Source organism: Kitasatospora sp. NPDC057500 (assembly GCF_042802195.1).
GTDB lineage: Bacteria > Actinomycetota > Actinomycetes > Streptomycetales > Streptomycetaceae > Kitasatospora.
Genome location: NZ_JBHVER010000001.1, coordinates 1 through 57,671, shown reverse-complemented (window position 1 = coordinate 57,671; position 57,671 = coordinate 1). Strand labels below are relative to the sequence as shown.

The following is a 57,671-nucleotide window of genomic DNA, read 5'->3' as shown; positions in this document are numbered from 1 at the left end:
CGGTGGCGAAGGGACGGGCTTCCCCGCCGCGGCGGTGGCACCGTCGGTGGTGGGAGGCCTGCTGGCAACGGGGGAGCCCCAGGCGCTCTGGCGGGACGGCGGCGTAACGGTGCCGCGTCTGGCCCGGGCCGTTGTCGCCGCTGAGGGTGGTGGTGTGCTGGATGCGGTGGGGACGGTGTTGGTGACGGGTGGTACGGGGACGCTGGGTGGTCTGGTGGCCCGGCGTCTGGTGGAGTCGCACGGGGTGCGGCACCTGTTGCTGGTGAGCCGCCGGGGCCCGCAGGCCCCTGGTGCGGCGGAGCTGGTCGAGGAGTTGACGGCGCTGGGTGCGTCGGTGGAGGTTGTGGCGGCCGATGTGTCGGACCGCTCGGTGGTGGACGGCCTGGTGCGTGGGGTTCCGGTGGAGCGTCCGTTGACGGCGGTGGTGCACACCGCCGGGGCGTTGGCCGACGGTGTGTTCGAGGCGCAGTCCGCGGAGCGGCTGGGCGAGGTGTTCGCGCCGAAGGCGGACGCGGCGTGGCACCTGCACGAGGCGACGAAGGACCTCGGCCTGGCCGCGTTCGTCCTCTTCTCCTCCGGCGCGGGCGTGTTCGGCAGCGCCGGGCAGAGCCTGTACGGGGCGGCGAACGGATTCCTGGACGGGCTGGCCGGGTGGCGCCGTGAACGCGGTCTGCCGGCGGTGTCGCTGGCCTGGGGCCTGTGGGCGCAGGCCAGCGGCCTGACCGGGCAGCTGGGCGAGGCCGACCGGGCCCGACTGGCGCGCGGCGGACTCAAGGCCCTGGCGACCGAGGAGGCGCTGGCGCTGTTCGACGCCGCCCTGGGCTCCCCGGAGGCGCTGCTGGTCCCGACCCGGCTGGACCGCGACGCGCTGCGCGCGCAGGCGGCGGTCGGCGAGCTGAACCCCCTGCTGCGCGGCCTGGTCCGCGCCCCCCGCCGCACCGCCGCCACCGGCGCGCCCGCCGACGACGCGGCGGGCTTCGCCGCCCGGCTGGCCGGGCTGCCGGAGCGCGAGCAGCACCGTGAACTCCTCGACCTGGTGCGCTCGGCCGCCGCGGCCGTCCTCGGGCATCCTTCGAAGAACGCCGTCGCCGCCGCCCAGGCCTTCAAGGAGACCGGGTTCGACTCGCTCGGCGCGGTGCAACTGCGCAACCGGCTGGCCCGGGCGACGGGCGTCCGGCTCCCGGCGACCCTGGTCTTCGACCACCCGACCCCGCTCGCGCTCGCCCGCCACCTGCGGTCCGAGCTGCTGCCGGAGCCGGCCGCCGGAAGCGCCGCCCCTGACGCCGGGCCCTCGCCGGTGGACGGGCCCGCCATCGCGGACCTTGACATCGACGGCCTGGTCGCCCGCGCCCTGCGCGGCCGGGGCTGACCGTCCGACCCGGCCCGACCCGGCCTGAACGACCGACCGACCGACTCCGTCCCCCGACCGCGCCCGGCGCACCTTCCGAAAGGCAGACATGACCACCACCACCGACGGCGCAGCCGCCTTCGACCAGACGGCGAGGCTGGTCGAGGCACTGCGGGCCGCGCTCCAGGACAACGAACAACTCGCCGCCGAGAAGGCCGCGTTGGAGGCGGCGGCCGGTGAGCCGATCGCCATCGTCGGGATGGCCTGCCGGCTGCCGGGCGGCGTCGCCTCCCCGGCCGAGCTGTGGCAGCTGGTCGCCGACGGGCGCGACGGCGTGGCGGAGTTCCCCGAGGACCGCGGCTGGGACCTCGACGGCCTCTTCGACCCCGACCCGGACCGGGCCGGCCGCTCCTACGTCCGCGAGGGCGGATTCCTGCACGGCGCCGCCGACTTCGACGCCGCCTTCTTCGGGATCTCGCCGCGCGAGGCGCTCGCCATGGACCCGCAGCAGCGGCTGCTGCTGGAGACCTCCTGGGAGGCCCTGGAGCGGGCCGGCCTGGACCCGGCGGGCCTGCGAGGCACGGCCGTCGGCGTGTTCTCCGGCGTCATGTACCACGACTACGCCACCGGTCTTCGAAGCGTGCCCGCCGGGCTCGAAGGCTTCCTCGCCACCGGCACCTCCGGATCCGTGGCCTCGGGCCGGGTCGCCTACACGCTCGGATTGGAGGGGCCCGCGATCACCGTCGACACCGCCTGCTCCTCCTCCCTGGTCGCCGTCCACCTGGCCGCCCAGTCGCTGCGCAGCGGCGAGTCGACGCTGGCGCTGGCCGGCGGTGTCGCGGTGATGTCCCAGCCCTCGCCGTTCGTGGAGTTCTCCCGGCAGCGGGGTCTGGCGGCCGACGGACGCTGCAAGGCCTTCGCGGATGCCGCCGACGGCACGGGCTGGGCGGAGGGCGTGGCGGTCCTCGTCCTGGAGCGGCTCTCGGACGCCCGGCGCCTGGGGCACGAGGTGCTGGCCGTGGTCCGGGGTTCGGCCGTCAACCAGGACGGCGCGTCCAACGGCCTCACCGCGCCCAACGGGCCCGCCCAGCAGCGGGTGATCCGGGCCGCGCTCGCCAATGCCCGGCTGACGGCCGCCGACGTCGACGCCGTCGAGGGCCACGGCACCGGCACCCCGCTGGGCGACCCGATCGAGGCGCAGGCGGTGCTGGCCACCTACGGGCAGGGCCGTCCGGCCGAACAGCCGCTCTGGCTGGGGTCGTTGAAGTCCAATATCGGGCACACCCAGGCGGCGGCCGGGGTCGCCGGGGTGATCAAGATGGTCCAGGCGCTGCGGCACGGCGTACTGCCGCGCACCCTCCATGTGGACGCGCCGACCTCCCAGGTCGACTGGTCGGTGGGGGAGGTGCGGCTGCTGACCGAGGCCCGCCCGTGGCCGGCGGCCGACCGCCCGCGCCGGGCCGCCGTGTCGGCCTTCGGGGTGAGCGGCACCAACGCCCACGTCGTCCTGGAGGAGGCGCCCGCGGCGGAGGCGCGGACACCCGCCGCCGAGCCGACCGCCCCCGAGGCCGTCGCCGTCCCCTGGCTGCTGTCCGCCGCCTCGACCGGCGCCCTGCGCGCCCAGGCGGAGCGGCTGCTCGACTACGCCGACGCGCAGGGCCCGGAGCCGGCCGGCGCCGCCCGTACCCTGGCCGAAGCCCGGACGCTGCTGGCGCACCGCGCCGTCGTGGTGGCCGGCGCGCTCGACGGTCACCGCACCGGCCTGGCCGCGCTCGCGGGCGACGCCGCCTCGCCCGCCCTGGTCAGCGGCACGGCGGACGTCGCCGGTCGGACCGTCTTCGTGTTCCCGGGGCAGGGGTCGCAGTGGGTGGGGATGGGGCGGCGGCTGCTCGCCGAGTCGGTGGTGTTCGCGGAGGTGCTCGACGAGGTCGACAGGGCGTTGAAGCCCTATGTCGACTGGTCGTTGCTGGACGTGGTGAACCAGGCTCCGGGTGCGGCCTCGCTGGAGCGGGTGGACGTGGTACAGCCGGTGTCGTTCGCGGTGAACGTCGCGCTGGCGCGCCTCTGGGCGTCGCTGGGTGTGGTTCCGGACGCGGTCGTCGGCCATTCCCAGGGGGAGATCGCGGCGGCGCACGTCGCGGGCGTCCTCTCGCTGGACGACGCCGCCGCCGTGGTGGCGCTACGCTCGCAGGCCATCGCCCGCGGCCTGGCCGGACGCGGCGGCATGGTCTCGGTCGGCCTTCCCCGGGAACGGGTGGCGACCGCGCTGCCGGACGGGGTCGGGATCGCGGCCGTCAACGGTCCGTCCTCGGTGGTCGTGGCCGGTGACCCGGCCGGGCTGGACAGCCTGGTGACGGCCTACGAGGAGCAGGGCGTTCGGGTCCGCCGGATCCCGGTGGACTACGCGTCGCATACCTCGCACGTGGAGTCCATCGAGGCCGAACTCGCCGAGCTGCTCGGCTCCGTGAAGCCCCGGCCGGCGACCGTCCCGTTCCTGTCCACCGTCGAGAACCGCTGGCTGGAGGGCCCGGAACTGGACGCCGGCTACTGGTACCGCAACCTGCGGCAGACCGTCCGCTTCGCGGAGGCCGTCGACACCCTCGCCGCCGCGGAGTACCGGGCCTTCGTCGAGGTCAGCGCCCACCCCGTGCTCGCCCACGGCATCGTCGAGGCCCTGGAGGCGGCCTCCGTGCGCGACGCGGTCGTCACCGGCACCCTGCGGCGCGACGAGGGCGGCTGGGACCGCGTCCTGCTCTCGGCCGCCGCCCTGCACGTCCGCGGCGTGGAGGTCGACTGGTCGGCCTCCTACGCGGGCGCCGAGGCCCTTCCCGCCTCCGAACTCCCGACCTATCCCTTCCAGCACCGGCACTACTGGCTTGAGTCGGTGCCCGCAACCACCACCCCCGCAGGAGACTCCCCGATGGCCACCGAGACCGAACCCGACACCACCACCGAGGAGGCGCCCGGCGCGGCCCTCGCCCGCCGGCTGGCGGAGGCCGGCCCGCAGGAGCGCGAAACCGTGCTGGTCGACGTGGTCCGCGCGGAGGTGGCGGCCGTCCTCGGGCACGAGGGCACCGGGGAGGTCGGGCCGGACGCCGTCTTCTTCGACATCGGCTTCGTCTCGCTGACCGCCGTCGAGCTCCGCAACCGCCTGCAGAACGTCACCGGGCTGGAGCTGCCCGCCCTGCTCGCCTTCGACCAGCCCACCCCGGAGCGCCTCGCCCGCCACCTCGTCGCCCTGCTCGACGAGAGCGTGCTGGGCGGGGGCGTGTCCGGCGGGGGCGTGTCCGCGGAGCGCGTGTCCGACGAGCAGCAGACCGAAGGGAAGTGACCGCCGTGTTCGACACCACCGCCTACCTCAAGGCCCTCGACTACGACGGCCCGCTCGACCCCACCGCCGACACCCTGCGCGAGCTGCACCGGCGCCACCTCATCGCGATCCCCTACGACTCCTCGCTCAACACCGCGCGCGGCGAGGCCCTGTGGGCGGGCGTCGACATCGACGTCGACGCCGTGTTCGACGCCGTCGTGCTCGGCGGCCGGGGCGGCGTCTGCTACGAACTGAACGGGCTCTTCCTCGCGCTGCTGCGCGAACTCGGCTACGAGACCGGGCTGTTCTCGGCCGGGATCCGCCAGGTGGACGACACCTTCGGGCCGGACCTGGAGCACGTCCTCGGCTTCGTGCGGCTGGACGGCGACCTCTGGCTGGTCGACGTCGGCTTCGTCGGCCCGTCCTACCTGGAGCCGCTGCGGGTGGTGCCCGACGAGGTGCAGCCGCAGTTCGGCACCGACTTCCGCGTCGTGCGCGCGGACACCGGCCACCACGTGGTGCAGCGCCGGGGCCGGGTCGGCGACTGGCGCGCCGTCTACCGCTTCCACCCGCGGCCGCGCGCGTTCGCGGACTGGCTGGTTCCCTCGCCGGAGCTGGACCGGTTCGCCCGGGCGCTGGCCGGCTCCGGCATCGTGGTGCGCGGCCGGGCCTTCGAGGGCGGCCAGCGGATCCTGATCGGCACCCGCCTGGTCGTCGTGGAGGACGGCACCGAGCGGCTGCGCGGCCTCGCCGACCCGGAGGAGCACGCCCGGGTGCTCGCCGAGATCCTGCGGAAGGACGCGGCCACCGCATGAGCGCCCCCGTCCCCGCCGGCACCGCGCCCGTGACCACGACCGACACCGACGTCGCGATCGTCGGCTACGGGCCGGTCGGCCAGACCGCCGCCCTGCTGCTGGCCGCCCGCGGCCACCGGGTCACCGTCCTGGAGCGCTTCCCCCGGCCCTACCCGATGCCGCGGGCGGTCTCCTTCGACGGCGAGTCCGCCCGCATCCTCGCCGCCACCGGCGTCGGGGCGGCCCTGCACGAGCACGTCGAGTCCTCCCGGGACTACGTCTGGCACAACGCCGACGGGCAGACCCTCTTCCGGGTGGACGTCGAGGACACCGGCCGCTCCGGCTGGCCCGACTCCAGCGCCGTCTACCAGCCGGGCCTGGAGGCCGCGCTGGCCGCCCACGGCGAGTGGTACCCCGCGCTGCGCGTCCTGCGCGGCCACCGGGTGACGGCGCTCGCCGACCGCGGCGACTCCGTCGCCCTCACGGTCGAGGGCTCCGAGGGCGGCACCCTCACCGCCCGCTGGGTGATCGGCTGCGACGGCGCCAACAGCGTGGTGCGCGAGGAGGCCGGGCTGACCGCCACCGACTTCGCGTTCTTCAACGACTGGCTGACCTGCGACGTCGTCCCGCACGACGGCCGGGAGTTCGTCCCCAACAACCTCCAGGTCTGCGACCCGGCCCGGCCGCGCACCGCCGTCTCCGCCGGGCCGGGCCACCGGCGCTGGGAGTTCATGCGGCTCGACCACGAGTCGCCCGAGGAGTTCGGCGGCGAGGCCAACGTCTGGAAGCTGCTCTCGCTGTTCGACATCGACCCCGGCAACGCCACCCTGCTGCGGCACGCCGTCTACACCTTCCAGGCGCGCTACGCGGACCAGTGGCGGCGCGGCCGGGTGCTGATCGCCGGGGACGCCGCCCACCTGATGCCGCCGTTCGCGGGGCAGGGCATGTGCTCGGGCTTCCGGGACGCCGCCAACCTCGCCTGGAAGCTGGACCTGGTGCTCACCGGCCGGGCCGCCGAAGGGCTGCTCGACAGCTACACGGCCGAGCGGCGCGAGCACGTGCGGCACGCGCTCACCATGTCGATGGACCTGGGCCGGGTCATCTGCCAGACCGACCCGGCCGCGGCCCGCGACCGCGACACCGTCATGCTGGCCGCCCAGGAGCGCGCCCGGCGCGGCGCGGCGGTCGGCGCAGCCCGGCCGCGCACCCCGGTCCAGCCGCTCACGGCGGGCCTGCGGCACGGCGGCGGGCCGGCCGGCGACCTGGTCGTCCAGGGGCGCGTGACGGCGGCGGGCGGGGCCGTCGGGCTGTTCGACGACGTGGTGGGACGCGGCTTCGTGCTGCTCACCACCGAGCCGCCGGAGAGCCTGCTCACCGCCGGGGACCGCGCCTGGCTGGCCGGCCTCGGCGGCCACGCGGTGCGGGTGGTCGCGGCCTCCACCGAGGAGCCCCCGGCGGGCGCGGTGGGTGACACCGACGGGGTGTACCTGCCGTACCTGGCCGGGAGCGGGGCGGTCGCGGTGCTGGTCCGGCCCGACTTCTACGTCTACGGCGCGGCGGGGGACCGGACGGAGCTGGCCGCGCTCCTCGAAGCTCTCCGCACCGACCTGGCCGCCTGACGGCCCGACCGCCGCCCGCCGGAAGAAGCCGCGGGGATTCGCCCGCCGGCCCCTCCCGCACACACGTTGACGGCCCGCTCCCCCTCCGCGTGGAGGAGCGGGCCGTCGGTCCGGGGGCGGTCCTCACACCGCCACGGGCGCCCGCCGGGCGGAGTGCTCAAGCAGGATCTCGGCCACGAAGCGCGCCAGGTCGAGCGTCTGGCGCCCGTTCAGCCGCGGGTCGCAGCCGGTCAGGTAGCGCTCGGGGAGCTGCTCCTCGCGCAGGTCCTCGCGACCGCCGAGGCACTCGGTCACGTCGTCGCCGGTCAGTTCCAGGTGCAGGCCGCCGGGGTGGCTGCCGAGCGCCCGGTGCACGGCGAAGTAGCCGCTCACCTCGGCGGCGATCCGGTCGAAGCGGCGGGTCTTCAGCCCGCCGGCCGCCGTCTCGGTGTTGCCGTGCATCGGGTCGCAGAGCCAGACCACCGGGTGCCCCGCGTCCGCCACCGCCTCCACCAGCGGCGGCAGCACGTCGGACACCCGGTCCGCGCCCATCCGGCTGATCAGCGTCAGCCGGCCGGGGACGCGGTCCGGGTCCAGTGCCTCGGCGTAGGCGACGGCCTGGTCCGGGGTGGTGGACGGGCCCAGCTTGAGGCCCAGCGGGTTGGCGATCCGGCGGGCCAGGGCGACGTGCGCGCCGTCGAGCCGGCGGGTCCGCTCGCCGATCCACAGGAAGTGGCCGGACAGCGCGTACCCGTCGCGCACCAGCGGCAGCTCGTAGTCGAGCAGCAGGGCCTCGTGGCCGGCGAACAGTTCGCTGCGGGTCGCGTCGGCCACCGAGTCCAGCACGCCGAGCGCGGCGCCGGCGCCGTCGTACGCGGTGAGCATCCGCCGCGGGTCCGGCGTGCGGGCCTCGGCCGTCGCCGCGAGGCCGTTGACGATGTCGCCCCGGTAGGAGGGCAGCCCGTCCGGGCCCGTCGGGCTGGAGCGGGGCTTGGCGTACTGCCCGGCGACGCGTCCGACCGGCACCACCGGCAGGCCGGACGCGACCTCGAACAGGGTCGCGCAGTGCAGCAGGGCGTGCAGGTTGGCGCGCACGTGCTCGGGGGTGTTGCCGGCGAAGGTCTCGGCGCAGTCCCCGCCCTGGACGACCAGGGCCCGGCCGAGCGCGGCCTCGGCCAGGCGCTCCCGGAGCCGGTCCACGGCGGCGGGCTCCACCAGGGGCGCCAGGGCGCCGAGCGCGGTGCGCACCTCGCGCACCCGTTCCTGATCGGGCCACTGCGGCTGCTGGTCGGCGGTCAGGCCCGCCAGGGCCCGGGCGAGACCGGGCCCGGTGCCGTCGTGCACCGTCGGGGTCGTGGCGGTCGGCGTGGTCATCGGAGTCGTCATCCCGTCTTCCTCAGGTTGGCCCGCAGATCGGCCGGCAGGTCCTTGCGTCGGCGTACCCCGAGCTTGCGGTAGACCCGGGTGAGGTGCTGTTCCACGGTGCTCGCCGTCACGTACAGGCGTCCGGCGATCTCGCGGTTGGTGTAACCGAGCACGGCGAGCGAGGCGACCCGCCGCTCGGACTCGGTGAGCGTGCCGGCCCCGCCCGGCTCCGGTGCCTCGTCGGCGGCCGGGCCGCTCTCGCCGAGGTCGGCCGAGACCGACAGCAGCTCCCGGGTGAGCGGCTTCAGGCCGCACATGCCCGCCACGTGCAGGGCCTGGCGCAGCAGCAGCCGGGCCCGGCGCCTGTTGCCGGCGCCCTGGTGCACCCGGCTCAGGTCGGTGAGCACCCGCACCTGCTCGTAGCGGTCGCCGGAGGCCTCGGTGAGGTCGACGGCCTCGGTGAGCAGGGGGCCGCGCCGCCCGGCCGGCCCGGCTGCGGCGAGCAGCCGCAGGGCCGGGCCGCGGTTGTGCGGCAGGTCGGCGTCGGCCCGGCTGAGCTGTTCGTGGATCAGCCGCCAGGCGCGGTCCCGGTTGTCCAGCCGCAGCCAGGCGTCGGCGGCCTGGGTGCGCCAGGGCACCACCCCCGCGCCGTCCAGGCCCCAGGTGCGCAGCAGTTCGCCGCAGGACAGGAAGTCGGCGAGTGCCGCGTGGCCGTGCCGGGTCGCCAGGTAGTGCTCGCCGCGGGCGAACAGGTAGTGCAGCCCGTACAGGCTCTGGAACATCGCCTCGCCGACGGCGTGGGTGAGGTGCTTGGCCGCCGAGCGGTGCTCGCCCGTGCGGCTCTCGGCGACGACCAGCGTGCCCAGCGGCAGCCCCACCGCGATGCCCCAGGCGGTGGGGCTGAGGTGGGTCAGCGCGGCCCGGCTGTGCTCGGCCGCCGTGGTCGGGTCGCCGAGCCGCAGGGCCGCCTCGGCGTGCGCCGCCGAGTACAGGGCCGTCGCGGTCGGGGCTTCGCGGCGCGCGGCGGTGCCGAGCAGCCGTTGGCTCCAGAGCGCCGCGGTGTCGGCGCGCCCGGCTTGCAGCAGCACCCGCAGTGCGAGCAGCGCGGCCTCCTCGGCCCATGCGGTGCGGCCGTGCAGGTGGGCGTCGTGCAGCACCTGCTGGGCGTGGTCGAGGGCTTCCGCGGCCCGTCCCCGGGTGAGCGCCCCGGCGAGCGCGGCGGCGGCCCGCAGCTGCGGATCGACGTCCGGGGCGACCGTGTGCCGCAGGTCGGCGGGCAGCGCCGGGACGCGGCGGCCCCGGGCCAGGCCCGGGTGGGTGTAGGCGAGCCAGGTCTCGATGTCGCGCAGCGCGCCCGTCTCGGCGGGGGAGGCCGGTCCGGCCGGTCCGTTCCGGGCGCGCAGCAGGTCCAGGACGGCCAGCGCCTCCTCGCCGCGGCCGTGCCACAGCAGGTACCGGACGAGGACGAGCGCCTCGGCGAGCCCGAGGTGCCCGGCCCGGACCGCGGCGGTGAGCGGCACCAGGTGCCGGGCCGCCTCCGAGGGGTTGAGCTGCCACTCGGCCTGCGCCAGCCGGTGCCGGAGCACCGCCCGGTCGTTCTCCTCGACGGCCTCCCTGTGGGCCAGCCGCAGGCAGGCGACGGCGGTGCGGTGGCGGTGGTCGAGCAGGGCGTGCCCGGCCGCCTCGGTCAGCGCGGCGACCGCCCACGGTGCGGGCGCCCGCCCGGCCTCGACCAGGTGCCGGGCCACCTCGGCGGCGGGGCTGCCCGTCTCGTGGGCCAGCTGGGCGGCCCGCAGCCGCAGTTCGGTGCGCTCGTGCGGGGCGAGATCCTCCAGGACGGCGGCGCGGGCGGCCGCGGTGCGCAGCCGTCCCTCGCCGTCCAGCAGTCCGGCGGCGGTGAGCGTGGCGCGGATCCGGGCGACCGCGTCGGCGCTCTCCCGCTCGCCGAGCAGCCTGGCCACGTCCTCGGCCGGGGCCTCCTCGCCGAGCACGGCCTGGGCCTGGACGACCCGCAGCACGCCGGGGCCGGCCCGGTGGAGGCAGCTCAGCAGGGCCGGGCCGTAGCGCGGTTCGGGCTCGTCGGCGCGGTCGAGGTGCTCCTCGACGAGGGCGTGCAGCAGCAACGGGTTGCCGCCGGCCACGTCCACCAGGCCGGGGCCGCGGTGACGGGCGTCCTCCTCGCCCAGGCCCTCGGTGACCAGGCGCAGGGCGCCGGCCCGGGACAGCGGGGCCAGCGCGAGGCGGTGCGCGTGCGGGTGGCGCAGCAGTTCGGCGTGCAGCCGCCGCCGCGCGGGCCACGGGGTGCCGCCGTCGGTGAGGAGCAGCAGCACCCGGCTCTGCGGCAGGTGGCGGACGAGGTGGCGCAGGAAGTGCAGGGACGCCTCGTCGGCGTGGCCGATGTCCTCGACGCAGAGCAGCACCGGGGTGTCGGCGGCGGCCGCGAGCAGGGCGGTGGTCAGGTCGCGGCAGGCGCGGAGCAGTGCGGGCGACGGCGCGCCTGCCGGGTCGCCGGTGCCGGCGAGGGCGGTGCCGGCGACGGCGGTGCCGCCGGCACTCCCGGCCGGTCCGGCGAGGACGGCCGGGTCGGCCAGCGCGGCCAGCCGCTCGGCGTGCCCGGCGGGCCAGCCGGGGGAGCGGGCGATCCGGTCGGCGATGCCGAAGGGCAGGTCCCGCTCCTGGGCGGAACAGCCCGCGCCCACGACCAGGACTCCGCGCTCGGCGGCCCGGGCGGCGAACACCCGCAGCAGCTCGCTCTTGCCGCTGCCGAGGGGGCCGTCGACCAGTGCCACCCGGCCCGCGCGGCCGAGACACTCGGCGAGCAGGTGGTCGAGTCTGTCGATGTGCGCATCACGTTCCAGCAGGAAAGGCACCGGGTACCCCCGACCTCGTCTCTTGTAGGCGTCCGGCCGCCGGTCCCCGGCGGCTCCTCCGGGGCGGTGGCGACGGCCGCCCGCTCCCGGTCGGACCCATCATGGGGAAACCCCGCCCATTGCCCGGGAACTGACCGCCCACGGGCGGGCCACTGCCGCCGGGTCGCCGGGCGGGGGCGGCGAATTGCCGCGGAGATCACTGCGGGGGGTTTCCGGTGGTATCGCGGATCAGAATTGACGTGCAGTCAATGGAAGGTCCGGGTCGACCTGATGTACCATCGGGAACATTCGGAATGGCATCGTCCGGAATCGCCGGGAATCGAAGGGGGCAGGGGTGCGATTCAATGTTCTGGGGCCGCTTGAGGTGCTCTCCGACGGCACTGACGTGCCCATTCGCGGCCTGCAACAGAGGGCCCTGCTCGGTGTTCTCCTGCTCCGCGCGAATAGCGTGGTGAGCATCAACGAGATAATTGCCGCCCTCTGGGGCGATGATCGTCCGTCCACGGCCCGGAAAATGGTGCAGAACTCGGTGGCCGGGCTGCGCCGCGCATTCCAGGCGGTCGGGGAGCCGGTGGACGGGAAGGCCGCACTGAATACCACTGTGCCCGGATACGTGCTCAGAATCGAGCCGGAACAGCTCGATCTCACGGAATTTCATGAGCTTGTCACAATGGGCCGGGCCCGACTGGCGGCCGGCGACTGGACGCAGGCCTCGGAACTGCTGCGCCGCGCCCTCGGCCTGTGGCGCGGCCCGGTGCTCGCCGACGTGAGCGACGCCGGGCTCACCTGGCCCGAACTGGCCGCTCTCCAGGGAACCCGGCTCGCCGTCCACGAGGACTGCGTCCAAGCCGAGTTGGCGATGGGGCGGGACCGCGAGCTGATCGGCGAGCTGGAGTCCCTGCTGGAGGCCGAGCCGACCCGGGAACGCCTGGTCGCCCAGCTGATGGTCGTCCTCTACAACTGCGGGCGCCAGCCCGAGGCGCTGGACCGCTACCGGCGCACCCGGGACCTGCTCGCCGACCGCTTCGGCCTGGAGCCCGGCCGCGACCTGCGACGCCTCCAGCGCGCGATCCTGAGCCACGACCCGGCCCTGGCGCTGCGGCTCACCGCCGCCCCGGGCGGCGGGGCGGACTTCCCGCCCCCGGCCGGACCCCGGACCCCGGCCGCTGCCCCGCAGCCGCCCCGCCCCCGGCCGGCACCCGCCGCGCCGTCGCCCGCCCTGCCCGTTCGCACCGACGACCGCACCGACGACCGCACCGAAGACCGCGGCGCCGGCCGCGCCGGGACCACCGACGCCCCGGCCGACGAGCACGCCGTCCGCGCGTCCTGGGAACGGGTCGAGCGGCGCCCGGCCAGCGTCGTCATGGTCCGCGCCCGGTGGACGGCCGACGGCGGCGCCCCCGCCCCCGAGCACGTCGACCACGCCGTCAAGGAGCTGACCGCCGACATCCGGCGCGAGATGGCGCCCTTCGGCGGACACGTGCGCCGCGCCTTCGGCTCGGTGTGGCTGGTCGTCTTCGGCGTTCCCCGGGCCCACGAGGACGACGCCGAGCGGGCCCTGCACGCCGCCCTCGCCCTGCGCCGCCGCTTCGAGGGGCCCGGACCGGCCGCCCCCGGGGCCGCCGTGCCCGGACCGGCGCCCGGCACCGCGGCCACCGCCGCCCGGCCGGTCGCCCACCTCGTGGTCGGCACCGGCGAGGTGGTGGTCACCTACGACGACAGCGGGCCCGAGCCCGTGGAGGTCACCGGCCAGGTCCTGGACGCCTGCCACCACCTGCTGCTCCAGGTCCCCCGCGGGGAGCTGTGGGCCGCCGACGCCACCGTCGAGGCAGGCGGCGCCGGCCTGGGCTTCGCCCCGGTCCCCGGCGTCCCCGGCGTCCACCGCCCCGGGCCCTCCCGCCCCGACGGCGGCGGGCCGTCCGGGCGCCCCGCCGAACCGCCGTTCCTGGAGCGCACCCATGAACTGAACCTGCTGCGCGGCGCCTACCAGGACACCGTCCGACGCCAACTGCCGCACCTGGTCACGGTGCTCGGCGAGCCCGGCATCGGCAAGACCCGGCTGATCGGGGAGTTCGCCGCCGCGCTGCGCGACGGCGCCGGGCCGCCGGCACCCCGGGTGCTCCACGCGGGCACCCCCGCCTTCGACGCCCACACCCCCTACGAGCCACTGGCCGGCGTGGTCCGCGCCTACACGGGCATCCGCGCCGGCGCGCCGGCGGCCGTCGTCCTGCCCGCGCTGACCGGCGTCGTGCGCGGGCTCTTCCCGCACGCCGCCACCGGACCGATCGTCACCGCGCTCGCCGCCTGCCTCGGCCTGCCCGCCCCGGCTGCCTCCGCCCAGAACGGCGGCGCCGTCCCACGGGAGGAGGTCCTCGGCGCGCTGCGGCAGTTCCTGGAGGAGGCGGCCGCCGACCGCCCGCTGGTGGTCGTCCTGGACGACCTCCACCGCGCCGCCGACTTCGTCCGCTCCTTCGTCGAGGACCTCACCGTCCGGCTCGGTCCGGTCGCCCTGCTGCTGATCGCCGGCGCCCGCTCCGAACTGCTCCACACCAGGCCCTCCTGGGGGTGCGCCAAGCGCCGCTCGGTCCTGCTGCACGTGGCGCCGCTGTCGACCGCGGCCACCGCCACCGTGATCGGCGCCGCCTCCGGCCGCCGCCACCCGACGCCCGCCGACGACCGCCGCGCGGCCCTCGCCGACGGCAACCCGCTGTTCGCCCAGGCCTACGCGCGGGCGGCGGACGTCGGCGCGGACCCGGCCGCGGCCCACCCGCCGGCCGTCCTCGCCGTCGCCGCCGCCCAGCTCGACGGCCTCGACCGCACCTCCCGCTCGGTGCTGCGCGACGCCGCGGTCGTCGGCGGCACGCTGTGGCGCGGCGCGGTCGCCGCCGTCAGCCGGCGCGACCCCGAGGAGGTCGGCCGCAGCCTGGAGCTCCTGGAGTCGCGCGAACTGCTGCGCCGGGTGCGGCGCAGCAGCGTCCCCGGAGACGTCGAGTACGCCTTCCGGTACGCCGTCAGCCGCGATGTCGCGCTCGCCCAGCTGCCCGGCCGCGTCCTGGTCGAACGCCACCTGCGGGCGGCCGACTGGGCCGCCCTGCTGGACGTGCCCCGCCCCGGGCTGCTGGCCTTCCACTACGACCGCGCCGTCGCGCTCGCCGAGGCGGACGGCACCCCGGTGGAGACGATGGAGCGCCGTGCCTGGGAGGCCCTGGTCGGGGCGTCCGCCCGGGCCGCCGCCGCGGGCGACGACGCGCTCGCGGTCAGCTGCCTCGACCACGCCCTGGACCGCTGCCCGCCCGGGGAGCCCGAGCGGGTCTGGCTGGTCACCCACCACCGCCGCATCCGCGACAGCCTCGGCACCCGCGCCCGTCGCCGCCACCCGGCCGTTACGGGCTGACCCCGGCGGGGACGGGCAGCGCCGGGGCGAGTTCCCGCACGCGTTCCAGCGAGCGGATCTTCTCCCCGACGTCGGTGACGTTGTTGGTCACCATCAGCTCGTCCGCGCCGGTGCGCTCCAGCAGGTCCGCCAGCGCCCGGCGGACCTCCTCGGCGTCACCGACCGCCTGGGTGCTGAGCAGCGCGTCGGCGGCGGCCCGCTCGGCCTCGGTCCACGGGTACGCCGCCGCCTCCTCGACGGTGGGCAGCGGCGCGATCGGCGAGGCGCCGTTCAACCGCAGCACCGGGAACAGCGCCGGCGCCGCCAGTCGGCGGGCCTGCTCCGAGGTCTCCCCGCACACCGTGTAGGCGGTGACGATCGTGTGCGGCCGCTCCGCCCGGGCCGAGGGCCGGAAGCTCTCCCGGTACGCCCGCAGCGCCTCCTCGGTGCCGCGCGAGTTGAAGAAGTGGTGGGCGAACGCGTACGGCAGCCCGCGCCGGCCCGCGTCCACGGCGCTGCGCACACTGGCGCCCAGCAGCCACGGCCGCGGCGGCAGCGGCGGCTCCGGAAGGGCCTCCAGCCGCCGGTACACGTGCCCGTCCGGGAAGCCGCCGTCGACGAAGGCGAGCAGTTCCTCCAGCGCCGCCGGGAAGTCCTCGTCGGGCGCCCGGCGCAGCGCGTGGGAGAGCACCGGGTCCGCGCCCGAGCGCCCGATGCCCAGGTCCACCCGGCCGGGGAACAGCGCGGCCAGCGTCCGGAAGGACTCCGCGACGGCGTACGGCGGGTGGTTGGGCAGGATCACTCCGCCCGCGCCGATCCGGATCCGGCTGGTCCGCTCGCCGAGCGCGGCCAGCAGGACGGCCGGGACGGAGCCGGCGATCCCGCGCGAGTTGTGGTGCTCGGCCACCCAGAACCGGGTGTAGCCCAGCTCGTCGGCGGCCGCCACCAGTCGGCGGGTGCCGGCCAGGGTGTCGGCGGGGCGGCCGGCGGAGTCGATGGACGATATGTCGAGGACGGACAGCGGGACGGTCGGGGAACTGCCGGTCATGCGGGGGTGCTCCTTACTCGGGGTGTCACGCGTACCAGGTGGGGCGGGGGACTTCGCCGTGCAGGAGGTGGCGGCCCACGATCCGGGCGCGCCCGGGGTCGTCCTCGTGCACCCGCCGCGCCCTGGTGTCCCGCCAGTAGCGGTCCAGCCCGGCCGCGGCCTCGGCGCCGCCGGGGCCGCCCGCCCCGAGCGCGCCGGCGGTGACCGCGTCGGCGGCCGCGCCGGCCTGCGCGGCCAGCGCCGCGACCCGGACGGCGTGCCGGCCGCGCTCCTCCTCGGTCACCGTGCGGCGCCGGGCGTGCAGGGCGTCCGCCTCGGCGCCGACGGTGTCGGCGAACGCCTCCACCGCCCACAGCGCGGAGGCCAGGGCGCCGTAGTGCCGGGCCGCGTCCGCGGCGGCGGCCTCGGTCAGCGGCGCCTCCGACCACTGCTCGCGGGCGTGCCGGGCGGCGGCGTCCAGCGCGCCCCGGGCCGCGCCGATCAGCGCGTTGGCCTGGGCGAGCTGGAAGGCCGGGGTGAGGAAGGTGTTGTAGACCCGGGGCACGAAGGCCTTGTCGACGTGGCCGAGCGCCCCGGTCCACGGAATGTTCGCGCCGTCGGCGACCACGGTCCCGGCAGCCAGCGACCGCAGCCCGAACTCCTCGGCACCGGGCTCGAAGGACAGCCCCACGTGGTCGCTCATCGCGAGGGCGCTGATCGGGGTGTCGCCGTCCTCCAGGAAGCCCTCCAGGATGGTGATGTCCGACACCGGGTGGCCCAGGGCGCGCTCCAGCCGCCCGTGGAACAGCATCTCGCGGCCCGTGTCCCGGATCACCAGGGGTGCTGAGCGGGGCTTCGAGGACCCGCTGAAGAACCACCGGGCCCGGGCCGACACCTCGCCGATGTGCTGGATCTTCTCGTCGGTGCCGATGAACTCGGCGATCGACACCCACACGTAGTGGTGGGCCAGCAGTTCGCCGAGCGAGGCGTCGGCCGCCGCGACGGTGCGCACCACCCGGAACGCGGTGGACCAGCTCTGCCCCGCCCCGCCGTACTCGACCGGCCCCAGCAGGGTCACCAGGCCGGTCTCCTTCAGCAGCCGGATCTCCCGCACCGGCGGGGTGCCCTCGCGGTCGCGCCGGGCGGCGCCGGGCGCCAGCCGCGCCCCGACCTCCTCGGCCCGCCGCAGCCACACCTCGGCGGCCTCGGGGACGGCGTCCGTCGTCGTGTCAGTCATGTCTCCCACTTCGTGACGTGCTCGCCGTCCTGCCCGGCGACGTGTTCGGTGTCCTGCTGCGGGCCGTCGCGGCCGGTGAGGTCCGCGCCGCGCGTACCACCAGCGCCGTGCGTCCCGTCCGTGCTGCCCGCACCGTCCGCACCGTCCGTGCCGGGCAGCCGCAGGACGGCGTCCAGCAGGGCCCGGGTGTACGGGTGGGCGGGGGCCTCGAAGATCCGCTCGGTCTCGCCCTCCTCGACGACCGACCCGCCGCGCATGATCAGCAGCCGGTCGGTGACCTGCCGCACCACGGCCAGGTCGTGGGTGATGAACAGCAGGGCGATGCCCCGCTCGCGCCGCAGCCGGTCCAGCAGCTCCAGCACCTGCGCCTGGACCGAGACGTCCAGCGCCGAGACCGGCTCGTCGCAGACCAGCACCTGCGGACGGCCCGCCAGCGCCCGGGCGATGGCCACCCGCTGGCGCTGACCGCCGGACAGCTGGTGCGGCCGGCGGGAGAGCAGGTCGGCCGACAGGCCGACCTGGTCGAGGAGTTCCGCGCACCGCCGGGCCCGCTCGGCGCGCCGCAGTCCCGGCAGCGCCTCGCCGATGATCCGTGCCACGGTGAACCGGGGGTCCGCCGAGGCGTACGGGTCCTGCTGGACGAACTGGATCGCCGAGCGCTCGGCCCGGCGCCGCCGCTCCGGCAGCGCCGACCAGGGCCGCCCGTGCAGCAGCACCTCCCCGGCGTCGGGACGGGACAGACCCATCGCGACCCGCGCCAGCGTGGTCTTGCCCGAGCCGGACTCGCCGACCACGCCCAGCGCCTCGCCCGCCCGCAGGGTGAACCCGACCTCGTCGAGGGCCCTCGGCCCGCCCGGGGCGAAGGCCTTGACCAGCCCGCGCCCGGTCAGCACCGGGACCGCTTCCTCGGCGTCCGCTGCCTCGGCGTCCGCTGCCCTGGGCGGGGCCTGGGTGGGACGGGCCGGCGGGCGGCCCGAGGGCACCGCGTCCAGCAGCATCCGGGTGTACGGGTGCTCCGGGGCGGACAGCACCCGGTCGGCCGGCCCGCTCTCCAGCACCTCGCCCCGCCGCAGCACCAGCACCTGGTCCGCCAACTGCGCCACCACCGCCAGGTCGTGGCTGACCAGCAGCAGTCCCCGGCCCTCGTCCTTGAGCCGGCCGAGCAGCGCGAGGATCTGCGCCTGGACGATCGCGTCCAGCGCGGTGGTCGGCTCGTCGACGATCAGCAGCGGGGCGTCGGCGGCCAGCGCCGAGGCGATCAGCGCGCGCTGGCGCAGCCCGCCGGAGAGCTGGTGCGGGTACTGGGTGCGCCGGGCCTCCGGCTCCGGCACGCCCACCGCCGTGAGCAGTTCCACCACCCGGGCGTCGCCGTCCGGGCCGGCGGTGCCGCCGAGGCGGGCCGCCTCGGCGATCTCGGCGCCGACGGTGCGCAGCGGGTCCAGCGCGGTCAGCGCGTCCTGGAAGACCATGGCGACCCGTCGGCCGCGCACCGCGCGCCACTGCCGTTCGCCGAAGCCGGAGGCGTCCGCCCCGGCCACCTCCAGGGTCCGGGCGGACACCCGGGCCCTGGCACCCGCCAGCCCGATGAGGGAGCGCGAGGTGACGGACTTCCCCGAGCCGGAGTCGCCGACCAGCGCCACGCACTCCCCGGGGCCGACGGCCAGTGACACCCCGTCCACGGCGGGCCGCGGCGCGCCGGGGAACGACACCCGCAACCCCTCCACCCGCACGAGCGGGCCCGGCACCGGCGCACCGGCGTCCCCGGCCGTCGCCCTCGTCGCGGTCGTCTTCGTTGTCGTCGTCATCGCACCGCCCTCAGCTGCAGCGAACGGCCGATCAGCGTGGTGCAGACCACCACGGCCGAGACGGCCAGGCCGGGCGCGATCGAGATCCACCACGCCGTCTGGAGGAAGTCCTTGCCGTCGGCGACCATCGAGCCCCAGTCCGCCTCCGGCGGGACCGGGCCCAGGCCGAGCACGCTGAGCCCGGAGCCCGAGATGATGGCCGAGCCCAGCCCGATGGAGGCCAGCACCACCAGCGGGCCGCCGACGTTCGGCAGCACGTGCCGCAGCACCGACCGCCAGGCCGGCACCCCCAGCACCCGCGCCGCTTCCACGTACTCCGAGCGCAGCACCAGCCGCGCCTGGCCGCGCACCAGCCGGGCGTAGTTGGGCACTCCGGCGATGCCGATGGCGATCGCCACGTTGACCGTGCCGCCGCCCAGCAGCGCCACCACCATCAGCGCGAGCAGCAGTTCGGGGAAGCCCAGCAGCACGTCCACCACCCGCATCAGGGCGAAGTCGACGCGTCGTCCGCCGCAGCCGGCGACCAGGCCGAGCAGCGCGCCGCCGCCCACCCCGATCAGCGTCGCGCCGACCGCGATCAGCAGCGACAGCCTGGTCCCGTGCACCAGCCGCGACCAGACGTCCCGGCCGAGCTGGTCGGTGCCCAGCCAGTGCTCGGCACCGGGCGGGCGCAGCGCCGCCGCGACGTCCGTCGCCTCGGGGGCGTGGGTGGCGAACACCCCGGGGAAGGCCAGCACGAGCGCCACCGCGGCCAGCAGGAGCAGCGGCGCCAGGCGGGCCGGCGAGCGCAGCAGCGCGCCCCGGCGGGCGGCGGCCGCGGCCGGCCGGTCGAGGAGGGCGGTCACGGTGCTCATGCCGTTCCTCCCTCGCGCAGCCGGGGGTCGATCAGCGGGTGGAGCACGTCCACCAGGGTGTTGACGACCACGAACGCCGCGCTGGAGATGACCACCAGGGCGCTGACCACCGGCAGGTCGCGCGAGCCGACCGCGTTGGCCAGCACCCGGCCCAGGCCCGGCCGGGTGAAGATGTTCTCCACCAGCACCGCGCCGCCGAACAGGCTGCCCAGGACGAAGCCGGCCAGTGTGGTCAGCGGCAGCAGCGAGTGCCGCAGGGTGTGCCGCAGCAGCACCGCCGTCGCGCCCAGGCCGCGCGAGCGCGCGGTCAGCACGAACGGGCGGCCTTCGGCGCTCTCCAGCTCCTGGCGGATCACCTGGGCGAGCACTCCGGCCAGTGGCAGCGCCAGCGCGAGCGTCGGCAGCACCAGCGCCGCCGGCCCGTCCGCCCCGATCGAGGGCAGCACGTGCAGCCGGTAGGAGAACACCGTCAGCAGGATGATGCCCAGCCAGAACGACGGCATCGACACCATCAGCAGCTCGGCCAGAGCGGCGGCGCCGCGCACCGCCCGGCCCCGGCCGGCCGTCAGGACGGCCGCCAGCACCGCCAGCACCAGCGCGGTGACCAGCGCCGACACCGCCAGCTCGACGGTCGGACCGAGCTGGCTGCCGAGCAGCCGCTCGATCGGCTCGTTGAGCTGGTACGACCAGCCGAGGCCGCCGCTCGCCAACTGGGCGAGCTGGCGGCCGTACTGGACGAGCAGCGGGTCGTCCAGGCCGTTCTCGGCGATCACCTGGTCCCGCAGGGCCGGGGTGGCGGCGGCGCCCGGCCCGATCAGTCCGTCCACGATGTCGCCGGGGGCGAGGTGGAGGGCGAAGAACGTCACCGTGAGCGTCCCCCACACCACCACCAGCCCCGCCGCGAGCCGCCGGGCGACGAACCTGGCCCAGGGCGGCACGTGCCCTCGCGGTACGAGCCGGGCGCGGTCGGACACCTCAGGCCACCCCGATGCCGTAGAAGTCGGTGTTGGCGTCGACGTCCAGGACCAGCCCGTCCACCTTGCCGTGCCGGGCGACGTCCATGGTGGCGATGTAGGCCGGGAACGAGTACGCCTGCTCGACGATCTTCCGCTGGACCTTGCGGTACAGCTCGGCGCGCTGCGCGGCGTCCACGGTCGCATCGGCCTGGTCCAGCCAGCCGTCGATCTCGGCGTCCTTGACCCGGCTGCCGTTCGCCCCGCCGCCCCCGAACTGGGACTTGGAGTGGTAGAGGCTGCGCAGCAGGCTCGGGTCGGAGCCCTGCCAGGCGAAGGCGAACACGTCGTAGTCGCCCTTGCCGGTGCGCCCGATGGAGCCCGCGGAGTCCAGCGGCACCAGCTTCAGCTCGATGCCGACCTGCTTCAGCGCGTCCTGCACGCCCACGTCGAAGGTGTGGTTCTGGGCCGAGACGAAGGTCTGCACGTACGGCTGCTCGGCGGTGAGGCGCTTGCCGTCCTTGGTGCGGTAGCCCTCGGCGTCCCGCCCGGTCCAGCCGGCCTCGTCCAGCAGCTTCTCCGCCTTCTCCTTGCCGTACTCCCAGGCCGGCTTGGCGAACGACGGCTCGGCGCCGGGGGTGGAGGGCGCCAGCGGCCCCCAGGCCTGCTCGTACTCGCCCTGGAAGATGCCCTTGACGATCCCGGCGAAGTCGATGGCGTGCCGGACGGCCTGCCGGGTGCGCGGGTCGTCGAACGGCGCGCGGGCGGTGTTGAGGTAGTAGGTGTAGGGGACGCCGGGGATCGCCTTGCGGACCACCTCGACGCCGTTCTGGCCGCGCAGGCCGGCCAGCCGGTTGGCGGGGATCAGCTCGGCGGCGTCGACCTGGCCTGAGGTCAGGGCGCCGACCCGGGAGGCGTCCTCCTTCAGCAGCAGCACGACGATGCTCTCCAGCTTCGCCTTCCCCTGGTGGGCGGCGGTCGGCGGGGCCCAGTTGTAGTCGGCCCGGCGCTTGAACACCGCCTGCTGACCCGGCGTCACCGACTCGAAGGTGAACGGGCCGGTGCCGACGACGAACGCGCCGCCGGAGGAGAGGTCGCCTCCGTGGTCGCGCAGTGCGGCGGGGGAGTGGAAGCCGAGGAAGGTGCTCCCCACCGAGCTGAGGAAGGAGGAGTGAGGGGCCGTCAGGTGCACGGCCACCGTGCGCGGGTCGACCACCTCGGTCTCCTTGTAGGGGCCGAGCAGTCCGGCCGCCCGCTTGGACGCCGTCTTCGCCGCCGTGACGTGGTCGAAGTTCGCCTTCACGGCCGCCGCGTCGAACGGGGTGCCGTCGCTGAAGGTCACGCCGCTGCGCAGGGTGAAGGTGTAGGTGAGGCCGTCGGGCGAGACCGTCCACGAATCGGCCAGCCACGGCTTGACGGTCCCGTCCGGAGCGATCGCGACCAGCGACTCCAGCACCGGGCGCAGCAGCCGCCCGGTGACGGCGGTGGACGCGGCGTGCGGGTCCCAGCTGTCGGGTTCGACGGCGGCGCCGTAGCGCAGGGTGCCGCCGTCGCTCCTCGCGGAGGGCGGGGCGGAGGAGTCGGAGCAGGCCGTGAGGACGGCGGAGCCGATGACGGCGGCGGCGGTCAGGGCGACCGGGAGACGGAGGAAACGGCGTCTGGTGTACATGGGTTCTTTCTCGATCCTGCGCGAGGCGGGGGGACGGTGGGCGGCCTGGGGCCCGCCCATCCCGAGGGGGGCGCTGATGGCCCCGGCCGCGGACGATGCGACGAGTCTGCTGGCTCCGTCCGGATCCGACCCCCCTGACCGTCCCCCTACCCGGGCCCTTTTCCGGGGCCCGCGGGTTTGGGGGCGGGACGCTCGCGGGTGTGCTCGGCCGGCGGGCTCCGACGTGGTGCGGAATGCGGTGCGGCCCGGCGGCGGTGCGCGCCGTCGGGGTGGTGCGGCCGTTCCGGGGAGCCCTCCGGAACGGCCGCACGGGGACCGTCAAATGTGCGACACGGGGGAGTCCGCAGACTTGAGGTCCGGTCCGGGGGCACTCTCGGGGCCGACCGCAGGGCTGCGCAGGACGAAGGCGGCCACCAGGACGCCGACCGCCACGAACACGGCGCTCAGCCCGTAGGAGAGGTGGAATCCGCCGGTGAGCGCCACCACCTTGCTGTCGCCCTCGCCGAGCAGCGTCGCGGTGCGGGAGGCGGCCACCGTGGCGAGTACGGCGGTGCCGATCGAGGCGCCGACCTGCTGGGTGGTGTTCACCAGGCCGGAGGCGATGCCGGCGTCATGGGGAGAGGTGACCGACATGGCCTGGCCGATCAGCGCCGGCATGGCCGCACCGAAGCCGAGGCCCAGCAGCACGAACGGCGGCACGATGTCGGCGAGGAAGCTTCCGTCGCTCGGCACCCGGGCCAGCAGTGCGAGCGCCGCGGCCACCAGCAGCAGGCCGACGACCAGCACCCGGCGGGGCCCGAACTTCTCGTTCAGTTTGACCGCGAAGCCCAGCGAGACGATCGCAATGGTGACCGGGGCGGGCAGGAAGGCGAGCCCGGTCTTCAGCGCGTCGTAGCCCAGGACGTTCTGGAAGTAGAGCGCGGTGCAGAACTGGTAGCCGAACAGGCCGGCGACCATCAGGACCATGATGCCGTTGGCGCCGGAGACCGCCCGGGAGCGGAAGATGTGCAGCGGCAGCAGGGGCTTGGCCGCGAACGCCTGGCGGACCACGAAACCGGCCAGCAGCACCAGCGAGCCGACCAGCAGGCCCAGCGTGCGGCCGTCGCCCCAGGTGTACTCCTCGGCCTTGATGATCGTGTAGACCAGCAGCATCAGACCGCCGGTGGCGAGCACCGAACCGACCAGGTCGGCGCCCTCGCGCAGCCCCGGCCCCTTCCCGCCGGGCACCACGCTCTGCGTCAGCACGAGCGCCACCAGGCCGATCGGCACGTTGACGTAGAACACCCACGGCCAGCTGAGGCTCTGCGTCAGCACGCCGCCCAGGATCAGGCCCAGCGAGGCGCCGGCCGCGGAGACGAACGCGTACGCCGCCAGCGCCTTGGCGCGCTCGCCGGCGTCGGGGAACAGGGTGATGATCATGCCCAGGACGACGGCCGAGGCGAGCGCCCCGCCGACCCCCTGGACGAACCGGAACACCACCAGCGCCGTCGAGGAGGAGGACAGGCCGCAGGCCAGCGAGGCCACCGTGAACAGGCCCAGGCCCGCGCTGAAGACGCGCCGGCCGCCCAGCAGGTCGCCCAGTCGGCCGGAGAGCAGCAGCAGCCCGGCGAACGCGATGAGGTAGGCGTTGACCACCCAGGCCAGGCCGGACTGGGTGAAGCCGAGGTCGGTCTGGATGGTCGGGAGGGCGACGGTCACGATCGAACCGTCGAGGATGATCATCAGGTTGCCGGTGCAGAGGACCCCCAGTGCCAACCAGCGTGACCTGGAAGGCTGGAGGGACGGCGGGGCTTGCGTGGTCATCGGAGGAGTCCTTCGGGGAATGGCCGGGGAGGGGCGCCCGGTGGCGCCCGCGCTCCCTGAGGGCACTTCTTGTTACAGCGACCATCCTGTGTGACCATCAAGTCCACCGTAAGGAGGCACTTTCATGTTCCTGGGGAACAACGATGTGATCGAGGACATCGAGGAGGCCGACGGCGTCGACGGCCCGGCCCCCGTCCGCGAGGCGTGCACCGTCCTGGAGGCGCTCAACCGGATCAGCGGAAAGTGGGCGATCGGGATCCTGCTCAACCTCAGCCACGGTCCGGTCCGTTTCACCGAACTCGAACGGTCCGTACCCGGAATCAGCCGCCGCATGCTCACCCTGACGTTGCGGAACCTCGAACGCGACGGACTGATCGAGCGCACCGTCTACGCGACCGTGCCGCCCAAGGTGGAGTATCGCGGCACCGAGATGGCCGACGACCTCTATGCCTCGCTCAAGGGCCTCACCGACTGGGCGGAGCGCCACCGGGACGCCATCGCCCGCTCGCGCGACTCCTACGACCGGCAGCAGGCGGCGGGCGCCGGGGACCTCTGAGGCCCGGCCCTCCACCGGTCCGCTCGCGAGCGCCGTGGGGCTGCCTCCGTTGCCGCGTCCCGTTCCGCCGGGACAGGGCTGTGCGTGACCCCCTCCGCTTCGGCGGACCCGGCCCCGGCCGAAGCGGTGTCCTGGGCTGCACACCGGACCCGGGCCGAGGCCGCGGGCGGCTGCCGGAGTGTGCGTGCCGGTGCGTGCCAGGGGTGCGCACCGGTACTCGGTGTCTATACAGGGGCGGCCTTCGACTTGCGCGCCCTGGTCGGCGGTACTGAGCTTGGTGGGGGCCGCGCCTCCGAAGAACCGCGAAGGCCGCCCGGGCGGGCCGCCCGGCATGTGGCGCGGCAGACACTTGCAATAACCAGCGCGTGCAATTATTGTTTTGACACGCAAGGCGCTTCTGCATCCAGTCGATGCGGGGTGTTTCACCCCCGGCCCTACGGAACGCAGCCGCGCACCCTCGCGTGACCCGCCCGCAGCGCCGCCGCCCCTCCGAGGCGCCCGTCCACGCGTGCCTCGCCCCCCGCCCGGGTGTCGTCCGGCCCCGGCAGCACTGATCGAAAAGGCATCATCATGTCCCTGAAGAACATCCTCCCCGGCCGGCTCGGCTTCGGTACCGCCCCGCTCGGCAACATGTTCCGCGCGATCCCCGACGCGGAGGCCGCCGCCACCGTCGAGGCCGCCTGGGACCAGGGCGTGCGCTACTACGACACCGCCCCCTTCTACGGCGCGGGCCTGTCCGAGCAGCGCCTCGGCGAGGTGCTGTCCACCAAGCCGCGCGACGAGTACGTCCTGTCCACCAAGGTCGGCCGCGTCGTCCTCGACGAGATCGAGACGGACGTTCCCGACTTCGGCGAGAAGGGCGGCCTGTTCGAGCACGGCAACCCCAACAAGGTCCTCCACGTCTGGACCGCGGAGGCCACCGAGCGCTCCATCGAGGACAGCCTCAAGCGCCTGGGCACCGACCGCCTGGACATCGTCTGGGTCCACGACATCGCCCAGGACTTCCACGGCGACCTGTGGCTGAGCAAGTTCGAGGAGGCCCGCACCGGCGCCTTCCGCGTCCTGTCCCGCCTGCGCGAGGAGGGCGTCATCAAGGCCTGGGGCCTGGGCGTCAACAAGACCGAGCCCATCGAGCTCACCCTCGCCCTCGACGAGCCGCAGCCCGACGGCTTCCTCCTCGCCGGCCGCTACACCCTCCTCGACCACGACCACGCCCTCCAGCGCCTGCTCCCCCTCGCCCAGGAGCAGAACGTCGACATGGTCGTCGGCGGCCCCTACAGCTCCGGCGTCCTCGCCGGCGGCACCCACTTCGAGTACCAGCCCGCCCCGCCCGCGATCCTGGAGAAGGTCGCCCGCCTGAAGGACCTCACCGCCCGCCACGGCGTGAGCATCAAGGCCGCCGCCCTCCAGTTCTCCCTCGCCCACCCGGCCTCCGCCGCCGTCATCCCCGGCGCCACCAAGCCCAGCCGCATCGCCGAGGACATCGCCGCCCTCAACGAGGACGTCCCCACCGCGTTCTGGACCGACCTGCGCGCCTCCGGCCTCGTCAGCCCCGCCGCCCCCCTGCCCCACAACGCCTGACCCCCACACCCCCACCCCCCACACCCCCCACACCCCCACCGCAGTACACAGGAGAAACGACCATGGCCTCCACGTCCGTCAGCCGCACCGTCCCCGGCACCCCCGAGCAGGTCTGGGCCCTCATCGGCGGCTTCGACGCCCTGCCCGACTGGCTCCCCTACATCCCCGAGAGCACCGCCGTCGAGGGCGGCCGCGTCCGGCAGCTGAAGAACCCCGACGGCGAGGTGATCGTCGAGCGCCTCGTCGACTTCAACGAGACCGAGCGCCAGTACAGCTACGCCATCCTCCAGGCCCCCTTCCCCGTCGACGGCTACGTCTCCACCATCCGCGTCCACGCCGTCCCCGGCCGCGACGACCTCGCCGAGGTCCAGTGGTCCGGCCGCTTCAACCCCAAGGGCGCCACCGAGCAGGAGGCCGTCGACCTCTTCCACGGCATCTACGCCGACGGCCTCGAAGCCCTCCACAAGACCCTCACCGCCTGAACCGCACCGCCGCCCCGGCATCCGGCTCCTTGGCCCGGACGCGCATACCGCGCGCCTGGGCCACGGGCGTCCCCGTTCCGCGACCCGGACCGCGCGGGAGCGGCGATCAGGCCCGGCGCCCGTCGGCCGGGGCCTCGTCGAGGATGCGCCGGTGCACCTGCTTCAGTGCGAGGACGAGCCCGACGAGCACGGCGTCGAGCAGCAGCACGGACGCCAGCGGGGGCAGCCACCTCGCGGCCAGGCCCGCGACGGCACAGGCCAGGCAGGCGAGCAGCCGCGCTACCCAGGCCCGGCCGGTGGAGGTGTAGTACCACCAGGCCTGGGTGATCACGTAGAGGACCGGGCCGCCGAACAGCAGGAGGCTGAGCGTGGTGCTGCCGTGGCCGGTGGGGTGGGCGACGGCGAGTTCGGCGCCGACGGCCAGGGCGACCAGGCCGGCGAGGGTGGGGTACTGGCCGCTGACGGCGCGCCGCACGGGCAGCAGCCGGTCGGCCGTGGTGGCGACGTGCCGCGCGAGGATCTCCTCGCCGCCGCGGAAGTAGCTCGCGCACAGGCACACCAGGGCGACGAACACGCCGAGGCCCGTGGCCACGGTCGGGGCGTCGACCGGGGCGGCGGAGACCGCCGTACCGAGGGTCAGGACGGTCTCGCCGAGCTGCACGATGATGAACAGCCGGATCCGCTCCACCATGTGCTCGGCGTCGAACGCGAGGTCCCGGGAGACCAGGACGTTGCCGGGCAGCGGGTGCGCCAGCCACACGCCGGTCATGTCGACGGCCGCGGCGGCGGCCCACCAGGCCAGCCGCGGCCCGGATCCGGCGGCCGCCCCCACCAGCCACAGCGGTACGGAGAAGGCCGCCCACGCCGTCACCCGGCGGTAGTGCCGGCGCAGGACGGCCGTCGGGGCGGTCACGGCCGCCGTGACGGCGGTCAGGGACAGGACGGCGGCCAGCGGGAGGGCGAAGGCCCACGGCCGGCCCGCGAACGCGTGCGGGATCTGGGCGTTGGCGTACAGCCCCAGACCCATCACCGTCAGCACCAGCCACCGCGTCCGCGGCAGCTCCACGTCCAGGAAGGTGGCGTCGAAACTCGTGAGGGCCCAGCAGCTGAGCACCGCCACCAGCATCACCACGGTCTCGCCCGCCCCGCGCCAGGACAGCTCCTCGTGCAGGTGCTCCGCGAGCTGGCCGACGGCGAAGACGAAGACCAGGTCGAAGAAGAGCTCCAGCGGGGAGACGCTGCGGCGCAGGCCGGCGAACGGCTCGCGGGTCACGTCGTCCCGTCCCTGCGCGCGGGGGCGGCTCGGCATGCGTTCACGATCCGACGGCACCGGGTGGGACGCAATTCGGGATCTTCGCCGCGCGGTCCCCCGGGGAGCAGTTCCGCCCGCTCCGGTACCGGAGGGCACCGCCCGTGCTCCGTCCGGAATCACCCGGGCGGGCCAGCTCCCCGCGCGTGCCCGTCCTCCGGGGGCCAGGCTGGTTGCGGCCGCGCGGAGCGCTCTCCGGTGCCCGGGGACGCGCCGGCGGGACCCCCCGAGAGAGGAAGCAGCCGTCATGGAGGCATCCGCACAGATCGGCGTGACGGGGCTGGCGGTGATGGGCCGCAATCTGGCCCGGAACTTCGCCCGCAACGGCTACACGGTCGCGGTCCACAACCGCACCCCGGCGCGGACGAAGGCCCTGGTCGAGGAGTTCGGCCACGAGGGCACCTTCGTCCCGGCGGAGTCACCGCAGGACTTCGTGGCCGCGCTGGAGCGCCCCCGCCGGCTGCTGGTCATGGTGAAGGCCGGCCGGCCCACCGACGAGGTCATCGAGGAGTTCGCCCCGCTGCTGGAGCCGGGCGACATGATCATCGACGGCGGCAACGCGCACTTCGCCGACACCCGCCGCCGCGAGCGGGCCCTGCGCGAACGCGGCCTCCACTTCGTCGGCAGCGGCGTCTCCGGCGGGGAGGAGGGCGCGCTGAACGGGCCGTCGGTCATGCCCGGCGGCTCCGCCGAGTCCTACCGCGTCCTCGGCCCGATGCTGGAGAGGATCAGCGCCCACGTCGACGGTGACCCCTGCTGCACCCACATCGGCACCGACGGGGCCGGCCACTTCGTGAAGATGGTGCACAACGGCATCGAGTACGCCGACATGCAGCTCATCGCCGAGGCCTACCACCTCCTGCGGGAGGTCGGCGGGTACGGTCCGGCCGAGATCGCCGGGATCTTCCGCCGATGGAACGAGGGCCGCCTCGACTCCTACCTGATCGGGATCACCGCCGAGGTCCTCGCCCACACGGACGCGGCCACCGACCGGCCCTTCGTCGACGTCGTCCGGGACGCCGCCGAGCAGAAGGGCACCGGGCGCTGGACGGTGCAGACCGCCCTCGACCTCGGCTCCCCGGTCACCGCCATCGCCCAGGCCACCTTCGCGCGGGTCGCCTCCGCCCGGACCGAACTGCGCGAGGCCTACCGGCCGCTGGCGGCGGAGAGCCCGGAGGTGGTCCCGCACGAGCCCGGACACAGCGTCCTGGACATCGAGAAGGCCCTCTACGCCTCGAAGATCATCGCCTACGACCAGGGCTGGACCATGATCCGCGACGCCGCCGCCGAGTACGGCTGGGACATCGACCTCGGGGCGGTGGCGAAGATCTGGCGCGGCGGCTGCATCATCCGCGCCGCGTTCCTCGACCGGATCCGCGCCGCTCACGCCGCCGACCCCGGCCTGGTCAGCCTCCTGGCCGAGGAGCGGTTCGCCGCCGAGATCACCGACGCCCTGCCCTCCTGGCGCTCGGTCGTCGCCACCGCGGCCCTGCGGGGCATCCCGGTGCCGGCGTTCTCCGCCGCACTCGCCTACTTCGACACCCTGCGCAGCGAGCACCTGCCCGCCGCGCTGATCCAGGGCCAGCGCGACTTCTTCGGCGCCCACACCTACCACCGCACCGACCGCGAGGGCGTCTTCCACACGCTCTGGGCCGAGCCCGGCCGCCCCGAGGTCCGCACGGACACCGGGACGGCGTAGCCGAACACCGCGGCCGGCCGGCGGAACACCGACCGGAAGCGGCCGGTCGCCGACCGGCCGCCACCCATCGAGGAGAGGTGCCCCTCCGATGCAGATCGACCTCACCGGACGGACCGCGCTGGTCACCGGATCAACGGCCGGAATCGGCGCGGCGGCGGCTCAGACCCAGGCCGCCGCCGGAGCCGACGTCGTGGTCAACGGCCGCAACCCCGACCGCGTCACCGAGACCGCGAAGCGGATCGGCGGACGCGGCATCGCCGCCGACGTCGGCACGGCCGAAGGAACCGCGGAGCTGATCCGGCAACTGCCCGACGTCGACATCCTGGTCAACAACACCGGCATCTTCGAGACCAAGCCCGTCTTCGACATCACCGACGCGGACTGGCTGCGCTTCTACGAGGTCAACGTCCTGTCCGGGGTACGCCTGGCCCGCCACTACACGCCCCGGATGGTCGCGCGCGGCTGGGGCCGGGTGGTCTTCGTCAGCAGCGAGGCGGGCGTCCAGACCCCGCCCGACATGGTCCAGTACGGCATGACCAAGACCGCCCAGCTGGCCGTCTCCCGGGGCATGGCCCAGGAGGTCGCCGGCACCGGCGTCACGGTGAACTGCGTCCTGCCCGGGCCCACCATGAGCGACGGCGTGCTCGCCATGTTCGAGGAGCTCTACCCCGGCCTCGACCCCGCCGAGCAGGAACGCCGCTACCTCGCCGAGAACCGCGCCGCCGCCTCCCTGCTCCGGCGCCTGATCCGACCCCACGAGGTCGCCAACATGATCACGTACGTGGCCTCCGAGCACTCCTCGGCCACCACCGGCCGCGCTCTCGGCGTCGACGGCGGCCTCCTGCCCACGATCATCCCCTGAGCCGGTTCCCGGCAGCCTCCGGGAGGGGACGCCGCCCGGGCGGGCGGCGCCGACCATCCGCGGGCAACGCCGTGCGGTCGATAGCATCGGCCGCATGGCTGAGCGGACGGAACGGACGGAGCAGGCGGCGCAGGCGGCGCAGGCCGGGGCGGGGTGGCTGGACGCGCACGAGGACGAGGTCTGGAGCGGGTTCTTCGAGACCCAGGTGCTGTTCTGGCGCCGCCTCGCCCAGCAGCTCCAGCACGAGACCGGCCTGTCCGAGCCGGACCTCGCCATCCTCCAGGCCCTGCTGGCGGCTCCCGACGGGCGGCTGCGGCCCTACCGGTTGAGCGGCGTCACCCAGTTCGAGAAGAGCCGGCTGCACCACCACCTGACCCGGATGGCCGGGCGCGGCCTGGTCACCCGGGAGCCCTGTCCGGACGCCGGGCGCGGCGCCGTGGTGGCGCTCACGGACCAGGGGCGGGCCGCGGTCGCCGCCGCACTGCCCCGGCGCGCCGCGCACATCCGCCGCTGGCTCACCGATCCCCTGACGGATGATCAGCGACGGGCGCTCGTCGGCATCTCCGCCGCCCTGACGGAACGGTTGAAGGACGACCGGCCCGCCCCCTGAAACCCGCCGAAGCCGGTTGACGTGTCAACCCGGCACGCCCATGCTTGGGTTGACACGTCAACTCGACGCAGCCCCGGGGGGACCGCCGTGCGCTTCCTGCTCCTGCCCCACCTGCCCGACCAGTCCAAGCCGCACCACGACCAGCTCCGCGAACTCGTCGACTACGCCGTGTTCGCCGAGGAACTGGGCTTCGACGCCTACGGAATCGGCGAGCGCCACGACCGCCCCGCCGTCTCCAGCGCACCGCCCGTCCTGCTCGCCCACATCGCCGCCGTCACCTCGCGGATCCGGCTGTTCACCGCCGTCACCACCCTCGGCATGCTCGACCCGCTGCGCGCCTACGAGGACTACGCCACCCTGGACCACCTCGCCGGGGGCCGGCTGGACCTGATCGTGGCCAAGGGCGCCTACCCGCGCTCCGCCCGCCTGTTCGGCGTCACCCGGGAGAACCAGTGGGAGCTGCTCCAGGAGAACTACCTGCTGTTCCGCCGGCTGTGGCGGGAGGAGAAGGTCACCTGGCAGGGCCGGCTCGGCCGCTCGCTGGAGGACGCCGAACCGCTGCCGCGCCCCTACCGGCCCGAGATCCGGATCTGGCACGGCGCCGGGAGCAACCCGGACTCCGCCGACTTCGCCGCCCGCCACGGCGACCCCCTGTTCACCCCCAACGGCGCCGGCACCATCGGCCCGTACGCCGCGATCGTCCGCCACTACCGGGAACGCTGGGCGGCGTACGGCCGCGACCCGGCCCGGGCCCTGGTCGGCGCGGGCACCGCGGGCTACTTCGGCGCCCGCACCTCCCAGGAGGCGGTGGCGCGCTACCGCCCGGTCTTCGAGGCCCGGCTGAAGGTCAACCGGGCCCTGGACGGCGGCACGATCCGCTTCGACACCGTCGAGGACTGGATCGAGCACGGCTCGGTGCTCGTCGGCAGCCCGCAGCAGATCATCGACAAGGTGCTGCGCCAGCACGCGCACTTCGGCCACGAGCTGCTCCACCTGCACGTGGACGGCGAGGTCCTGGACCGCGCGGACTACCTCGGCACGCTGGAGCTGTTCTTCACCGAGATCGCCCCGGTGCTCCGCCGCGAGCTGCCCGGCCGCCCGCTGGACGACGCGTAGCGGCCCGGCGGGACCGGGGCGCGGACCGGGGTGTCACGCGGCCGGCAGGGAGGCCACGGATCACCAGGTGACCGGCAACGCCTGCAGGCCGCGGAAGACCAGTTCCGGCACGTAGGTGAGCTCGGACTCGTCAACGGCGAGGCGCAGTCCCGGATACCGCTTCACCACGGACCCGATCGCCACCCGCATCTCCCGGCGGGCCAGTACCGCGCCGAGGCAGAAGTGCGGGCCGTGCCCGAGGGCGAGGTGCGCGGCCGGTCCTTCGCGCGTGATGTCGAAGCGGCCGGGATCCGGGTACACGCCGGGGTCGCGGTTGGCCGCGACGATGACCGGCAGCACCGGTTCGCCCGCCCCCAGTTCGACGCCCTCCAGGTCGACCGGCTCGGTCGTGACCCGCACCTCGGCCGAGGTGAAGAGCCTGCTGTAGCGCAGTAGTTCGTCGACCGCCGGTCCGATCAGGTCCGGTGACGAGCGCAGCAGCGCGAGTTGGTCCGGGTGGCGCAGCAGGGTCAGGAACGAGTTGCCCAGCTGGTTGACGGTCGTCTCGTGGCCGGCGATCAGCAGGCCTTCGAGGTTGGCCAGCAGTTCGGGCTCGGTGAGGTGGTCGCCCTCGTCGTTGGCGGCGACCATCGCCGAGATCAGTCCGTCGTCCGGCTGCGCCCGCTTCTGACGCACCAGATCGGCGAGCCATTCCTGCATCTCGCCCTGCGCGGAGCGCAGTTCGTCCGGGGTGATGTTCGTGACGAACAGCCGCCTGGTCCACCTGCGGATGGCCTCCGCCTCGGAGTAGGGCACGCCGAGCAGTTCGCAGATGACCATCAACGGCAGTGGGGCGCAGAGGCCTGCCACCAGATCCGCGGTCGGATCGAGCGAGTCGAGCAGGGAGTCCACGATGGACTGCACGCGCGGTTCGAGCTGATCGACCATGCGCGGGCTGAACGCCTGCGACATCAGCTTGCGCACGCGGGCGTGGCGCTCGCCGTCCTGGCTGGAGACCAGTAGCGGGTCGCCGGCGACGGACAGTTGCAGCGGGCTGCCCGGACGTGTGGCCGCTTCCCGGCTGAAGCGGCTGTCGCTCAGGACCTGGCGCACCGCCTTGTAGGAGAGGGCGAGCCAGACGTCTGCCGGTCCCATCGTCGCGAGGACCACCGGAGCCTGCGCGAGCAGGGCCTCGGCTTCGGGCTCGTTGTCGAGGTGGTGCGGTGTGGTGAGGGGGAACGTGGCTTTCATTGCTGCCTCCTGACTGGATGTCACCGTGCACGGGCGGCGCCGGGATCCGGGCGCGAACGGCCGGGACCGGTGCACGGATCGGTGGCGGCCGGGTCGGGTGCCGCGGGGGGCGGTGGCGCTTCGCGATCGTCTCGAAGTCGGTGGGGGCAAACGGTTCAGCCGGAGCTGTCGGCGGCGCGGTGGTCCGTTCGCCCGATCCGGGTGGCCATCGCGGTGCGGAGGATTTCCCGGGTGGCCGGACGGCGGTGGCGGGCGTTCTTCTGCGCGAGTGCGAATGGGATCCTAGGGCGTTGTCACCGGCGGCGTCGACGGTGCCCCTGGACCCGGTCCGGTCCTGGTGGGGCAGGATGTGGGCGAACTTTCGCACCTCGCCGGTGGGTTCACCTGCGGATTCGCCGAAAGGTCGGCCGGCGGGCACCGCGGGGGGTCGGTGGGAAACGGCGCGTTTCACGGGGCACGGAACGGATCTCGCCACGGTGCCTTTTTCATACAGGCATATGACGTTGTGATGTGCCTCGTTTGAGCCAGCCTTCGCCTGCCCTATGGCGACGACGTGATGTTGCTGCCATGCTCATCTGCGCGGCGGGACGATCATCACCTCGACCCCTGCGCTCAGCTCACCAGTGCACCCTCCCCGAAGAGCGTGGCCGACGCCGTCGCGCTCGGGGACCGCTCCACTGATCCAGGCACCTGAAGCGCGGTCGAGTCCCGGGTTCGGACACCACCGGGTCGCCGGGCTGCCCGTGCGCTCGATGCTCCGGCGCCTCGCGCGGCCGGAGCCGCACCGTCGGGACTGCTACGGAAACACCCCGCCTTCCTTCATTCGCCGGCCCATGAGGTGTCGATGTGATGCGCTTCCCCCTGGAATCGGACGCTGATCGTGTCGCCGTCGTCGGAATGGCGGGCAGGCTGCCGAAGGCCCCGGATCCGGCGGCGTTCTGGCGCCTGCTGTGCGAGGGGGCCGACGCGATCACCGCGCCGCCCGCGGGCCGGCAGGGCGTACGGCACGGCGGCTACCTGGACCGGGTGGACGGCTTCGACGCGGCGTTCTTCGGCGTGTCCCCCCGTGAGGCCGCCGGCATGGACCCGCAGCAGCGGCTCATGCTCGAACTCGCCTGGGAGGCCCTGGAGGACGCCCGGATCGTGCCGGGCACGCTGACGGGCGGCCCGACCGGGGTGTTCGTCGGCTCGATGTGGGAGGACTACACGTCCCTGGCCTACCCCGGTCACATCACGCCGCACACGCTGACCGGCACCAGCCGGGGCGTCATCGCCAACCGCGTCTCGCACTTCCTCGGTGTGCGCGGACCGAGCATGACGGTCGACACGGCCCAGTCGTCGGCGCTGGTCGCGGTCCATCTGGCGGTCGAGAGCCTGCGCCGCGGCGAGTCGGCGCTCGCCCTGGCCGGCGGGGTGAACCTCAACCTGAGCGCCGCCCGCGAGGAGGGGGCGGCGGAGTTCGGCGGCCTGTCCCCGGACGACCGCTGCTTCACCTTCGACGCCCGGGCCAACGGATTCGTCCGCGGCGAGGGCGGCGCCTTCCTCGTCCTCAAACCGCTCGACCGGGCCCTGGCCGACGGGGACCGCGTCTACGGAGTCATCCGGGGCAGCGCGGTCAACAACGACGGCGCCACACGGAGCCTGACCGTGCCCAGCGCGCAGGCCCAGGAGCAGGTCATCCGCGAGGCGCTGAACCGTGCCGGCGTGCGTCCCGCGGACGTGCAGTACGTGGAACTGCACGGCACCGGCACCGCTGTCGGCGACCCCGTCGAGGCCGCCGCCCTCGCGGCGGCCTACCGCGACCCGGCCGGGTCCGGCGACGCCGACAGCGCCCTGCGGGTCGGATCCGCCAAGACGAACGTCGGCCACCTGGAAGGCGCGGCGGGCATCGTCGGCCTGCTCAAGGCCGTCCTCAGCGTGTACCACCGCGCACTGCCGCCGAGCCTGAACCACGAAACCCCCAACCCCGGCATCCCGCTCGACGCACTGGCGCTGCGGGTCCAGACCGCCCTGACCCCCTGGCCGCGGCCGGACGCGCCCCTGCTCGCCGGCGTGTCGTCGTTCGGCATGGGCGGCACCAACGCGCACGTGATCGTCGGGCAGGCGCCCGGTGCGGCCGAGCCGGCGGCCCGGCGGCCCGACCCCGGGGCCCGGCCGGCGCCGTGGATCGTCACGGCGCGGACCAGGCAGGCGCTGGGCGCGCAGATCGAGCGCCTGCGCGAACACGTGCGCAGCCACCCGGACCTGACCGGCGCCGAGGTCGCGCACGCGCTGGCCACCACCAGAACCCGCTTCGCGCACCGCGCGGTCCTGCTCGACTCCGCCCAGGTCGCCGCCGGCCGGGCCGGCACCCCGGGCCGTACCGTCTTCGTGTTCCCCGGCCAGGGCGCGCAGTGGGCCGGCATGGGCCGGGAGCTGTACGACGCGTACCCCGTCTTCCGGGCCGCCATGGACGAGTGCGCCCAGGCCCTGGCCCCGCACACCGACTGGTCCCTGGCCGATGTGCTGGCCGGCGCCCCGCTCGACCGCGTGGACGTCGTGCAGCCCGCCCTGTTCGCGGTGATGGTGTCCCTGGCGGCACTGTGGCGCTCCTTCGGCGTCGAGCCCGACGCGGTGGTCGGGCACTCGCAGGGCGAGATCGCCGCGGCACACGTCGCGGGCGCGCTGTCGCTGTCCGACGCGGCCCGGATCGTGGCACTGCGCAGCCGCGCCCTGGTGGCGCTGACCGGACGGGGCGGCATGGTGTCCGTCGCCCTGTCCGCCGAGCGGGCCGAGGAGTACGTGTCGCGCCGGGGCGGCGCGCTGACGGTCGCCGTGGTCAACACCACCGGCTCGGTCGTGGTGTCCGGCGACACCCGGGCCCTGTCCGAACTGGTCGAGTCCTGCACGGCGGACGGTGTCCGCGCACGCGTCGTCCCGGTGGACTACGCCTCCCATTCCGCGCACGTCGAGGCGATCCGCGAGCGGCTGCACACCGAACTGGACGGTGTGCGGCCGCGGCGGGGAACCGTCCCGTACTACTCCGCGGTGACCGGCGGCCTCCTCGACGACACCACGGAGCTCGACGCCGGCTACTGGTACCGCAACCTGCGCGAGCCGGTCCGCTTCGACCTGGCCACCGCCGCCCTGCTGGCGGACGGGCACGACGTCGTGGTCGAGGTCAGCCCGCACCCGGTGCTGCTGCCCGCCGTCGAACAGACCCTGGAACAGGCCCGCGAGCGGACCGGCGTGCCCGGCGTCGCCACCGGCACGCTGCGCCGTGACCGGGGCGGGCCGGAGGTCTTCCTGACCGCGCTGGCCCGGCTGTTCGTGGCCGGCGTACCGGTCGACTGGTCCCCGGCCGTCGCCGGGGCCGCACCGGTCGACCTGCCCACGTACGCCTTCCAACGCCGTTCGTACTGGCTGCCCGAGGCGACGGCCGGGCAGAGCGGACGTCCCCCGGCCGGCCGGGGGACGCACACGGCGGGGAGCGCCGCGCCCGGCCGACCGGACGGCGGCCCGGAGAGCGGCGACCCCGGGGCGGGCGGCACGGACACGGACGACCCCGGGCCGGGCGGCACGGTCGACGCGGCCGCCGTGGTCACCGCGCAGATCGCACTCGTGCTGGGCCACGAGAACCCCGCGGACGTCGATCCCGCGCTCACCTTCAAGGACCTCGGCTTCGACTCGGCCACCGGGCTCGAACTGCGCAACCGCCTGGCCGGCGCCCTGGACCGGCACCTCCCCTCCGGTCTCGTCTTCGACCACCCGACGCCCGCGGAGCTGATCGACTGGCTGCGCACCGGCCCCGCCGACCGGTCGGCCCCCGCCGCCCGGGCCGCCCACGACGACCCGGTCGTCATCGTGGGGATGGGCTGCCGCTTCCCCGGCGGGGTGGCCTCGCCGGACGACCTGTGGCGGCTCGTCGCGGAGGGCGTCGACGCCACCGGCGACTTCCCGGACGACCGCGGCTGGGACCTGGGCGGCCTGTACGACCCGGAACTGCGCGGCGCGGGCACCACGTACACCACCAGGGGCGGATTCCTGGAGGCGGCGGCCGGCTTCGACGCCGCGTTCTTCGGCATCTCGCCCCGCGAGGCGCTCGCCATGGACCCGCAGCAGCGGCTCGTGCTGGAGACGGCCTGGGAGGCCTTCGAGCACGCCGGGATCGACCCGGTCTCGCTGCGCGGCAGCCACACCGGCGTGTTCACCGGCGTCTGGTCGTCCGGCTACGCGACCGGGCCGGGCCTGCCGGAGGACCTGGAGGGCTACCTGTTCACCGGCACCGCGACCAGCGTCACGTCCGGCCGGGTCGCCTACCACCTCGGGCTGCGCGGTCCGGCGCTCTCCGTGGACACCGCCTGCTCGTCGTCCCTGGTCGCCGTCCACCTGGCCGCCCAGGCGCTGCGCGCGGGCGAGTGCTCGCTGGCGCTCGCCGGCGGCGCCACGATCATGGCGACACCGCTGGGCTTCACCGAGTTCTCCCGCCAGCACGGCCTCGCGGCGGACGGCCGCAGCAAGCCCTTCGCCGCCGCGGCCGACGGCACCGGCTGGGCCGAGGGCGCCGGCCTGGTACTGCTGGAACGGCTGTCGGACGCCCGCCGCAACGGCCACCGGGTACTGGCGGTCGTCGCGGGAAGCGCGGTCAACCAGGACGGCGCGTCCAACGGCCTGACCGCGCCCAACGGCCCCTCCCAGGAACGCGTGATCCGCCAGGCCCTCGCGAACGCCGGACTGTCGGCGGCGGACGTGGACGCGGTGGAGGCGCACGGCACCGGCACCACCCTCGGCGACCCCATCGAGGCCCACGCCCTGCTGGCCGCCTACGGCCGGGACCGGGACGAGCCGTTGTGGCTGGGGTCGGTGAAGTCCAACATCGGCCACACCCAGGCCGCCGCCGGCGTCGCGGGCCTGATCAAGACGGTCATGGCGATGCGGCACGGCGAACTGCCGCGCACCCTGCACGTCGACGCCCCCTCCCCGCATGTCGACTGGGCCTCCGGCGGCGTCCGGCTGCTCACCGAGGCCCGGCCGTGGCCGGAGCACGGGCACCCGCGCCGCGCCGGCATCTCGGCCTTCGGCATCAGCGGCACCAACGCCCACCTGATCGTCGAGCAGTCCTCCGACCCGGACCCCGGCCACCTGCCCGAGCCCGCCGGCCGGGCCGCCCCCACCGTCTGGCTGCTGTCGGCGAGGACCGACGCCGCGCTGCGCGCCCAGGCCGATCGGCTGCACGCGTACGCGACCGCCCACCCCGACGTCCCGGCCGCCGCGATCAGCCGCGCACTGGCCGCCCGCACCCGGTTCGAGCACCGGGCCGCGGTGGTCGGCGCCGACCGGGACGACCTGCTGTCCGCCCTGGCCGCGCTCCCGCCGGGACCGCCGGGCCGGCCGGTGCGGACCGGCGGGACCGTGTTCGTCTTCCCCGGCCAGGGGGCGCAGTGGGCCGGCATGGGCCGTGACCTGTACGAGCAGTCCGACGTCTTCCGCGCCGGCATCGACGCCTGCGCCGCCGCGCTGGCCCCGTACACCGACTGGTCGCTGGTCGACGAACTGCGCCACGGCTCGCTGGAGCGCGTCGACGTGGTGCAGCCGGCCCTGTTCGCCGTCATGGTGGCGCTGGCCGACCTGTGGCGCTCCCACGGCGTGCGGCCGGACGCCGTGGTCGGCCACTCGCAGGCGGAGATCGCCGCCGCGTACGTCGCCGGCGCGCTGTCGCTGCGGGACGCCGCCAAGGTCGTGGCGCTGCGGTCCGGGGCACTGGCCGCCATCGCCGGCCGGGGCGGCATGGTGTCCCTCGCGCTGTCCGTCGAACAGGCCGCCGGCTACCTGGCCCGCTGGGGCGAGCGGCTGACCACCGCCGTGGTGAACGGACCCGCGGCGGTCGTGGTGTCCGGCGGCCCCGACGTGCTGGACGAACTGCTGGCCGCCTGCGAGGCCGACGGCGTCCGCGCCCGCCGCCTGCCCGTCAGCTACGCCGCCCACTCCGCGCAGGTCGAGGCGATCCGCGGGCGGCTGCTCACCGAACTGGCCGACATCACGCCCCGGCCGGCGGCGATCCCGTTCTACTCCACGGTCACCGGCGGGCCGCTCGACACCTCTGCCCTCGACGCCGGCTACTGGTACCGCAACCTCCGCGAACCCGTACGGTTCGACCTGGCCACCGCCCGGCTCACCGCCGACGGCCACGACCTGTTCCTGGAGGTCGGCCCGCACCCGGTGCTGGTGCCCGCACTGGACGTCGCCGCCACCGGAACACTGCGCCGCGACCACGGCGGCCTCACCGAGTTCCTCGCCGCGGCGGGACGCCTCCACGCCGCCGGAACGGACGTCGACTGGACTCCGGTGCTGCCCCGCACCGCACCCGGGGCGGACCTGCCCACGTACGCCTTCCAGCGCGAGCCCTACTGGGTGAACGCGACCCCGCCGGCGCCCCGTGACGACTGGCGCTACGAGGTGGCATGGGCGCCGGTGAGCGGCACCGCGGCCCCGGTGGACCCGGCTCGCTGGCTCGTCCTCGCCCCGGCCGGGCACCCGTGGGCCGAGGCCCTGCGCGAACGGGGCTTCGCGGTGGCCGACACCCGGGACGCGGCCGGCACCGGGGACGCCCGGCCCGGGCCGGACGGTGTGCTGTCGCTGCTGGCGCTGGACGAGGAGCCGCACCCCGACCACCCGGTCCTTCCGGCGGGCCTGGTCCGCACCCTGGACCTCCTCCGTGCCCCGGACCCGGCTCGGACGGCGGCCGTCCCGCTGTGGTGCGCGACCAGCGGCGCTGTGAGCACCTCGGGCACCGACCCGGTCACCAGCCCGGCCCAGGCCCTGACGTGGGGCACCGGCGCGTCCGCGGCGCTGGAGTTCCCGCACGGCTGGGGCGGCCTGGTCGACCTTCCCGCCGTGCCCGACGAGGACAGCGTGAACGCGCTGCTCACCGTGCTCGCCGGCACGGGCGAGGACCAGGTGGCGATCCGCGGCACCCGTCGCTTCGCCAAGCGGCTGCGCCGCAAGGCAGCGTCGGGGCCGGCCGCGCGGACCTGGCGGCCGCGGGGCACGGTGCTGGTCACCGGCGGCACCGGCGCACTCGGCGGACAGGTGGCCCGCCGCCTCGCACGGCAGGGCGCGGAGCACATCGTGCTGGCCGCCCGCCGGGGCCCCGACGCACCCGGCGCGGCCGGCCTGCGCGACGAACTGGAGGCGGCCGGGGCGCGGGTGACCGTGGCGGCGTGCGACGTGGCCGACCGGGACGCCCTGCGGGACCTCGTCGAGCGCGTCGGCGACATCCGCGCCGTCTTCCACACCGCCGGCGCGATCAGGGCGACCAGGCTGGCCGACACGACACCGGCGGAGTTCGCCGAGGTCGTCGCGGCCAAGGTCGCCGGGGCCGCGAACCTGGCGGAACTGCTGCCCGACCTCGACGCCTTCGTCCTGTTCTCCTCCACCGCGGGCGTGTGGGGCGACGGCCACGGCGCGGCCTACGCCGCCGGAAACGCCTTCCTCGACGCCCTGGCCGCCCGGCACCGCGCCCAGGGCCGCGCCACGACCTCCGTCGCGTGGGGCATCTGGGCCGGCGGCGGCATGGCGGCCCTGGAGCCCGTGCAGCGCCGGCGCACCCTGCTCGGCCTCGGCGAACTGGACCCGGGCCGGGCACTCGACGCGCTGCAGGACGTCCTCGACCACGACGAGGCCCTCGCGGTCGTCACCGAGGCCGACTGGGCACGGTTCGCCCGCGCCTACACCCACGCGAGGCCGAGCCGGCTGCTGCGGGACCTGCCAGGGACCCGCACCCGGCCGCAGGCCCCGCGACCCGCGCCCCCCGCCGACGGCACCGACCTGCTGGAGCTGATCACCACCCACGCCGCCGGGGTGCTGGGACACGCCACCCCCGAACGGCTGGACCCCCGGCAGGCGTTCAAGGACCTGGGCTTCGACTCACTGACCGCGGTGGAACTGCGCAACCGCCTGACCGCCGCGCTCGGGGTGAGCCTGCCCGCCACCCTCGTCTTCGACCACCCCACCCCGGTACGGCTGGCCGCCCACCTGTCCGGCGAGTCCGGCGAGCAGGACGCGCCGCGGGCCCCGGCCGCGGCGGACGAGCCGATCGCGGTCATCGGGATGGGCTGCCGCTACCCGGGCGGCGTCGGCACCCCCGAGGACCTGTGGCGGCTGGCCGCGGACGGCGTGGACGCGGTCGGCGACTTCCCGGCCGACCGGGGATGGGACATCGACCGCCTGTACGACCCGACGGGGAGCCGCCCCCGCACGTCGAGCACGTCCCGGGGCGGCTTCCTCGACGCCGCCGGCGACTTCGACGCGGCGTTCTTCGGGATATCGCCCCGCGAGGCGCTCGCCATGGACCCGCAGCAGCGCATCCTGCTGGAGACCGCGTGGGAGGCCATCGAGTACGCCGGTATCGACCCGACCACGCTGGAGGGCACACCCACCGGCGTGTTCACCGGCATCTGGTCCACCGGCTACGCCGCCGGGCCGGTCCCCGACGACCTGGAGGGCTACCAGGTCACCGGCACCGCATCGAGCGTGGGGTCCGGCCGGCTGGCGTACCAGCTGGGCCTGCTCGGCCCGGCGCTGTCCCTGGACACCGGCTGCTCGTCGTCCCTGGTGGCCCTGCACCTGGCCGCTCAGGCGCTGCGCTCGGGAGAATGCTCCTTCGCCCTGGCCGGCGGCGTCACGGTCAACGCGGCACCCACGCTGTTCACCGAGATGTCCCGGCAGGGGGCGAGCGCGCCCGACGGCCGCAGCAAGTCCTTCGCCGCCGCGGCCGACGGGGCGGGCTGGGCCGAGGGCGCGGGACTGCTGCTGCTGGAACGCCTGTCCGACGCCCGCCGCAACGGGCACGAGGTGCTGGCGGTCGTCCGGGGCTCTGCCACCAACCAGGACGGGGCGTCCAACGGCCTGACGGCGCCCAACGGTCCCTCCCAGGAGCGGGTGATCCGTCAGGCCCTGGCGAACGCGGGGCTGGAGCCGTCCGAGGTGGACGCGGTGGAGGCGCACGGCACCGGCACCACGCTCGGCGATCCCGTCGAGGCGCAGGCGCTGTTGGCGGCGTACGGCCGGGACCGGGTGGAGCCGTTGTGGCTGGGGTCGGTGAAGTCGAACATCGGGCACACGCAGGCGGCGGCCGGTGTGGCGGGCGTGATCAAGATGGTGATGGCGATGCGGCACGGGCAGTTGCCGCGGACCCTCCACGTGGACGCGCCCTCCCCGCACGTCGACTGGGCCTCCGGCGCGGTCCGGCTGCTCACCGAACCGGTCGCCTGGCCCGGGACCGGGCGGCCACGGCGGGCCGCCGTCTCCGCCTTCGGCATCAGCGGTACCAACGCCCACGTGGTCCTCGAACAGCCCGCCGAGGCCGACTCCGCCGCACCCGCTGCCCGGGGCCGCGCGGACGACCAGGTCCTCTGGCCGCTGTCGGCCAGGTCCGAGGCGGCGTTGCGGGAGCAGGCGCGTCGGCTGGGCGCCTTCGTCGCCGGGCATCCCGAGGTGGGCGCGGCCGCGGTCGGGGGTGCTCTGGCCGCGCGCACCGCGTTCGAGAACCGGGCCGTGCTGGTGGGCACCGCCACGGCCCTGGACGCCCTGGCGGAGGGCCGGTCGGCGCCGGGGCTGGTGACCGGGACGGCGCGTCCGGTGGGTCGGTCGGTGTTCGTGTTTCCGGGGCAGGGTGCGCAGTGGGTGGGGATGGGTGGGGAGTTGTACGTCTCGGAGCCGGTGTTCCGGGAGGTGGTCGATGCGTGTGGGGCGGCGTTGGCGCCGTTCACCGACTGGTCGTTGGTGGAGGTGCTGACCGGTGGTGGGTCGCTGGAGCGGGTGGATGTGGTGCAGCCTGCCCTGTTCGCGGTGATGGTGGGGCTGGCGGAGCTGTGGCGTGCGCACGGTGTGGTGCCCGATGCGGTGGTCGGGCATTCGCAGGGGGAGATCGCGGCGGCGTACGTGGCGGGGGCGCTGTCGTTGGAGGACGCCGCCAAGGTGGTCGCGCTGCGCAGCAGGGCCCTGGTCGCCCTGGCCGGACACGGCGGCATGGTCTCGGTCGCGCTCTCCGCGGACGACGCCGCCGGCTACCTGAGCCCCTGGGGCGAGCGGATCACCGTCGCGGTGGTCAACTCCGCCTCGACCGTCGTCGTGTCCGGCGAACCCGGGGCCCTGGACGAACTGCTGGCAGCCTGCGCCGGGGACGGAATCCGCGCCCGCGCCATCCCCGTCGACTACGCGGCGCACTCGGCACAGGTCGAGGCGATCCGCGAGCAGCTCCTCACCGACCTCGCCGGGATCGAGCCGAGGACCGCGGACGTTCCCTTCTACTCCACGGTCACCGGCAAGCCGGTCGACACCTCCGCCCTCGACGCCCGGTACTGGTACCGCAACCTCCGCGAACCCGTACGGTTCGACCTGGCCACCGCCCGGCTCACCGCCGACGGCCACGAGGTGTTCGTGGAGGTCAGCCCGCACCCGGTGCTGGTGCAGGACCTGGACGGCGTGGCGACCGGCACCCTGCGCCGCGGCCACGGCGCCATCGGGGAGTTCCACACCGCCCTGGCCCGCCTCCACGTCCAGGGCGTCGCCGTGACCTGGCCGCACGACCGCCCGCACGGCGTCAGACTGCCGCGCTACGCCTTCCAGCGCAGCACCTACTGGCTCACCCCCGCGGCCGGTGACCACGGCACCGGGCACCCGCTGGCGGGCACCGCGGTCGAACTGCCCGACGGGACCACCGTGCACAGCGGCCGGGTCTCCCTCCGCACCCACCCCTGGCTGGCCGACCACGCCGTCGACGGCACGGTCCTGCTGCCGGGCACCGCCTTCCTCGAACTCGCCACCCTGGCCGGCGGGACCCTGGACGACCTCGTCCTGCACCTGCCCCTCGCGCTCTCGGACGCACCCACCGACATCCAGGTCTCGATCGGTGCCCCCGACGACGCCGGCCGCAGCCCGGTCACCGTGCACTCCAAGGGCGGCGACGGCTGGGTCCGCCACGCGTCCGGGAGCCTCGGCGGCCGGGTGGCGGCCGGACGCCTCGACCGGCCCGCGGGGAACGCCGAACCCGTGGACCCCGAAGGGTTCTACGCCTTCCTCGCCGGACTCGGATACCGGTACGGACCCGCGTTCCGGGGCGTGCGGGAGCTGTGGCGGGGCGAGGACGAACTGTACGCCGAGGTGTCCGTCCCCGACGGCGCCCGCTTCGGCCTCCACCCGGCGCTCCTGGACGCCGCACTCCAGCCGCTGATCCTGCTCAGCCCCGACACCCGGATCCGGCTGCCGTTCTCCTTCTCCGGCGTCGCCGTGCACACCACCGGTGTGTCGGCCGCCCGGGTCCACCTGGTCCGTACGGGCACCGACACCTACCGCGCGACACTGACCGACCTGTCCGGCAACCCGGTCGCGGACATCACCGCGCTGACCGTCCGTCCGGCCGCCGAGGCCCGGGCCGCGGTGCTGCACACCCAGTGGGTGCCCCTCACCGCGGGCACACCGACCGAGGTGGTACCGAGCCCGGTACTCACCGGGGGAGCCGACGCGGACTCCGTGCACGCCCTCGTCCAGCGGGCCCGCGTGCTCGTCCAGGAGTTCCTGGCCGAGCAGCCGGAGCGGGCCGCCGCACGCCTGGCCGTCCTGACCCGCGGCGTGGCCGGCGCGGCCGTACGCGGCCTGGTCCGCAGCGCCGCCGCCGAGCACCCCGGCCGGTTCGTCCTGGTCGACATGGGCGACGCGTCCGAGGAGGACGCGGTCCGGGCCGCCATGACGGCCGGCGACGAACCCGAACTGGCCCTTCGCGGGGAGGGCGTCCTCGTGCCTCGGCAGGCCGGGTACGTGCCGGAACCGACCGCACCCGACGGCGCGTACCGGCTGAGCGAGTCCGGCACCGGGCAACTGGACGACCTGGCCCTGCTGCCCTGGCAGGAGGCCGCGCTGGAACCCGGACAGGTACGGGTCGCCGTCCGCGCGGCCGGCCTGAACTTCCGCGACGTGCTCATCACCCTCGGCATGTACCCGGACCGGCCCCCGCTGGGCGGCGAAGGGGCCGGCACCGTCGTCGAGGTCGGCCCCGGCGTCACGGCCTGGCGGCCCGGCGACCGCGTCATGGGAATGATGCCCGGCGCCTTCGGGCCGCGCGCGGTCGCCGACCACCGGCTCCTGACGGCGATCCCCGACGGCCGGAGCTTCACCGAGGCGGCGTCGGTGCCGATCGCGTTCACCACCGCCTGGTACGGGCTGTTCGACCTCGGCGAACTGCGCCCCGGCGACCGCGTCCTGGTCCACTCCGGGGCGGGCGGTGTGGGCATGGCCGCCATCCGGTTGGCCCTGAACAGCGGCGCGGAGGTCTTCGCCACCGCGAGCCCCGCCAAGTGGGACACCCTGCGGCGCCTCGGACTGGCGGACGACCACATCGGTTCGTCCCGCGACACCCGGTTCGCCGACCGGTTCCCGGCCATGGACGTCGTCCTCAACTCGCTCGCGGGAGAACTCACCGACGCCTCCCTGCGGCTGCTCGCCGACGGCGGGCGGTTCGTCGAGCTGGGCAAGACGGACGTCCGCTCACCCGAAGGCCTGATCTACCGGGCCTTCGACCTCAACGACGTCGACCCCGCACGGCAGGGCGACATCCTCTCCAGGGTCGTGGCGATGGTCGCCGACGGGACGCTGGAGCCGCTGCCGGTCACCTCCGCGGACCTCCGCCAGGCCGTCGCCTCCTTCCGGCTGATGAGCCAGGCCCGCCACATCGGCAAGATCGTCCTCACCGTCCCCCGGCCGATCGACCCCGAAGGCACCGTGCTGATCACCGGAGGCACCGGCACCCTCGGCCGGGCCGTCGCCAGGCACCTGGTGGCCCGCTACGGGGTGCGGCACCTGCTGCTCGTCAGCCGCGGCGGCGGGGCGGTGCCGCACCTGGAGCCGCAAGGGGACGTCGAGGTGCGGGTCGCGGCCTGTGACGTCGCGGACCGGGACGCGCTGTCGGCCGTACTGGACTCGATCCCGGCCGGGCATCCGCTCACCGCCGTCGTCCACGCGGCCGGCGTACTCGACGACACCGTGGTGGAACGCCTGACCGCGGAGCAGCTCGACCGGGTGCTGCGTCCCAAGGTCGACGGGGCCTGGCACCTGCACGAGCTGACCCGTGAGCACGACCTCGCCGCCTTCGTGCTGTTCTCCGCGGCCGCGGGCGTCCTCGGCACCGCCGGCCAGGCCGGCTACGCAGCCGCGAACTCCTACCTCGACGCGCTCGCCGCACACCGGCAGACCCTCGGACTGCCCGCCGTGTCGATGGCCTGGGGCCACTGGGCGGAGGAGAGCGGCATGACCGCCCACCTCACCGCGGCCGACCGCCGACGCCTCGCCCGCAAGGGCATCCGCCCCATGGGCACCGAACGCGCCCTGGCCATGTTCGACACCGCGCTGGCCGCCGGACGTCCCGCGCTGACCACGGCCGACCTCTCGATGCCGCAGACCCTGCCGACACCGAAGGCGCCCGCTGCGGACCTGCTGTCCCTGGTCGCCGCCCACACCGCCACCGTCCTCGGCCACTCCGACGCCGCGGCGATCACCCCCGGACTCGTCTTCCGCGACCTGGGCTTCGATTCCCTGACCTCCGTCGAACTGCGCAACCGCCTCGCCGGCGCCACCGGCCTGCGGCTGCCCGCGACCCTCGTCTTCGACCACCCCACCCCCGCCGACCTCGCCGACCACCTCGCAGCCGAACTCTCCGGCGCGGGCGGGGATGTGGCGTCGGTGGTGCCGGTGGGGGTTGCGGTGTCGTCCGATCCGGTGGTGATCGTGGGGATGGGGTGCCGGCTGCCGGGTGGGGTGGGGTCGCCGGAGGAGCTGTGGGGTCTGGTGTCGGGCGGGGTGGATGCGATCGGGGGGTTCCCGGGTGACCGGGGGTGGGACGTCGAGGGGTTGTTCCATCCGGATGCGGATCACCCGGGGACGTCGTACACGCGGTCGGGTGGTTTTCTCGTGGATGCGGCGGGGTTCGATGCGGATTTCTTCGGGATCTCGCCGCGTGAGGCGTTGGCGATGGATCCGCAGCAGCGGGTGCTGCTGGAGACGGCGTGGGAGACGCTGGAGGACGCGGGGATCGATCCGACGTCGTTGCGGGGCAGCCGGACGGGCGTCTTCACCGGCATCTGGGCATCCGGCTACGTCGGCAGCCCCGACCAGGCACCGCCCGACACCGAGGGCTACCTCGCCACCGGCATCTCGCCGAGCATCACCTCCGGCCGGGTCTCCTACCTGCTGGGCCTCCAGGGCCAGGCCGTGTCCGTCGACTCCGCCTGCTCCTCGTCACTGATGGCGATCCACCTCGCCGCGCAGGCACTGCGCTCGGGGGAGTGCACACTCGCCCTGGCCGGCGGGGTGACCGTGAGCGTGACCCCCCTGCAGTTCACGGAGTTCTCCCGGCAGCGTGCCCTGGCCCCCGACGGCCGGTGCAAGCCCTTCTCCTCGACGGCCGACGGTACGGCGTGGGGCGAGGGCGCGGGGCTGGTGCTGCTGGAGCGGTTGTCGGACGCGCGGCGCAACGGCCACCGGGTGCTGGCGGTGGTGCGGGGTTCGGCGGTGAACCAGGACGGGGCGTCCAACGGCCTGACGGCGCCCAACGGCCCCTCCCAGGAGCGGGTGATCCGTCAGGCCCTGGCGAACGCGGGGCTGGAGCCGTCCGAGGTGGACGCGGTGGAGGCGCACGGCACCGGCACCACGCTCGGCGATCCCGTCGAGGCGCAGGCGCTGTTGGCGACGTACGGCCGGGACCGGGTGGAGCCGTTGTGGCTGGGGTCGGTGAAGTCGAACATCGGGCACACGCAGGCGGCGGCCGGTGTGGCGGGCGTGATCAAGATGGTCATGGCGATGCGGCACGCCGAACTGCCGCAGACGCTGCACGTCCAGGAGCCCACGCCGCATGTCGCATGGGACACCGGTGACATCCGGCTGCTGACCGAGGCCCGGCCGTGGCCGGAGGCGGGGCGTCCCCGCCGCGCGGGCATCTCCGCCTTCGGGGCCAGCGGCACCAACGCCCACGTCGTCATCGAACAGTTCCCGGCGGAAGCCCCCGAACGACCCGCCGCGGACGACTCCGCGGAGCCCACCGTGTGGCTGCTGTCCGGCAAGACGGACGACGCTCTCCGCGCCCAGGCCCGACGGCTCGCGGACCACGTCACCACCCACCCCGGACTCCGGCCGGCCGCGATCGGCCGGGCCCTCGCCACCACCCGCACCATGCTCGCCCACCGGGCGGCCCTGGTCGGCGGCACCCGGACCGACCTCGTGGCGGACCTGGCCGCCCTCGCCGACGGAGACCCCCGCGTCATCACGGGTGTGGCCGGTTCGCCGGGTCGGTCGGTGTTCGTGTTTCCGGGGCAGGGTGCGCAGTGGGTGGGGATGGGTGGGGAGTTGTACGTCTCGGAGCCGGTGTTCCGGGGGGTGGTCGATGCGTGTGGGGCGGCGTTGGCGCCGTTCACCGACTGGTCGTTGGTGGAGGTGTTGACCGGTGGTGGGTCGTTGGAGCGGGTGGATGTGGTGCAGCCTGCCCTGTTCGCGGTGATGGTGGGGCTGGCGGAGCTGTGGCGTGCGCATGGTGTGGTGCCCGATGCGGTCGTGGGGCATTCGCAGGGGGAGATCGCGGCGGCGTACGTGGCGGGGGCGCTGTCGTTGGAGGACGCCGCCAGGGTGGTCGCGCTGCGCAGCAGGGCCCTGGTCGCCCTGGCCGGACACGGCGGCATGGTCTCCATCGGGCTCGGGCACGAGCAGGCCGTCGACCTCGTGGCCCGCTGGGACGGCCGGCTGACGGTGGCGGTGGTCAACGCCCCCGGTTCGGTCGTCGTGTCGGGCGATCCGGAGGCGCTGGACGAACTGCTGACGGCCTGTGCGGCCGACGGCGTCCGCGCCCGCCGCCTGCCCGTCGACTACGCCGCCCACTCCGCCCAGGTCGAGGCGATCCGCGAGCAACTGCTCACCGACCTCGCCGACATCACGCCGCACCCGGCACCTATCCCGTTCTACTCAACGGTGACCGGTGAGCCGGTCGACACCTCCGCCCTCGACGCCGGCTACTGGTACCGCAACCTCCGCGAACCCGTACGCTTCGACCTCGCCGTCGAGACCCTGACGCAGGACCGGCACGGCGTGTTCGTGGAGGTCAGCCCGCACCCCGTACTGGTGCCGCTGATGGACGGCGTTGCGACCGGCACGCTGCGCCGCGGCAGCGGCAGGCAGGAGTTCCACCTCGCCCTGGCGCGCCTGCATACGCAGGGCGTGGCCGTCGACTGGACGCCGCTCTTCCCCGGCGAGCCCCACCACGTCCCGCTGCCGACGTACGCCTTCCAGCACCGGCCGTACTGGTTGAACCCCGCCGCCGCGAAGGGCGACGTGTCGGCTGCGGGACTCGACTCGGCCGGGCACCCGCTGCTCGGGGCCGTCGTCGAACTGGCCGGGGACCGGAGCGTCCTGCTCACGGGGCGGCTCTCGACGGCCACCCGGCCGTGGCTGGCCGACCACGTCGTCCTGGGCTCCGTGCTGCTGCCCGGCACCGTGTTCGTCGAACTCGCCGTGCACGCCGGACGGCAGGCCGGCTGCGACGTCCTGGACGAACTGGTGCTGGAAGCCCCCATGATCCTGCCGGACGACGGGTCCGTGCCGGTCCAGGTCGTCGTCGGCGCACCGGACGGGACGGGCCGACGCCCCGTCACCGTGCACTCCCGGACGGACGGCACCTGGCTGCGGCATGCCACCGGCACGCTGGCGACCGGCCGCCCCCACCCGTACGACACCGGCGAGCCCTGGCAGCCGGCCGGTGAGCCCGTCGACCTGACCGACTTCTACGACGACCTCGCCGCCCAGGGCTACGAGTACGGGCCGGCGTTCGCGGGCGTACGCGAGATCCGGCGGCAGGGCGACGAGCTCTACGCCGAGGTGGCGCTGCCCGCCGACACCCGCGACCGTTTCGGTCTCCACCCTGCGCTGCTCGACGCCGCACTCCAGCCGCTGACCCTGCTGGCGGCCGGCCGCCTGCCGTTCTCCTTCGCCGGGGTGTCGATGCGGAAAGCCGGCTCCACGGCCCGGGTCCGCCTCACACCCACCGGCCCCGACACCTTCCGGGTCGCGCTCGCCGACGATTCCGGGCCGCTGGCGGTGATCGAGGCGCTGACCGTGCGCCACCGGCCGCCGGACATGATGGTCGCCGGGACCAGCCGGCTCTTCCGGCTCGACTGGGTGCCCGTAGAGAGCACCGGCGAACCCCCGGCCGTCCACCACGTCACCTCCCCGGCGGGAGACCCCGTGGCGGCCGCGCACACCGTCGCCGCCGAGACGCTGGGCGTGCTCCAGGACTTCCTGCGCGACGGGGACGGCCGGCTGGCCGTCGTGACCCGCGGGGCGGTCGGGCCGGGCCTCGTCGACCTGCCGGCGAGCGTCGTCTGGGGCCTGGTCCGCGCGGCCCAGGCGGAACACCCCGACCGGTTCGTGCTCGTCGACACCGACGACCGCGTCCTGGTCGCGGGGGACGAACCGCAGCTCGTCGTCCGCGACGGCGCGGCCCGCGCCGCCCGCCTGGTACGGGCCGAAGCGGCCCGGGCATCCGGCCCGCTCGACCCGAACGGTACGGTGCTGATCACCGGAGGTACCGGAACGCTGGGCCGCCTCGTCGCCCGGCACCTGCGCGACCGGCACGGCATCCGGCACCTGCTCCTGCTCAGCAGGAGCGCGGCGGAGGTGGACTTCGACGCCGAGGTGGTGGCCTGCGACGTGGCCGACCGGGAGGCGCTGGCGGCCGTGCTGGGATCGATCCCGGCCGCACACCCGCTGACCGCGGTCGTGCACGCGGCCGGCGTGCTGGACGACGGGGTCGTCGAATCCCTCACGCCAGGCCGGATCGACCACGTGCTGCGGCCCAAGGCCGACGGCGCCTGGCACCTGCACGAGCTGACGAAGGACCTCGGCCTGAGCGCATTCGTGCTCTTCTCGTCCGCCGCCGGTGTGCTGGGCGGCCCGGGCCAGGCGAACTATGCCGCCGCGAACGCCTTCCTGGACGCCCTCGCCGTGCACCGGCGTGCCCTGGGCCTGCCGGGCGTGTCGCTGGCCTGGGGACAATGGGCCGAGGCCAGCGGGCTGACCGAACACCTCACCGGTACCGACCGCCGACGCCTCGCCCGTGCCGGCGTGCTGCCGATGCCCACGAACCAGGCGCTGGCACTGTTCGACCTGGCCCTGGGCGCCGCCGATCCCGCGCTGGTCCCCGCACACCTCGACCTGTCGGCGGCGTCCACCCGCCCCCTGCTCAGCCGCCTCACCCGTACCGGGCCCACCCGGCGCACGGACCGGCCGGGCCTGGGCAGGGAGCTGGCGGCCCTGCCCGAGGCCGAGCAGCACAGCCGCGTCCTGGAACTGGTCACCGGCCAGACGGCCGCGGTCCTCGGCCACACCGACACCGCTGCCGTCGGCGCCGAGCGCGCCTTCAAGGACCTGGGATTCGATTCGCTCACCGCGGTGGAACTGCGCAACCGCCTGTCCGCGGTCGCCGGGGTACGGCTGCCCGCGACGCTGACCTTCGACCACCCGACCCCCGGCGCGCTGGCCGGCCACCTGCGGGACCTCCTGGTCGGTGCCCGGAGCCAGGCCCCTGCCTCACCCGTGCCGGTGGGGGTTGCGGTGTCGGGTGATCCGGTGGTGGTCGTGGGGCTGGGGGCCCGGTATCCGGGCGGGGTGGGGTCGGCGCAGGAGTTGTGGGGTGTGGTGTCGGGCGGGGTGGATGCGGTGGGGGAGTTCCCGTCGGACCGCGGGTGGGATGTGGGTCGTCTCTACGATCCGGCGGGTGGGCCGGGGAGGTCGTACACGCGGGTGGGTGGATTCCTGGCGGACGCGGGTGGCTTCGATGCCGGGTTCTTCGGGATCTCGCCGCGTGAGGCGTTGGCGATGGATCCGCAGCAGCGGGTGTTGCTGGAGACGGTGTGGGAGACGTTCGAGGATGCGGGGATCGATCCGACGTCGTTGCGGGGCAGCCGGACGGGCGTCTTCACCGGCATCTGGTCCTCGGGCTATGGCGCCGGGGCACAGCCGCCCGACCTGGAGGGCTACCTCTCGACGGGCACGGCGACGAGTGTGACCTCCGGGCGGGTGTCGTACCTGCTGGGGCTGGAGGGTCCGGCGGTGTCGGTGGACACGGCGTGCTCGTCGTCGCTGGTGGCGATCCACCTGGCGGCGCAGGCGCTGCGCTCGGGAGAGTGTTCGCTGGCGCTCGCCGGTGGTGTGACGGTGATGGCGACGCCGGCGGGGTTCGTCGAGTTCTCGCGCCAGCGCGGCCTGGCCCCCGACGGCCGGGTGAAGGCGTTCGCCGAGGCTGCCGACGGTACGGCGTGGGGTGAGGGCGCGGGTGTCGTGCTGTTGGAGCGGTTGTCGGACGCGCGGCGCAACGGTCACCGGGTGCTGGCGGTGGTGCGGGGTTCGGCGGTCAATCAGGACGGGGCGTCGAACGGACTGACCGCGCCCAACGGTCCGTCGCAGGAGCGGGTGATCCGTCAGGCGTTGGCGAATGCCGGGCTGTCGGCGGCGGATGTGGACGCGGTGGAGGCGCACGGTACGGGGACGACGCTCGGCGATCCCATCGAGGCGCAGGCGCTGTTGGCGACGTACGGCCGGGACCGGGTGGAGCCGTTGTGGCTGGGGTCGGTGAAGTCGAACATCGGCCACACCCAGGCGGCGGCCGGCGTCGCGGGCCTGATCAAGATGGTGCTGGCAATGCGGCACGGTGAGCTGCCGCGGACCCTCCACGTGGACGCGCCGACCTCCCACGTCGACTGGGAGTCCGGGAGCGTCCGGCTGCTCACCGAGGCCCGGCCCTGGCCCGATCACGGCCACCCGCGTCGCGCGGGCATCTCGGCGTTCGGCATCAGCGGTACGAACGCGCACGTGATCCTGGAGGCACCGGCCGAGGAGACGTCACCCGAGTCCCCTCCCGCTCCCACGCCCGCAGCCGCAGTGCCCGTGCCGTGGCTGCTGTCGGCGAAGTCGGACGCGGCCCTGCGCGACCAGGCCCGGAGGCTGCGCGGGTTCCTCGCCGAGCACCCCGAGGTCACACCGGCCGACGTGGCCGCGGACGTGGCCGCGCGCGCTCGGTTTCCGCACCGTGCTGTGCTGACGGACCCGGCCGGGCTGGACGCGCTGATCGACGGAGGATCCGGAACTGTCACGGGCACTGCCTCCCCGGGCCGGTCGGCGTTCGTGTTCTCCGGTCAGGGTGGTCAGTGGGCGGGGATGGGGCGGGGTCTGTACCGGGTGTTCCCGGTGTTCGCGCGGGTGTTGGACGAGGTCTGCGAACTCCTCGGTCTGCCGGTGGAGGTGCTGTTCGAGGACGGGGAGGGGGTGTTGGGGCAGACGGAGTTCACGCAGGGTGCGGTGTTCGCGTTGGAGGTGGCGCTGTTCCGGTTGGTGGAGTGGCTGGGGGTGCGGCCGGACTTCGTGGTGGGGCATTCGGTGGGTGAGGTGGCGGCGGCCCATGTGGCGGGGGTGCTGGGTCTGGAGGACGCGTGTGCGCTGGTGGATGCGCGGGGCCGGCTGATGCAGGGGTTGCCCGCGGGTGGGGCGATGGTGTCGCTCCAGGCTTCGCCGCAGGAGGTGGCGGCGTCGCTGGTGCCGGGTGTGGAGGTGGCGGCGGTCAACGCGCCGGACGCGGTGGTGGTGTCGGGCGACGGGGCGGCGGTCGAGGCGGTGGCCGGGGTGTGGCGGGGTCGTGGGCGCCGGGTGCGGCGGCTGGCGGTGAGTCATGCGTTCCATTCGGCGCGGATGGATCCGGTGCTGGAGGAGTTGGGCCGGGTGGCGGAGGGTCTGTCGTTCGGCGAGCCGGTCATCCCGGTGGTTTCCACGGTGGTGGGGCGTCCGGTGGAGATGGGGGAGGCGGGGTACTGGGTGCGGCAGGTGCGGGAGCCGGTGCGGTTCGCGGACGCGGTGGAGTGGCTGACGGGCCAGGGCGTGACGGGGTTCGTGGAGGTGGGTCCGCATCCGTTGTTGGTGGGCAGCGGGCTGATGCGCCGTGGTGGTGATTCCCCGGAGCGGCTGTTCGCGGGGCTCGGGCGGCTGTGGGCGGACGGGGCCGTCGGCTGGGAGCCGCCCGCGACCACGACGACGGTGCGCGTGCCCTCGTACGCCTTCCAGCACCAGCACTACTGGCTCCACCCCGCCACCCCGGCACCGACCGGTGACGGCCGGTTGGACCACCCGCTGCTGCGGGACGTCATGGAACTCCCCGACGACAACGGAGTGGTGCTGACGGGACAACTCACCACCGCCGCGCAGCCGTGGCTCACCGAGCACGTCATCTCGGGCTCGCCCCTGCTGCCCGCCGCGGCGTTCGTGGACCTGGCGCTCCGGGCCGGCGAACACGTCGGCTGCCCGGCGGTCGAGGACCTGACACTGGAGACACCGCTGGTGGTCGCAGACGGCGTGCAGGTGTCCGTGACCGTCGGCCCCGACCGGGCGGGCCGGCACAGCGTCTCGATCCACTCGCGCGCGGACGGCGAGTGGGTCCGGCACGCCACCGGGACCCTGGGCGCCGTACCCGTCGCACCACGGGAGCCCTGGGCACGGCAGTGGCCGCCGCAGGCCGAAGCCGTCGACCTCGACGCCTTCTACGACGACCTGGCCGACGCCGGATTCGCCTACGGCACGGCCTTCCAGGGTCTGCGGGCGGCCTGGCGCGACGGCGACACCCTCTACGCGGAGGTGGCCGTACCCCCCGGCGACACCCGGTTCGCCCTGCACCCCGCCCTGCTCGACGCCGCGATCCAGACCGTGACCGTCGCCGACGACCGGGCGAAGCTGCCGTTCTCCTTCACCGGGATCTCCTGCTGGCGCGGCGCCGAACACGCCAGGGTCCGGCTGACCGTGACCGGCCGGGACACCTGCGCGATCGGCCTCGCCGACCGGTCGGGCGCGCCGGTCGCCGAGATCGCCTCGCTGACCTTGCGCAGGCCGGCCGGGGCCACCACCCAGGACGTGCCGTACCAGGTGGCGTGGCCGGTCCTGGAAGCGGCGACCACCGCACCGGACATCCCGGTCCACCACGCCGCCTCGCCCGTCGAGACCCTGCGGGCGATCCAGGACTTCCTCGCCACGGACACCCCGCGCATGGTGGTCGCCACCCGCAACGCCGTGCCGGTCCGGCCGGGCGAGGACGTCGATCCGCAGGCCGCCGCCGTCTGGGGCCTGGTCCGGTCGGCCGCCACCGAGCACCCCGGCCGGTTCGTGCTGGTCGACGGTGGAGACGGCGACGAGGTCCGGCTGGCCGGCGACGAACCCCAGCTCGCGATCCGCGTCGGCGCCGTCCACGTCCCCCGCCTCGAACGGGTGCGGACCGAACCGCTGCCCTCGCCGCTCAGCCCCGGGGGCACGGTGCTCGTCACCGGCGGCACCGGCGCCCTGGGCGGCGCGATCGCCCGCCACCTCGCCGTCCGGCACGGCGTGCGGCACCTGCTGCTGGTCAGCCGGAGCGGCCCGGACGCCCCCGGCGCGGCCGCGCTGGCCGCCGGCCTGGCCGGGCTGGGCGCGACCGCCGACATCGTGGCGTGCGACGTGTCCGACCGCGGGGCGGTGGCGCGGCTGCTCGCCGTACACCCGGTCACCTCGGTGATCCACGCCGCGGGCACGCTGGCCGACACCGTCGTGGAGTCCCTCACCCCGCAGCAGTTCGCGCGGGTGTGGGACCCGAAGGCCCTCGCGGCGCGGCACCTCCACGAACTGACCTCGGACCTGGAGGCGTTCGTGCTGTTCTCGTCGGCGGCCGGCGTGCTGGGCGGCGCGGGCCAGGCGAACTACGCGGCCGCGAACGCGTACCTCGACGGCCTCGCCGCACACCGGCACGCCCAGGGACAACCGGCCGTGTCGCTCGCCTGGGGCTACTGGGCGGAGGTCGGCGGCATGACCGGAGGCCTGACCGCCACCGACCGGCACCGCCTGGCCAGGGCCGGTGTTCGGCCGCTGCCGACGACGGACGCGCTGGCCCTGTTCGACGCCGCGCTGACCGCGGGCACCCCCACCCTCGCCCCCGTCAGGTTCGACCTGCCGGCGCTGCGCCGCGCCGGCGACCCGCCCACCCTGCTGCGGGAGCTGGTACGGCCCCGGCGCAGGCAGGCCGCCGACCGCGTGTGGACGCAGGCCGACGTGCTGCAGCTCGTGGTGGGCCAGGCCGCCCTGGTCCTCGGGCACCCGTCGCCGGAGGCGGTCGACCCCGGCCAGGCGTTCACCGACCTCGGGTTCGACTCGCTGACCGCCGTGGAACTGCGCAACCAGCTCGACGCGGACACCGGCCTGCGCCTGCCCGCGACGCTCGTCTTCGACCACCCGACACCGGCCCGCCTCGCCGCCTTCGTGCACACCCGGCTGCACGGCACCGGACCCGACCCCCTGCTCACCGAACTCGACCGGCTCAAGTCCACCCTGGACGCGGCAGCCGCCGACGCCGACCACGAGACCGTCGCGGCCCGTCTCGAAGCACTCCTCGCGGCCTGGACCGCCAGACGTACCGGCTCCGCGGCCGGTGTCGACGAGGCCAGCGACGACGAACTGTTCAGCCTTCTGGACGATGTGCACCGCAGGACCGAGGTCATCCGCTCGGGCGAGTCCCGCAACGCTGAGGAGTAGCGATGTCCGACGAAGAGAAGCTCCGCACCTACCTCAAGCGCGCCACGGCCGACCTGGGAGTCCTCAGCAAGCGCCTCGCCGACATGGAGGAGGCCGCGCGCGAGCCGATCGCGATCATCGGCATGGGCTGCCGCTACCCGGGCGGCGTGGAGTCCCCGGACGGGCTGTGGCGGCTCGTCTCGGACGGCGTGGACGCGATCACCGAGTTCCCGCCGGAGCGTGGCTGGGACGTCGTCCACGACCCCGACCCGGACCGGCCGGGCACCACCTACAGCCGATCGGGCGGCTTCCTCGCCGACGGGGCCGGATTCGACGCCGGGTTCTTCGGCATCTCGCCGCGCGAGGCGCTGGCTATGGACCCGCAGCAGCGGGTGCTGCTGGAGACCGCCTGGGAGACCTTCGAGTACGCCGGCATCGACCCGACCACACTCGGCGGCAGCCGGACCGCCGTCTTCACCGGCCTGTGGTCCTCCGGCTACGGCAACCAGCCGCCGCCGGACCTCGAAGGCTTTCTCGCCACCGGAACAGCCACCAGTGCCACGTCCGGGCGGGTGTCGTACCTGCTGGGGCTGGAGGGTCCGGCGGTGTCGGTGGACACGGCGTGCTCGTCGTC

Annotated in this window: 25 protein-coding genes and 1 pseudogene (1 of these 26 running past the window's edge); 14 read left to right on the top strand and 12 right to left on the bottom strand. The window is 75.0% G+C overall.

The window, feature by feature from the left end:
• The 4 genes and pseudogenes from ACFU74_RS00130 to ACFU74_RS00115 form a co-directional block, all read left to right on the top strand.
• A pseudogene (locus ACFU74_RS00130) lies at positions 1 to 1,369 on the top strand (type I polyketide synthase); its annotated part reaches 3,917 nt to the left of the window's first position; the annotation flags it as partial.
• Between the two features lie 88 nt (positions 1,370 to 1,457).
• Positions 1,458 to 4,679, top strand: coding sequence for a type I polyketide synthase (locus ACFU74_RS00125; protein ID WP_380749207.1), 3,222 nt, complete (start codon positions 1,458 to 1,460; stop codon positions 4,677 to 4,679).
• Between the two features lie 5 nt (positions 4,680 to 4,684).
• Positions 4,685 to 5,473, top strand: coding sequence for an arylamine N-acetyltransferase (locus ACFU74_RS00120; protein WP_380749204.1), 789 nt, complete (start codon positions 4,685 to 4,687; stop codon positions 5,471 to 5,473).
• On the top strand, positions 5,470 to 7,071 hold the full coding sequence (locus tag ACFU74_RS00115; RefSeq protein WP_380749201.1) for a bifunctional 3-(3-hydroxy-phenyl)propionate/3-hydroxycinnamic acid hydroxylase: 1,602 nt from the start codon (positions 5,470 to 5,472) through the stop codon (positions 7,069 to 7,071). The genes ACFU74_RS00120 and ACFU74_RS00115 overlap by 4 nt, the downstream gene beginning before the upstream one ends.
• Positions 7,072 to 7,194: 123 nt before the next feature.
• Here the strand turns inward: ACFU74_RS00115 and ACFU74_RS00110 are convergent, their stop codons facing one another.
• From ACFU74_RS00110 to ACFU74_RS00100, 3 genes are all read right to left on the bottom strand, one after another.
• A complete protein-coding gene (locus ACFU74_RS00110) occupies positions 7,195 to 8,436 on the bottom strand; it encodes a 3-deoxy-7-phosphoheptulonate synthase (protein WP_380749198.1) in 1,242 nt (413 codons plus the stop codon).
• Positions 8,433 to 11,285 (bottom strand): AAA family ATPase, encoded by a 2,853-nt coding sequence (locus ACFU74_RS00105; protein ID WP_380749195.1) that lies wholly within the window; start codon positions 11,283 to 11,285, stop codon positions 8,433 to 8,435. Before ACFU74_RS00105 ends, ACFU74_RS00110 begins: the two co-directional genes overlap by 4 nt.
• 196 nt (positions 11,286 to 11,481) lie before the next feature.
• The gene (locus ACFU74_RS00100; RefSeq protein ID WP_380749192.1) at positions 11,482 to 11,943 is read right to left on the bottom strand and encodes a hypothetical protein; all 462 of its coding nucleotides are present in this window, start codon (positions 11,941 to 11,943) and stop codon (positions 11,482 to 11,484) included.
• A gap of 12 nt (positions 11,944 to 11,955) precedes the next feature.
• Between ACFU74_RS00100 and ACFU74_RS00095 the strand changes: the two genes are divergently transcribed.
• Positions 11,956 to 14,679 carry a BTAD domain-containing putative transcriptional regulator gene (locus ACFU74_RS00095; protein ID WP_380749189.1) on the top strand — a complete coding sequence of 908 codons (2,724 nt, stop codon included), beginning with the start codon at positions 11,956 to 11,958 and terminating at the stop codon, positions 14,677 to 14,679.
• On the opposite strand, the gene ACFU74_RS00090 is transcribed toward ACFU74_RS00095, so the two are convergent.
• From ACFU74_RS00090 to ACFU74_RS00060, 7 genes are all read right to left on the bottom strand, one after another.
• Complete coding sequence (locus tag ACFU74_RS00090; protein ID WP_380749186.1) at positions 14,669 to 15,706, bottom strand: LLM class flavin-dependent oxidoreductase; 1,038 nt, start codon at positions 15,704 to 15,706, stop codon at positions 14,669 to 14,671. The genes ACFU74_RS00095 and ACFU74_RS00090 overlap by 11 nt on opposite strands.
• 25 nt (positions 15,707 to 15,731) lie before the next feature.
• Positions 15,732 to 16,922 carry an acyl-CoA dehydrogenase family protein gene (locus ACFU74_RS00085; protein ID WP_380749183.1) on the bottom strand — a complete coding sequence of 397 codons (1,191 nt, stop codon included), beginning with the start codon at positions 16,920 to 16,922 and terminating at the stop codon, positions 15,732 to 15,734.
• Positions 16,919 to 18,727 (bottom strand): dipeptide ABC transporter ATP-binding protein, encoded by a 1,809-nt coding sequence (locus ACFU74_RS00080; protein WP_380749180.1) that lies wholly within the window; start codon positions 18,725 to 18,727, stop codon positions 16,919 to 16,921. Before ACFU74_RS00080 ends, ACFU74_RS00085 begins: the two co-directional genes overlap by 4 nt.
• Complete coding sequence (locus ACFU74_RS00075) at positions 18,724 to 19,581, bottom strand: ABC transporter permease (RefSeq protein WP_380749178.1); 858 nt, start codon at positions 19,579 to 19,581, stop codon at positions 18,724 to 18,726. Before ACFU74_RS00075 ends, ACFU74_RS00080 begins: the two co-directional genes overlap by 4 nt.
• Positions 19,578 to 20,555, bottom strand: a complete 978-nt coding sequence (locus ACFU74_RS00070) for an ABC transporter permease (RefSeq protein ID WP_380749175.1) — start codon at positions 20,553 to 20,555, stop codon at positions 19,578 to 19,580. The genes ACFU74_RS00075 and ACFU74_RS00070 overlap by 4 nt, the downstream gene beginning before the upstream one ends.
• Before the next feature lies 1 nt (position 20,556).
• Positions 20,557 to 22,203 (bottom strand): ABC transporter substrate-binding protein, encoded by a 1,647-nt coding sequence (locus ACFU74_RS00065; protein ID WP_380749172.1) that lies wholly within the window; start codon positions 22,201 to 22,203, stop codon positions 20,557 to 20,559.
• 318 nt (positions 22,204 to 22,521) lie between these two features.
• Positions 22,522 to 23,958: a DHA2 family efflux MFS transporter permease subunit gene (locus ACFU74_RS00060; protein ID WP_380749169.1), complete on the bottom strand. Its 1,437-nt coding sequence runs from the start codon at positions 23,956 to 23,958 to the stop codon at positions 22,522 to 22,524.
• Between the two features lie 172 nt (positions 23,959 to 24,130).
• Here ACFU74_RS00060 and ACFU74_RS00055 point away from each other — a divergent pair, with 172 nt between their 5' ends.
• The 3 genes from ACFU74_RS00055 to ACFU74_RS00045 all read left to right on the top strand — a co-directional run bounded on the left by ACFU74_RS00055 (position 24,131) and on the right by ACFU74_RS00045 (position 26,625).
• Complete coding sequence (locus tag ACFU74_RS00055; RefSeq protein ID WP_380749166.1) at positions 24,131 to 24,562, top strand: winged helix-turn-helix transcriptional regulator; 432 nt, start codon at positions 24,131 to 24,133, stop codon at positions 24,560 to 24,562.
• A gap of 570 nt (positions 24,563 to 25,132) precedes the next feature.
• Positions 25,133 to 26,143 carry an aldo/keto reductase gene (locus tag ACFU74_RS00050; protein ID WP_380749164.1) on the top strand — a complete coding sequence of 337 codons (1,011 nt, stop codon included), beginning with the start codon at positions 25,133 to 25,135 and terminating at the stop codon, positions 26,141 to 26,143.
• A 62-nt stretch (positions 26,144 to 26,205) separates the two neighbouring features.
• Positions 26,206 to 26,625 (top strand): SRPBCC family protein, encoded by a 420-nt coding sequence (locus tag ACFU74_RS00045; RefSeq protein ID WP_380749161.1) that lies wholly within the window; start codon positions 26,206 to 26,208, stop codon positions 26,623 to 26,625.
• Between the two features lie 106 nt (positions 26,626 to 26,731).
• On the opposite strand, the gene ACFU74_RS00040 is transcribed toward ACFU74_RS00045, so the two are convergent.
• Positions 26,732 to 27,934 (bottom strand): low temperature requirement protein A, encoded by a 1,203-nt coding sequence (locus tag ACFU74_RS00040; protein ID WP_380749158.1) that lies wholly within the window; start codon positions 27,932 to 27,934, stop codon positions 26,732 to 26,734.
• Between the two features lie 247 nt (positions 27,935 to 28,181).
• Between ACFU74_RS00040 and gndA the strand changes: the two genes are divergently transcribed.
• The 4 genes from gndA to ACFU74_RS00020 all read left to right on the top strand — a co-directional run bounded on the left by gndA (position 28,182) and on the right by ACFU74_RS00020 (position 32,221).
• Positions 28,182 to 29,633, top strand: coding sequence for an NADP-dependent phosphogluconate dehydrogenase (gene gndA / locus ACFU74_RS00035; RefSeq protein ID WP_380749155.1), 1,452 nt, complete (start codon positions 28,182 to 28,184; stop codon positions 29,631 to 29,633).
• 88 nt (positions 29,634 to 29,721) lie between these two features.
• Positions 29,722 to 30,495, top strand: coding sequence for an SDR family NAD(P)-dependent oxidoreductase (locus ACFU74_RS00030; RefSeq protein ID WP_380749152.1), 774 nt, complete (start codon positions 29,722 to 29,724; stop codon positions 30,493 to 30,495).
• Between the two features lie 94 nt (positions 30,496 to 30,589).
• On the top strand, positions 30,590 to 31,105 hold the full coding sequence (locus ACFU74_RS00025; protein ID WP_380749149.1) for a MarR family winged helix-turn-helix transcriptional regulator: 516 nt from the start codon (positions 30,590 to 30,592) through the stop codon (positions 31,103 to 31,105).
• 87 nt (positions 31,106 to 31,192) lie between these two features.
• Positions 31,193 to 32,221, top strand: coding sequence for an LLM class flavin-dependent oxidoreductase (locus tag ACFU74_RS00020; protein ID WP_380749146.1), 1,029 nt, complete (start codon positions 31,193 to 31,195; stop codon positions 32,219 to 32,221).
• Between the two features lie 60 nt (positions 32,222 to 32,281).
• Here the strand turns inward: ACFU74_RS00020 and ACFU74_RS00015 are convergent, their stop codons facing one another.
• Positions 32,282 to 33,451, bottom strand: coding sequence for a cytochrome P450 (locus ACFU74_RS00015; RefSeq protein ID WP_380749143.1), 1,170 nt, complete (start codon positions 33,449 to 33,451; stop codon positions 32,282 to 32,284).
• Positions 33,452 to 34,300: 849 nt separating this feature from the next.
• Here ACFU74_RS00015 and ACFU74_RS00010 point away from each other — a divergent pair.
• Together ACFU74_RS00010 and ACFU74_RS00005 are read left to right on the top strand one after the other, a co-directional pair.
• Positions 34,301 to 57,058: an SDR family NAD(P)-dependent oxidoreductase gene (locus ACFU74_RS00010; RefSeq protein WP_380749140.1), complete on the top strand. Its 22,758-nt coding sequence runs from the start codon at positions 34,301 to 34,303 to the stop codon at positions 57,056 to 57,058.
• A 2-nt stretch (positions 57,059 to 57,060) separates the two neighbouring features.
• The coding region (locus tag ACFU74_RS00005; protein WP_380749137.1) for a beta-ketoacyl synthase N-terminal-like domain-containing protein at positions 57,061 to 57,671 on the top strand (611 nt) is incomplete at its 3' end.

Bases quoted from the DNA above. Each gene is read 5' to 3' on its own strand.
- ACFU74_RS00125 (WP_380749207.1), top strand. From the start codon at position 1,458: ATGACCACCACCACCGACGGCGCAGCCGCCTTCGACCAGACGGCGAGG.
- ACFU74_RS00115 (WP_380749201.1), top strand. From the start codon at position 5,470: ATGAGCGCCCCCGTCCCCGCCGGCACCGCGCCCGTGACCACGACCGAC.
- ACFU74_RS00110 (WP_380749198.1), bottom strand. From the start codon at position 8,436: ATGACGACTCCGATGACCACGCCGACCGCCACGACCCCGACGGTGCAC.
- ACFU74_RS00100 (WP_380749192.1), bottom strand. From the start codon at position 11,943: ATGAAATTCCGTGAGATCGAGCTGTTCCGGCTCGATTCTGAGCACGTA.
- ACFU74_RS00095 (WP_380749189.1), top strand. From the start codon at position 11,956: ATGGGCCGGGCCCGACTGGCGGCCGGCGACTGGACGCAGGCCTCGGAA.
- ACFU74_RS00090 (WP_380749186.1), bottom strand. From the start codon at position 15,706: ATGACCGGCAGTTCCCCGACCGTCCCGCTGTCCGTCCTCGACATATCG.
- ACFU74_RS00085 (WP_380749183.1), bottom strand. From the start codon at position 16,922: ATGACTGACACGACGACGGACGCCGTCCCCGAGGCCGCCGAGGTGTGG.
- ACFU74_RS00080 (WP_380749180.1), bottom strand. From the start codon at position 18,727: ATGACGACGACAACGAAGACGACCGCGACGAGGGCGACGGCCGGGGAC.
- ACFU74_RS00075 (WP_380749178.1), bottom strand. From the start codon at position 19,581: ATGAGCACCGTGACCGCCCTCCTCGACCGGCCGGCCGCGGCCGCCGCC.
- ACFU74_RS00065 (WP_380749172.1), bottom strand. From the start codon at position 22,203: ATGTACACCAGACGCCGTTTCCTCCGTCTCCCGGTCGCCCTGACCGCC.
- ACFU74_RS00055 (WP_380749166.1), top strand. From the start codon at position 24,131: ATGTTCCTGGGGAACAACGATGTGATCGAGGACATCGAGGAGGCCGAC.
- ACFU74_RS00050 (WP_380749164.1), top strand. From the start codon at position 25,133: ATGTCCCTGAAGAACATCCTCCCCGGCCGGCTCGGCTTCGGTACCGCC.
- ACFU74_RS00045 (WP_380749161.1), top strand. From the start codon at position 26,206: ATGGCCTCCACGTCCGTCAGCCGCACCGTCCCCGGCACCCCCGAGCAG.
- ACFU74_RS00040 (WP_380749158.1), bottom strand. From the start codon at position 27,934: ATGCCGAGCCGCCCCCGCGCGCAGGGACGGGACGACGTGACCCGCGAG.
- gndA (WP_380749155.1), top strand. From the start codon at position 28,182: ATGGAGGCATCCGCACAGATCGGCGTGACGGGGCTGGCGGTGATGGGC.
- ACFU74_RS00030 (WP_380749152.1), top strand. From the start codon at position 29,722: ATGCAGATCGACCTCACCGGACGGACCGCGCTGGTCACCGGATCAACG.
- ACFU74_RS00025 (WP_380749149.1), top strand. From the start codon at position 30,590: ATGGCTGAGCGGACGGAACGGACGGAGCAGGCGGCGCAGGCGGCGCAG.
- ACFU74_RS00015 (WP_380749143.1), bottom strand. From the start codon at position 33,451: ATGAAAGCCACGTTCCCCCTCACCACACCGCACCACCTCGACAACGAG.
- ACFU74_RS00010 (WP_380749140.1), top strand. From the start codon at position 34,301: ATGCGCTTCCCCCTGGAATCGGACGCTGATCGTGTCGCCGTCGTCGGA.